At 37.4% G+C, this 57,671-nt stretch carries 40 protein-coding genes (1 of these 40 running past the window's edge); 24 read left to right on the top strand and 16 right to left on the bottom strand.

Annotation, left to right across the window (positions count from 1 at the left end; translation table 11 throughout):
- Positions 1-1,350: the 5' portion of a polysaccharide deacetylase family protein gene (locus tag ACQKMV_RS20705; protein WP_427506199.1), read on the bottom strand. The gene continues 57 nt to the left of window position 1, outside the view; only the first 1,350 of its 1,407 coding nucleotides appear in the window; it begins with the start codon at positions 1,348-1,350; its stop codon lies off the left edge, out of view.
- 452 nt (positions 1,351-1,802) lie between these two features.
- Between ACQKMV_RS20705 and ACQKMV_RS20700 the strand changes: the two genes are divergently transcribed.
- Both ACQKMV_RS20700 and ACQKMV_RS20695 read left to right on the top strand, forming a co-directional pair.
- Positions 1,803-2,555: a threonine/serine exporter family protein gene (locus tag ACQKMV_RS20700; protein ID WP_427506198.1), complete on the top strand. Its 753-nt coding sequence runs from the start codon at positions 1,803-1,805 to the stop codon at positions 2,553-2,555.
- Between the two features lie 12 nt (positions 2,556-2,567).
- Positions 2,568-3,035 (top strand): threonine/serine exporter family protein, encoded by a 468-nt coding sequence (locus ACQKMV_RS20695; RefSeq protein WP_427506196.1) that lies wholly within the window; start codon positions 2,568-2,570, stop codon positions 3,033-3,035.
- Positions 3,036-3,315: 280 nt separating this feature from the next.
- On the opposite strand, the gene ACQKMV_RS20690 is transcribed toward ACQKMV_RS20695, so the two are convergent.
- A complete protein-coding gene (locus ACQKMV_RS20690; RefSeq protein WP_427506195.1) occupies positions 3,316-5,337 on the bottom strand; it encodes a sensor domain-containing protein in 2,022 nt (673 codons plus the stop codon).
- Between the two features lie 185 nt (positions 5,338-5,522).
- Between ACQKMV_RS20690 and ACQKMV_RS20685 the strand changes: the two genes are divergently transcribed.
- From ACQKMV_RS20685 to ACQKMV_RS20670, 4 genes are all read left to right on the top strand, one after another.
- The gene (locus ACQKMV_RS20685; RefSeq protein ID WP_427506194.1) at positions 5,523-6,416 is read left to right on the top strand and encodes a DMT family transporter; all 894 of its coding nucleotides are present in this window, start codon (positions 5,523-5,525) and stop codon (positions 6,414-6,416) included.
- Positions 6,417-6,493: 77 nt separating this feature from the next.
- Complete coding sequence (locus tag ACQKMV_RS20680) at positions 6,494-8,215, top strand: ABC transporter ATP-binding protein (RefSeq protein WP_427506192.1); 1,722 nt, start codon at positions 6,494-6,496, stop codon at positions 8,213-8,215.
- Positions 8,215-10,047 carry an ABC transporter ATP-binding protein gene (locus ACQKMV_RS20675; protein WP_427506191.1) on the top strand — a complete coding sequence of 611 codons (1,833 nt, stop codon included), beginning with the start codon at positions 8,215-8,217 and terminating at the stop codon, positions 10,045-10,047. Before ACQKMV_RS20680 ends, ACQKMV_RS20675 begins: the two co-directional genes overlap by 1 nt.
- 807 nt (positions 10,048-10,854) lie before the next feature.
- Entirely contained in the window at positions 10,855-11,721 is an 867-nt protein-coding gene (locus ACQKMV_RS20670; RefSeq protein WP_427506189.1) for a GNAT family N-acetyltransferase, read from the top strand.
- A gap of 61 nt (positions 11,722-11,782) precedes the next feature.
- Here ACQKMV_RS20670 and ACQKMV_RS20665 read toward each other — a convergent pair whose 3' ends face one another.
- Positions 11,783-12,361 carry a TetR/AcrR family transcriptional regulator gene (locus ACQKMV_RS20665; protein WP_427506188.1) on the bottom strand — a complete coding sequence of 193 codons (579 nt, stop codon included), beginning with the start codon at positions 12,359-12,361 and terminating at the stop codon, positions 11,783-11,785.
- 151 nt (positions 12,362-12,512) lie between these two features.
- Here ACQKMV_RS20665 and ACQKMV_RS20660 point away from each other — a divergent pair, with 151 nt between their 5' ends.
- A complete protein-coding gene (locus ACQKMV_RS20660) occupies positions 12,513-13,982 on the top strand; it encodes an MDR family MFS transporter (RefSeq protein WP_427506215.1) in 1,470 nt (489 codons plus the stop codon).
- Between the two features lie 88 nt (positions 13,983-14,070).
- Positions 14,071-15,279 (top strand): alpha/beta hydrolase fold domain-containing protein, encoded by a 1,209-nt coding sequence (locus tag ACQKMV_RS20655; RefSeq protein WP_427506187.1) that lies wholly within the window; start codon positions 14,071-14,073, stop codon positions 15,277-15,279.
- A gap of 422 nt (positions 15,280-15,701) precedes the next feature.
- Here the strand turns inward: ACQKMV_RS20655 and helD are convergent, their stop codons facing one another.
- Complete coding sequence (gene helD / locus ACQKMV_RS20650; RefSeq protein ID WP_427506186.1) at positions 15,702-17,939, bottom strand: RNA polymerase recycling motor HelD; 2,238 nt, start codon at positions 17,937-17,939, stop codon at positions 15,702-15,704.
- Between the two features lie 191 nt (positions 17,940-18,130).
- Here helD and ACQKMV_RS20645 point away from each other — a divergent pair, with 191 nt between their 5' ends.
- Positions 18,131-18,850, top strand: a complete 720-nt coding sequence (locus tag ACQKMV_RS20645; protein ID WP_427506185.1) for a glycerophosphodiester phosphodiesterase — start codon at positions 18,131-18,133, stop codon at positions 18,848-18,850.
- Positions 18,851-19,377: 527 nt separating this feature from the next.
- Here the strand turns inward: ACQKMV_RS20645 and ACQKMV_RS20640 are convergent.
- The gene (locus ACQKMV_RS20640; RefSeq protein ID WP_427506183.1) at positions 19,378-20,400 is read right to left on the bottom strand and encodes a DUF2804 domain-containing protein; all 1,023 of its coding nucleotides are present in this window, start codon (positions 20,398-20,400) and stop codon (positions 19,378-19,380) included.
- 182 nt (positions 20,401-20,582) lie between these two features.
- Between ACQKMV_RS20640 and ACQKMV_RS20635 the strand changes: the two genes are divergently transcribed.
- Together ACQKMV_RS20635 and ACQKMV_RS20630 are read left to right on the top strand one after the other, a co-directional pair.
- On the top strand, positions 20,583-21,077 hold the full coding sequence (locus ACQKMV_RS20635; protein WP_427506182.1) for an amidase domain-containing protein: 495 nt from the start codon (positions 20,583-20,585) through the stop codon (positions 21,075-21,077).
- A 98-nt stretch (positions 21,078-21,175) separates the two neighbouring features.
- A complete protein-coding gene (locus tag ACQKMV_RS20630) occupies positions 21,176-21,748 on the top strand; it encodes a nitroreductase family protein (RefSeq protein ID WP_427506181.1) in 573 nt (190 codons plus the stop codon).
- Positions 21,749-21,793: 45 nt separating this feature from the next.
- Here ACQKMV_RS20630 and ACQKMV_RS20625 read toward each other — a convergent pair whose 3' ends face one another.
- Positions 21,794-23,176 carry a dipeptidase gene (locus ACQKMV_RS20625; protein ID WP_427506180.1) on the bottom strand — a complete coding sequence of 461 codons (1,383 nt, stop codon included), beginning with the start codon at positions 23,174-23,176 and terminating at the stop codon, positions 21,794-21,796.
- Positions 23,177-23,274: 98 nt separating this feature from the next.
- Here ACQKMV_RS20625 and ACQKMV_RS20620 point away from each other — a divergent pair, with 98 nt between their 5' ends.
- Positions 23,275-23,397, top strand: a complete 123-nt coding sequence (locus tag ACQKMV_RS20620) for a hypothetical protein (protein WP_427506178.1) — start codon at positions 23,275-23,277, stop codon at positions 23,395-23,397.
- A gap of 8 nt (positions 23,398-23,405) precedes the next feature.
- Here the strand turns inward: ACQKMV_RS20620 and ACQKMV_RS20615 are convergent, their stop codons facing one another.
- Positions 23,406-23,777: an HsmA family protein gene (locus ACQKMV_RS20615; RefSeq protein ID WP_427506176.1), complete on the bottom strand. Its 372-nt coding sequence runs from the start codon at positions 23,775-23,777 to the stop codon at positions 23,406-23,408.
- 248 nt (positions 23,778-24,025) lie between these two features.
- On the opposite strand from ACQKMV_RS20615, the gene ACQKMV_RS20610 reads away from it, so the two are divergent.
- The gene (locus ACQKMV_RS20610; protein ID WP_427506175.1) at positions 24,026-24,895 is read left to right on the top strand and encodes a M23 family metallopeptidase; all 870 of its coding nucleotides are present in this window, start codon (positions 24,026-24,028) and stop codon (positions 24,893-24,895) included.
- Between the two features lie 280 nt (positions 24,896-25,175).
- On the opposite strand, the gene ACQKMV_RS20605 is transcribed toward ACQKMV_RS20610, so the two are convergent.
- Positions 25,176-26,882, bottom strand: a complete 1,707-nt coding sequence (locus ACQKMV_RS20605) for a methyl-accepting chemotaxis protein (protein ID WP_427506173.1) — start codon at positions 26,880-26,882, stop codon at positions 25,176-25,178.
- A gap of 328 nt (positions 26,883-27,210) precedes the next feature.
- Here ACQKMV_RS20605 and ACQKMV_RS20600 point away from each other — a divergent pair, with 328 nt between their 5' ends.
- Positions 27,211-27,630: a DUF4440 domain-containing protein gene (locus ACQKMV_RS20600; protein ID WP_427506172.1), complete on the top strand. Its 420-nt coding sequence runs from the start codon at positions 27,211-27,213 to the stop codon at positions 27,628-27,630.
- A 111-nt stretch (positions 27,631-27,741) separates the two neighbouring features.
- On the opposite strand, the gene ACQKMV_RS20595 is transcribed toward ACQKMV_RS20600, so the two are convergent.
- A complete protein-coding gene (locus ACQKMV_RS20595) occupies positions 27,742-29,448 on the bottom strand; it encodes a methyl-accepting chemotaxis protein (RefSeq protein WP_427506170.1) in 1,707 nt (568 codons plus the stop codon).
- 1,594 nt (positions 29,449-31,042) lie between these two features.
- Here ACQKMV_RS20595 and ACQKMV_RS20590 point away from each other — a divergent pair.
- A complete protein-coding gene (locus ACQKMV_RS20590; protein WP_427506169.1) occupies positions 31,043-33,610 on the top strand; it encodes a Cna B-type domain-containing protein in 2,568 nt (855 codons plus the stop codon).
- 81 nt (positions 33,611-33,691) lie between these two features.
- On the opposite strand, the gene ACQKMV_RS20585 is transcribed toward ACQKMV_RS20590, so the two are convergent.
- Positions 33,692-34,564 (bottom strand): DMT family transporter, encoded by an 873-nt coding sequence (locus tag ACQKMV_RS20585; protein ID WP_427506168.1) that lies wholly within the window; start codon positions 34,562-34,564, stop codon positions 33,692-33,694.
- A gap of 644 nt (positions 34,565-35,208) precedes the next feature.
- On the opposite strand from ACQKMV_RS20585, the gene ACQKMV_RS20580 reads away from it, so the two are divergent.
- Positions 35,209-35,757 carry an RNA polymerase sigma factor gene (locus tag ACQKMV_RS20580; RefSeq protein ID WP_427426329.1) on the top strand — a complete coding sequence of 183 codons (549 nt, stop codon included), beginning with the start codon at positions 35,209-35,211 and terminating at the stop codon, positions 35,755-35,757.
- A 537-nt stretch (positions 35,758-36,294) separates the two neighbouring features.
- Here ACQKMV_RS20580 and ACQKMV_RS20575 read toward each other — a convergent pair.
- Positions 36,295-38,235 (bottom strand): helix-turn-helix domain-containing protein, encoded by a 1,941-nt coding sequence (locus tag ACQKMV_RS20575; RefSeq protein ID WP_427506167.1) that lies wholly within the window; start codon positions 38,233-38,235, stop codon positions 36,295-36,297.
- Between the two features lie 132 nt (positions 38,236-38,367).
- On the opposite strand from ACQKMV_RS20575, the gene ACQKMV_RS20570 reads away from it, so the two are divergent.
- Both ACQKMV_RS20570 and ACQKMV_RS20565 read left to right on the top strand, forming a co-directional pair.
- On the top strand, positions 38,368-39,594 hold the full coding sequence (locus tag ACQKMV_RS20570; protein WP_427506165.1) for an MFS transporter: 1,227 nt from the start codon (positions 38,368-38,370) through the stop codon (positions 39,592-39,594).
- A gap of 2 nt (positions 39,595-39,596) precedes the next feature.
- The gene (locus ACQKMV_RS20565; RefSeq protein WP_427506164.1) at positions 39,597-41,009 is read left to right on the top strand and encodes an amidohydrolase; all 1,413 of its coding nucleotides are present in this window, start codon (positions 39,597-39,599) and stop codon (positions 41,007-41,009) included.
- Between the two features lie 233 nt (positions 41,010-41,242).
- Here ACQKMV_RS20565 and ACQKMV_RS20560 read toward each other — a convergent pair whose 3' ends face one another.
- From ACQKMV_RS20560 to ACQKMV_RS20540, 5 genes are all read right to left on the bottom strand, one after another.
- Positions 41,243-41,686, bottom strand: coding sequence for a MarR family winged helix-turn-helix transcriptional regulator (locus ACQKMV_RS20560; RefSeq protein WP_427506163.1), 444 nt, complete (start codon positions 41,684-41,686; stop codon positions 41,243-41,245).
- 23 nt (positions 41,687-41,709) lie between these two features.
- On the bottom strand, positions 41,710-42,114 hold the full coding sequence (gene spx, locus ACQKMV_RS20555; protein WP_427426323.1) for a transcriptional regulator Spx: 405 nt from the start codon (positions 42,112-42,114) through the stop codon (positions 41,710-41,712).
- A gap of 688 nt (positions 42,115-42,802) precedes the next feature.
- Positions 42,803-44,368: an ABC-F family ATP-binding cassette domain-containing protein gene (locus tag ACQKMV_RS20550; protein ID WP_427506161.1), complete on the bottom strand. Its 1,566-nt coding sequence runs from the start codon at positions 44,366-44,368 to the stop codon at positions 42,803-42,805.
- A gap of 57 nt (positions 44,369-44,425) precedes the next feature.
- Positions 44,426-44,611: an SE1832 family protein gene (locus tag ACQKMV_RS20545; protein ID WP_427426321.1), complete on the bottom strand. Its 186-nt coding sequence runs from the start codon at positions 44,609-44,611 to the stop codon at positions 44,426-44,428.
- Positions 44,612-45,001: 390 nt separating this feature from the next.
- Positions 45,002-46,048, bottom strand: coding sequence for a PseG/SpsG family protein (locus ACQKMV_RS20540; protein ID WP_427506160.1), 1,047 nt, complete (start codon positions 46,046-46,048; stop codon positions 45,002-45,004).
- A gap of 271 nt (positions 46,049-46,319) precedes the next feature.
- On the opposite strand from ACQKMV_RS20540, the gene ACQKMV_RS20535 reads away from it, so the two are divergent.
- The 6 genes from ACQKMV_RS20535 to ACQKMV_RS20510 all read left to right on the top strand — a co-directional run bounded on the left by ACQKMV_RS20535 (position 46,320) and on the right by ACQKMV_RS20510 (position 57,167).
- Positions 46,320-47,165: an NAD(P)H-binding protein gene (locus ACQKMV_RS20535; protein WP_427506159.1), complete on the top strand. Its 846-nt coding sequence runs from the start codon at positions 46,320-46,322 to the stop codon at positions 47,163-47,165.
- A 579-nt stretch (positions 47,166-47,744) separates the two neighbouring features.
- Positions 47,745-48,299, top strand: coding sequence for an NADPH-dependent FMN reductase (locus ACQKMV_RS20530; protein WP_403015993.1), 555 nt, complete (start codon positions 47,745-47,747; stop codon positions 48,297-48,299).
- 314 nt (positions 48,300-48,613) lie between these two features.
- The gene (locus ACQKMV_RS20525; RefSeq protein ID WP_427506157.1) at positions 48,614-52,396 is read left to right on the top strand and encodes a DEAD/DEAH box helicase; all 3,783 of its coding nucleotides are present in this window, start codon (positions 48,614-48,616) and stop codon (positions 52,394-52,396) included.
- Position 52,397: 1 nt separating this feature from the next.
- The gene (locus ACQKMV_RS20520) at positions 52,398-53,150 is read left to right on the top strand and encodes a hypothetical protein (RefSeq protein WP_427506155.1); all 753 of its coding nucleotides are present in this window, start codon (positions 52,398-52,400) and stop codon (positions 53,148-53,150) included.
- A 211-nt stretch (positions 53,151-53,361) separates the two neighbouring features.
- Positions 53,362-54,435: a glycosyltransferase gene (locus ACQKMV_RS20515; RefSeq protein WP_427506153.1), complete on the top strand. Its 1,074-nt coding sequence runs from the start codon at positions 53,362-53,364 to the stop codon at positions 54,433-54,435.
- A gap of 542 nt (positions 54,436-54,977) precedes the next feature.
- The gene (locus ACQKMV_RS20510) at positions 54,978-57,167 is read left to right on the top strand and encodes a DNA topoisomerase III (RefSeq protein WP_427506152.1); all 2,190 of its coding nucleotides are present in this window, start codon (positions 54,978-54,980) and stop codon (positions 57,165-57,167) included.
- The last annotated feature ends 504 nt before the right edge of the window (positions 57,168-57,671 follow it).

Genomic DNA, 57,671 nt, shown 5'->3' with positions numbered 1-57,671 from the left:
TTGTAAATAAGCAAGTACGGCATCAAGACCATCGGCAGTCGATTGATGAATATCATGCATTAAAACAATGGCATTATTGTGTAAATTATTTTTGACATGAGGTAGTAACTGTTGCGCATTGCGATACTTCCAGTCTAATGTATCGATCGTCCATAAAACAACAGGAATTGGAATTTGAGCGTTAATAGCATCGTTTGTTGCTCCGTATGGCGGTCTAAATACAGTTGGCTTTTGATTAATGGCTTTTTCTATCTCCGCAACTGTAGATGTGTATTGCTTCACTGCCGACTCTAGTGGCAGTTTTGTTAATACAGGATGGTTCCATGAATGATTACCTATTTCATGTCCTCGTGCAAGTACATCTTTAGCGATATTAGGATAATATTGTACACGGCTACCAAGCATAAAGAAGGTAGCTTTTGCATGGTATTTATCGAGAGTATCTAAAATCTGTTCAGTAACCTTTGGATGTGGGCCATCATCAAAAGTTAAGGCAATACGTTTTTTATTTGGATCACCTGTAATAATTGGCTTCGTTGGCTTTTCCATTGCAATTTGGAAATCAGAGGCTAACAACGGATTAATAAGTGAAAGAGGAAGCTTCACAATTGGCGGACCAGCTGCTCCGCTAGCAATCTCATACTCATCAAAGTAGAATTGTAACGAATTATCAACGATAGCAAAGCGTTTGAAGTTAGACCACTTTGGCTCAGTGGACTTTATTAACTCATCCTTGAAAAGCTCATCCTTTAGCTCAAGGTTTTGTTGTAAGTCATTACGTACATGAGTAGCTAATGACGATAAGCTGTTTTCATCATTGTTCAATAATGTTTTAATGGAAATTAGATCACCAGTTTCAATATTAATGAAGAATGTTTTTGTTGAAACCTCGTGATTGGCTCCACCTATATACAGCGTTTTTGTTAGCACAAAGGAATAGTAATGCTTTTGATATGGGAAAGTTTCTAGACTAATATTAAGCTCGCCCATTGCCTCTTTATCTTTATTTTTTTTCATCGATGACAGATAGTTTTCTTTTGAATCCGTTATGTACTGTAGTACAGCATCGTTAAAAGCTTTATTATCTGTTTCTGGATAGTGAATAGCAAAAGGTGTTCGCTTATCGTTAGAAACATCTGTTACAATACGTATACCTGGAAACGCAGAGCTTTCTGTGGATAGATTACTCGATATTGAATCTGAATTTGTCTCTTTTGAGGCACTAATTTTTTGAAACTTAAAGTCATCCTTTGATAGGATGATAACTAAAATAATAGTTGTTAATGTAATAATGAGGCCAATTAATAGAAAATCAATCATTGGGCCGCGTCTTTTTCTGCGTTCCGGCATTTTGATGGATACGCTCCTTTCCTTATTTATTTTTCTATACAATCAGACGTGTTAGTCATTGAAAAAGTTATACGAATCTACGAAGTTTTGCTATCAAATTATGGGAAACCAATTTTCATAAATAAATTATCCATTAGCTTACCATTTCTAACTTATGAAAGCCAAAGTACTTTTGTTAAAAGTTAAAATTTTTTGTTGAGTTTTTATTTGCAGTTCGATACTATTGGCAAGGAACCTTAACTTCTTTCGGCGGGTGCCAAACACCCGTTGTAAGAAGTTAAAGCCTCCGGCGGATGTCACGGAATCGGAAAGGAGTTCACATAGGATGTTAGCCTAAAATCATCGCATCCATGCGATAACGGCTAACTGACCTGCATCACGCAGGCCTAAGCACAAAGCCGATTCCAGACGCAATTATGCCGAGGCATAATTGAGGGAGGTAGATAACTGTAATGGTTTTACATGAAGTGGATAATGAATTTACGATGGACTGCTTATTGCTTGCAGGTCGAATTATGATTGAAAGTGGTGCAGAAACATACCGTGTGGAGGATACAATGCTACGCATGGCACATTCTCAAAATATGCTAGATGCGCAATGTTATGCCACACCTACAGGGATCATTTTTTCGTTGGGCAAGACACAGCCGACGAGAATTAAATCAATTTCCAACAGGGTAACAGATTTACAAAAAATAGCCTTGGTAAATTCAGTATCTCGGAGACTCACATCTCACATGATAACATTAGAAGAAGCTTATGACGAGCTAAAGTCGATACAAAAAACAAATTATTTTTTACCAATATATATTCAAGTCATATCAGCGGCTCTTGCGAGTGGTTGTTTCCTTATAATGTTTAAGGGAGGATGGTCTGATTTCCTTTATGCATGTTTAGCAGGGGGAATAGGCTTCCTAGTACTTTTATTGATAAATGATTTAACAAAAGTGAAATTTTTCTCGGAATTTACGGCTTCATTAGTAGTAGGATATATTGCAGTCTTTGTAGTGGAATATGGCTATGGTACGGAATTAGATAAAATAATAATTAGTTCCGTTATGCCACTGGTACCGGGTATTTTAATTACGAATGCAGTTCGGGATTTAATGGCAGGTCATTTTATGTCAGGGATGGCAAAGGGCGTAGAGGCCTTTTTAACAGCTTTTGCAATCGGTGCAGCTATTGCCGTCACTCTATCGTTTTAGGAGGCAGAGGACATGGACTATATTATACAGTTGGTTCTTAGCTTTTTTGCGACTGCAGGTATCGCAATTATTTTTAATGTACCTAGAAAAACCCTAATTTATTGTGGTTTTGTTGGGGTAGTAGGCTGGATGATTTACTTCGTCCTAACAGAGCATGGCATGGATATTGTAAATGCCTCATTCTTTAGCTCTTTCGTAATTGCTATCGTTGCTCATTTGTATGCTAGACGCTTCAAAATGCCGATGATTATTTTTATTGTTGGTGGTATTATCCCGTTAGTTCCGGGGGGCATGGCTTATAATGCAATGAGAAATGTTGTAGAGGATGATTATGTACAAGGGCTACAGTATGGATTAAAGGCATTTTTAATTACAGGTGCCATCGTTATAGGACTTGTATTTGCAGAGGTGCTTATACAGCTTATTTTCCGCTCTGTCCGTTCTAGTAAAGCGACATTAAAAAAAGTCTACAAGAAATAAGGCTTGGCTCTACAATAAATGTAGGGTAAGCATGGCGTATAAATATAAAGAAGGAGGTTACATTCTTAAGTGTAACCTCCTTTATAATATAAAAAAGCTTTCCTACAGATAAACATTATTGTTGCTGAAGCTAGTTAGCCTTACGCTTTCACACAGACAAACCCCCTCGCTTTGCGTAGAGCCATACCTTAATTAATATGATACTTTCAATGACATAAAAGTTTTTCAACAACAAGAAGGAGGTTACGTTCTTAAACGTAGCCTCCTTCTTTAAAATTAACTATTTAACGAGTAGTGCTTCAATTTCCTCGGCGGGAACTGGCTTACTAATATAGTAACCTTGAATAGCGTCGCAGCCATAAGTAATCAAAAGGTCTGCTTGTTCAGCAGTTTCGACACCTTCTGCTACAACTTTAAGTTCCATAGATTTTCCGAGTTGCACCATACCGTTCATTAGCTTTTGGGTTTTTTCAGATTTTAATAAAGAACTTGTAAATGTTTTATCGATTTTTAATGTATCTATTGGTAAAATTTGCATGTATCTAAATGAACCATACCCGGTACCGAAATCATCTAGTATAAAGGCAATGCCTTCATTTTCAAGCTTACGCATTTGCTGTGTAATAAAGGTAGCAGCTTCTGCTTCTAGGGCGAATTTCTCTGTTATTTCGATTTGAATTAGGCTTGCAGGGCAGCCTGTCTTCGCTAACATTTCAAGAATTGACTTTGCCATGTTTTTATCACGGAATTCACGTACAGAAGAGTTAATGGATACTTTTAAATTAAGACCAGCATTTTTCCAGATAAGAGCCTGTTCACAAGCTTTTTCTAGCATAAAGGAACCAATATTATTAATAAGACCAGTTTCCTCAGCAATTGGAATGAGCTCATCAGGTGAGACTACGCCTATTACTTCATCTTCCCAACGAACTAGTGCTTCTACAGCTGTAATTTTGCCTGAATAAACATCAATTTGCGGCTGATAGAGGACTTTTAGGTTTTTTTGGTCAAGAGCTTGAAGTAAACGTTTTTCAATTAAAGCTTTACGATTTAATGCCTTATGTGATGCTTTTGATAGTGAGACGATTTTATCGCCACCTGCTTCACGGACAGTTGTGATAGTAGCAATGGATGCCTTCATTAGTTGGGAGAATGTAGTTTGATCTTCGGGATAACGTGTAATTCCGCCACTAATAGAAATAGGGACAGCAACATTACTGTTATAAATTGGATGCTGTTGTAAGTAAGACAGGAAGCCTTGAATAAACCATTCGCTTAATGGTGTAATCACGACAAAATCATTTTCGTTAATACGTGCCATTGTGCTATCTTGGAAGTACATTTTTATACGATTTGTAAACTCTACAATAAGGCCTTGATCGATTTGCTGGTCGTGTAACTCTTTTAATGTATAAAATTTATCTATACTTAAATAAACAAAAGAGAAGCTTCTCTCATCCTCAATCATTTTGGAAATCACTTTTTCGAGTCTATGAGCATTCATGAGACCTGTTTCTGTATCGATATAAGCGATTTTTTCAAGCTGATGTTGTATTGTTTTTGACTTCGTGATATCTTTTTCAATTAAAAAAAATTGTTGCTCATTTGTTTCAAGATTAAATGTTGGGATAGCTGTGAGTAGCACCCAATAAGACTGACCTGTTTTTGTAACTTTTTCGACTTCACCTTGCCAAGTTTGGCCATTGTTTAAATTACGCCAGATAGTATTTGTGATCTTTTCACTTTCTGTATTATCAGGGAATAGCTGCCAAAATGTTTTACCAATAACGCGTTTTGGTGTCCATTGACTCGTTTTTAGAAATTCAGCATTACATTCTAAAATGAACCCATCATAATCCAGTGTTACGGTCATAAATGCGGAGTCTAAACCCTGTTTTAAGTCTACGAGAGTGTTGCTACTTGAGACAGAATTAATCATTAATTCTGGCAACATAAACATCATAAGAATGAAATGCTCTCCTTGTTCAGTAAATGGTTTAGCTAGTAGCGCTGTTGTAATCTCTTCATTTGTATATGTGTTCAGTTGAATTTGATTTATATACGTGCTGTCATCATTTTGTAAAATAGATTGGAACGTTTCTAATGAAAGTTGACGTAGTAAATTCTCATGAATGAATGAAGCGGTATTTTCTTTAATAGTAGTAGCTGAAAAACCAAATAGCTGTTCAGCAAGTTTTCCCAAAATTATAGCTTGTCCATCTTGATTCATGACAATTGCAGGTAAAGGAAGTGAATTTAAATAATGTTCATCAATCGTAAATGATTTATGCATATGACTCATGATTATTCGATCTCCTTGAGTAATCTATATATACTATTATTATAGTTAATTCTCGGGAAATAGTCATTATGAATATGATTGTAAAAATTTGATAATGAAAATAATGGGACTTTTTTAGTGAGATATAAGAGAAGATTTGAAGAAAAATAACATTTTTTAGTATGTATATAGGAAGAGAGAATTGTATGAACCGGATAAAAGGAATAGTATTTATCGTCTCTGGTGCGATGTTATGGGGAGCAACTGGACCTTTGATGGAGTGGTTACTCAACCATACGCCATTGACAGTCTCCTTTATGTTAACAGTTCGTTTATCGGTGGCGGGCATTTTATTACTTACATACTTATTGTTAACAGGAAAGGATATTTTCAGAATTTGGCAACAAAAACTATGGAGTAGACAACTCCTTGTGTTCGGAGTAGCAGGAATGTTGGGCGTTCAGTTTGCTTTCGTGGCGGCAATCAACGAAAGTAATGCTGTATTTGCTACCTTATTACAATTTCTAGCACCAATATTTGTTGTTGCTTATGTCTCTCTTAGTTTAAAGAAATGGCCACCAAAATATCAAGTGATAGGTATTATTGGCACGCTTTTAGGTCTTTTCCTCCTACTAACGAACGCTTCATTTGATGCTTTATTAGTTAGTAGAAAAGCCTTATTATGGGGAGTTGCTGTTGGTCTTACGTTTGCCTTCTACACGTTGTATCCTGCACGTTTGATGAAAGAATGGAGTGTACTACTTGTTGTCGGCTGGGGAATGCTTATAGGAGGATTTGCATTAGGAATTATTAGTCGTATTTGGCAGTCAAATCTGTGGTTAGTCTTCACAGATCTTAAGGTTACATGCTTTATGATTGCTTTAATATTCTTCGGAACTGTGGCTTTTGTGTTGTTTTTAAGCAGCATGAAATACATTACAGCAATTGAGACAAGTATTCTTTCTAGTATTGAACCGCTAACGGCAATGGTTATTTCTGTTATCGTGTTTGGTACATCGTTAGGTTTCTGGCAATTAGTTGGTGTGTTCGTTATGCTTGCTTGTGTAACATGGCTTTCTGTAGGTGGAGGAAAAGCATAAAAATACTATCTATATAGGAGTTAATCACTACGCTTGAATTTTATGGAACTCCTTTATTAAGAACGAGGGGGAAGAATATGAAAGAAATTTTTTCCTATGTAAAGCCTTATAAATGGACTGCATTTATTGCGTTATCTTTAATGCTGTTGGAATTGTTTGTGGAGCTCGCTCAGCCACTTATCATGGCTAAAATTATAGATGATGGAGTACAAGCTCAAAATCAAGGGATGATTTGGCAATGGGGAATAGTTTTACTTGTTTTATCCTTCGTAGCCTTTATAGCTGGTGTCGTTAATTCATATTTTTCGTCGCATACAGCACAGAGCTTTTCCTATGATTTACGAAATGCATTGTTTGAAAAAATACAATCCTTTACATTAGCTACTTATCAAAAATTTTCAACGGCTTCCCTTATTACAAGGTTAACGAATGATGTGACGCAAGTTCAGACGGTGCTGTTTATGAGTTTGCGTATAATGCTTCGTGCACCACTTGCCGTTGTTGGTAGTATTGTCATGGCTTTTATTGTAAATGCAAAACTAGCATTGTTTTTAATTTTTGGCGCACCGATTATTTTTATCTTTCTTATTTTTATGGTGACAAAAGGTGTGTCTTATTTTGGAGTTGTGCAAAAAAGAGTAGATCGTTTGAATCGAGTACTACAGGAAAGTTTACAGGCTATTCGATTAGTGAAGGCTTATTTACGAGGTGCATATGAATCCTCTCGTTTTGATGAAGTTGCCTCACGCTTAAAAATAGATACTGTAAAGGCTTTACGCACAATGGAGTATATTATGCCTGTATTGTTATTCATCATGAACATGAGTCTACTTGCAGTGCTGTGGTTTGGGACGAAACAAATAGCTTCCAATATAACACCACTAGGAGATGTTGTTGCCATTGTCAATTATGCAATGCGTATGACAGGCTCGTTTTCGATGTTTGCCTTTATTATTATTTTTTATGCGCGTGCAAAAGCCTCAGCAGAACGTATGTCAGAAGTTCTTTCAACTGAGAATGAGATTGAGCTTACATCGTCTTCAGAGAAAACATCGAATGGCTTGAATTTTGGAGAATTAGCTTTTGAGCATGTTAGCTTTACTTATCCTGGGGGAGAATCGCTTGTACTCTCCGATGTAAGCTTCCGAGTGAAATCTGGTGAAAAACTTTCCATTATGGGGGCAACAGGTTCAGGGAAATCAACGTTGTTACAGCTCATTCCTCGCTTCTATGATATTACAGAAGGCAAAATAGTAGTAGAGGGAAAAGATGTGCAGCAATGGGACTTACAAGAACTACGTGAAATCATCGGCTATGTTCCACAACAGTCCTTATTATTTACAGGAAGCATTGCTGATAATGTTCGTTGGGGCGATGCAGAGGCTGAAATGGATGCAGTGCTACAGGCTACAATGCAAGCGCAAATCCATGCTTCTGTGGAGGATTTCCCAAATGGTTACGAGACAAGAGTCGGTCAGAAGGGCGTTAATCTTTCAGGTGGTCAAAAACAAAGATTATCTATTGCAAGAGCGTTATTAAGAAAAGGGCATATATTAATGCTGGATGATAGTACAAGTGCACTTGATGTTAAAACGGAGCAGGCATTATGGGAGGCATTGAGTGAAGAACAAGCAACGATGCTGATAGTTACTCAAAAAATTCGGACAGCTAAAGGTGCAGATCGCATCTTACTCATTGATGCAGGAAAAGTGGTCGCATACGGGACGCATGAAGAGCTTTTACAAAACTCAGTGCTTTATAAAAAAATCGCAATCTCCCAACAGGAGGTAGAGGAATAATGGGATTTTTCCAAAAACCTTTTGGCTATGAGCCGATTTTGACGAAAGATGATGTGAAGCAAACTGTTAAGAAAAAGAAGGGACCTCGTGCGACAGATTGGCAAAGTACATTACTACGTTTATGGAAAATAGTTGATGAACAACGTGTACTACTAATTATTGTGCTATTACTTGTCTTGGCGAGTTCCATTTTTACTCTCCTTGGGCCGTATTTGATCGGCAAAATGATTGACATGTACGTAATGCATGGAGAGCTTACAGGGCTAGGTAATGGAATTATGTTGTTAATCGGCATTTATGCTCTATTAGCAGTATCATTATTTTTACAAAACTATTGGATGATTGGTATTGCTCAACAAACCATTTATAGATTACGAACGAGTGTATTTACCCATTTCCAAAGACTGCCGATTGCCTTTTTCGATCGTCGTCAGCATGGAGAATTAATGAGTAGAATGACGAATGATATTGAAGCAGTTAGCTCAACATTAAATAGCTCTTTTATCCAAGTGTTTTCTAGTGTATTAACGCTTACGGGAACAGTGATTATCATGCTAAGTTTAAGCCCTTTATTAACGGTAATAACGATGACGATTATACCAATTATGTTTTGGGCAATGCGTTGGGTCACACGGAGAACCGCACCATTATTTAAGGAACAGCAAGCAGCCATAGGAGCTCTGAATGGCATGATTGAAGAAACGATTTCGGGCCAGAGAATTGTGAAAGCTTTCTCACAAGAGGAACGCATGAAAGAGGAGTTTCGCGAAAAAAGTTTACGATTAAAAAGTACTGGCTTTTGGGCACAGACATACTCAGGATATATTCCAAAGGTCATGAACTTTTTAAATAATATGAGCTTTACAATTGTGGCTGGTATTGGCGGTGTTCTTGCTCTTTATGGTCATGTATCAATCGGAGTAATTGTAATTTTTACAGAATACGCAAGGCAATTTACACGACCGTTAAATGATTTGGCCAATCAATTTAATACCGTACTCTCAGCGATTGCTGGTGCTGAGCGAGTATTTGCTTTATTGGATGAACAGCCTGAAGAGGAAGCAGCTTCAGCGCAGAAGTACAAACTATTAGGACAAGTGAGCTTTCAACATGTGTATTTTAAATATGAGCAAGAAGCGGAAGCTTACACTTTGAAGGACATAAATTTTAATGTAGAACCCGGACAAACAGTAGCTCTTGTTGGAGCCACTGGAGCAGGCAAAACAACGATCTTGCAGCTTATTGCAAGATTTTATGAAGTATCAAAGGGTGAGGTTTTATTTGATGGTGTAAACGTTCAGCAAATAGAACGACAAGCATTGCGCTCACAAATGGCTTTTGTGTTACAGGATCCGTTTTTGTTTGAAGCATCTGTACTTGAAAATATTCGTTATGGTAGATTAGATGCTACTGATGAAGAGATAGAGGAAGCGGCAAAGCGTGCAAATGCACATGACTTTATCATCAAGCTAAAGGATGGCTATGAAACAGTACTTGCGGCAGATGGTAGTGGAATTTCGCAAGGTCAGAAGCAGTTATTGTCAATTGCACGGGCATTGATTGCCGACCCGAAAATTTTATTGTTAGATGAGGCGACAAGTAGTATTGATACCGTTACGGAGCTTGCGATTCAAGAGGCTCTTAATATGTTAATGCAGGGACGCACTAGCTTTGTTATCGCTCACCGTTTAAATACAGTGCACAATGCCGATCTTGTGCTTGTTATGCACAAAGGTGAATTAGTCGAAGCAGGCACCCAGCAAAAATTAATGGAATCCGGTGGCATCTATGCGCAGATGTTACAATCTTCATCCCATCATCTTGATGAGTAGGGTGGAAAGCAGTAAACTCTATAATATTAAAGATAAGCAAATGTACATTACTAAATTTAACTTCTTTCAGCGAGTGTCCAAACAACTGCTGAAAGAAGTTAGCTTCCGGCCGATTCCGGACGCAATTATGCAGAGGCATAATTGATTATTAGTAGTGTACATTTTTATTTTGTCTTTCGTCTAAATACTAAATTGGTACAAAAGATATTTTTAGCTGCCGCTTAGCTTTCGCTACAAAAAACATTTGTAACTGCCGTTTCACTTACGTTACATAAAACATTTGCTTAAAGAAGTTAAATTATTTGACTTTACAAAAAATTTGAATGTAATTCGTTTACAAAAGTAGTATAATTATGGTTAAATATTGGAAGTTGTAAGTGACATATGATATATATTGATTTCGTCCGTCGGTTAGATTGGAATAATAGAATCAACTTCAAGTTGAGATTCCGAGAATGAGTATAGGAGAGAAATGATAATACGTTTGTTGTCCAGCATCTTTTTGCTTCTTATTGCTCATCGTATATCATCTAAAAATCCTAAAGTTATGGTGAGGGGAAATGAAGAATTGAAATATCTGAATATTTCAAAAATGTGATTGGTAAGCGTATAGTATGGTGATTTTCTACCTATTGATTCTAGTAATTTTCAGTCATTATAACTACCAATAGTCATATAAAACCTTTAAATTTCACTATATTTGAGGTAAAATTGTTAATAATTAGAAGCGACTAGTATAATTTGTTGCCAGCTTATTTTCTTTCTTGCTACAATAGGCAATAGTCTTATATAAGAACGGGGTAAATGATGAATATTTCAGTGATGACAGTGTCTTTTCCGTTAGATGGAGAAACATTAAATGAATTAAAATTATTGTGTGAAGAAGCGACCACACATGATTATCGTGTATATGAAACTGTTATGGGTTTGCCCATGGCAAGTTCCTTTGAATCGAAGGGCTTTATGGTACTTGCTTATGAAGATGACAAAGATGTATTAGTTGGTGCAGCTAGTGCAATAGATTTAATGGGCCTTCATACATATGAATGGTCTTTAGTTGTAACACCTACGTACCGTCAAAAGGGAATTGGAACCGCTTTAATAGATGCTTTACAGACCGGACTCAAAGAGCGTGGGGCAGAAGGTCAATTGGCGGTAGTGATAGATGGATCACCTTTCGGACACACATTTATTGAAAAGAAGGGCTTTACATATAGCTTTTCAGAGGCCACTTTAGAAACAAGAGCAGAGTCAGTAGAGTTAAAGAATGATATTGAAATCATTCCTTATGCAGGTGAACAGACAGAGCTAATTGCCATCTATAGTGCAGCGTTTGGAGACCTACCTGAAGAGTCTGAGGAGCTAATCGCTTTTAATACGTCAACGAACGGAAGAAAGCTGTGGATAGCGCGTAAAGATGGAGAAATTGTTGGAACAGTGGCGACTGCCCTGGAAAACGAAATTCAATGGGTAACAGCATTGGCAGTCCACCCAATTTATGAGGGGCAAGGGATAGGTACTGCGATGCTTTCATTCTCTAAAGATTATGCGAGCAAAATTGGAGCGAAAATCGTCATGCTGGATGTAGAAATTGACAATAGAAAGGCGCTTTCTGTTTATGAGAAGGCAGGCTTTATGAAGGCTCAGCAAATAGACTATTATGTAAAACAATAAGTGAAGGGTGAGGAGTGATATGTTATCATTCCTCACTTATTCTATTCCGCCAAAAACCTCTCTAACTATTCCCTTTCAAATTGAAAATATCTTGATTGATCATTGCATGAAAGTAGCTATCCATTTCCTTTGCTGAAACATCTTTTCTATTTTGTAACCACCATGCACTTAACGTTGTAAATACACCTGAGTGGAATTCGATAATCAACTCTAATGGTATCGTATGATTTTTACAAATTCGTTGTAATTCTTCATTCTCTTGTTTCTTCATTTCACGAGTTTGATAGGTCATAAAGTTGAGAAATTGTTCATCATCCATTTGCGACTCTAATATTTTACCAATCTCTTTATGACGTAAGAATTGTTCTATCACTTGAAATGGCTTCGTTAATCGATCTAAAAGTGGTACTGTTAATGCCTCTTCTTGATTTTGTCTAAATCCAAATGCCAATAATGAATTTTTATCCTCAAAATGTTGATAAAAAGTTGTTCGATGAACCATCGCACGATCACAAATTTGGTTGATAGTAATGGTACTATATTTCTGTTTTGATTGCGTCATTAATTCAAATAAAGATTCCCACAATAATTTATGTGTACGTCTAATACGCAAATCTAATTGCCTCTCCGTAGTTTTCATCTACACTTCTCCTAATCTGTATATTAAATATACAACTATAATAAATTGAATCTGCCTTTTTAATCTACACATGTATATTATATTACATGTGATCTTTTATATACATTTGTATAAATAGTGAAGACAGCAGGAGGAAAATTAATAAATGAATATGACGACCACGAATTCTACAAGTAGCAAAGTTGATCTTTCTAATATTAGACATAAACCAATAATAATCGCATTAATTTTAGGTGCAATGGTCGCGCTTTTAAACGAAACATTACTTGGTAATGCTTTAACCGTACTAATGAGAGAGTTTGATGTAACAGCTTCAACCATTCAATGGCTTTCTACAGCTTACATGTTAGTTGTGGGGGTTTTAGTACCGATAACAGCATTACTTCAACAATGGCTCACAACAAGACAAATGTTCTTAACCGCCATGATAACATTTTTAGTCGGTACATTGATCGCCGGCGTAGCGCCGACATTTACATTTTTATTAATAGGCCGTATTGTCCAAGCAATCGCCACTGGATTAATTTCGCCATTACTAATGAATACAATTTTAATAATTTGTCCACCTGAAAAACGTGGTGCCACAATGGGCTTAATAGCACTTGTTATGATGTCTGCTCCAGCAATTGGCCCGACATTATCTGGAGTCATTGTTGATTCCCTTGGCTGGCGCTGGTTATTCTACCTTGTTATACCTATTGCCATCATTTCGATTTTAATTGGAATGAAGTATCTTCAGAATGTCTCTGAGTTAACACGACCAAAAGTGGATTATTTATCAATTCTTTTATCAACATTAGGTTTCGGTGGAATTGTGTATAGCTTTAGTTCTTCAGGTGAGTTAGGATGGTCAGATGCTAAAGTTTATTACTCTTTAATTATCGGGGTTATATCGTTATTAATTTTTGTTATTCGTCAATTAAAAATTGATAATCCAATTTTAGAACTACGTGCCTTTAAATTTCCAATGTTTACTTTATCAGTTGGGTTAATATTCATCGTCATGATGTCCCTGTTCTCAACGATGACATTATTACCGATGTTTTTACAAATGGTTTTACTTGTTACAGCCTTTAAATCAGGGCTAATCATGCTACCAGGAAGTATTATTAGCGGCATCATGGGACCGGTTGCAGGTAAATTATTTGATAAATTAAATCCAAAGATTATTATCATCCCAGGCATTGGACTAGTAGCTGTTGCAATGTGGCTATTCAGTGGTATTAACTCAGAAACAACATTAACACAAATTATTTTGATGCACAGCGTATTAATGGTTGGACTCATGTTTGTAATGACAGTACAAACATACGGATTAAATCAATTGACACCAGAGCTTTATCCACACGGTACAGCGATCTTTAATACGTTATCGCAAGTAGCCGGCGCAATTGGAACAGCTATTTTTATATCTAAAATGACAACAGGTACAAATAAATATATGGAAAACTCGGTAAATCCAATGGATCCAGTTGAACAATTAAATGGTTTAACATCTGGTTTCCAAGGGGCATTTACGCTTGGGTTAATCTTTATAGGTGTCGCTTTCGTTGTATCGTTTTTCTTAAAAGGACAAAAAAAGAAAGCAACAACCACTCAGCTCTTACGCAATGAAAATTAGAAGAGCCTAAATTTTGTATTGTAATTTAATATGGCTAATAACCATAAGTTATGGCGATGGGTCTTTTAATATGGAGGGATATGAAAAAATGGATATGGGACAACTAAAACAACTAACCTCATGGCGTCCTAGAGGGTTTATTCAATGGTTACTGACGGTTCTTGCAGTAGTTACATTTTCCTTTATTTTTATTCTGACATACTATATTTGGAATCCAGTCGGCCTTCCGAACATAATGAGTCTCCTTGGAGCGATTGCATTGGTAATGCCTACGTTTTTATTAAGTATAAATGTTGTGGTATTAATTTTATTAGGGTTAGCTGTCTGGAAGAAAGCTTTAATAGCTTGGTCAATCTTGATTCCTTTAGTTTTACTATTAAGTTTTCTAACCGTAGAGCCAATCATTAAAATGTTAAATTATGCTAAAAATGAAAATGTTTCCATATCCCTTAGTTCTCATTTTTTCGGTAAAACAGAAATAACATCAAAATTCACACAGGACGTCGTATATGGAACAACTCCTGATGGCGTGGAATTAAAGCTTGATGTGTGGCCAGCTCATGGAGATTCAAAAGAATCTCTTCATCCTGCTGTTGTAAAAGTGCATGGGGGCGGATGGGTTTCGGGGAATAGAGGGAATACTCCTAATTGGAATCAATGGTTAAGTGAATTAGGATATACTGTGTTTGATGTAGAGTATCGCATGCCTCCTCATGCAGGATGGAAAGATGAAGTAGCTGATGTAAAATCAGCAATAGGGTGGATAGCAGAACATGCGGATGCTTACAACATTGATCCCGAAAAAATAAACTTAATGGGAGATTCAGCAGGTGGGAATCTAGCAATGCTAGCTGCCTATAGTATGGGAGATATAAAATTACCTCCTTCAACCAATGTGCCTTCCGTACATGTTAATTCTGTGATTAACCTATATGGACCGGTAGATATGACAGAGTTTTATAAGAACGATCCTAGCCCTGACTACGTGCAGAGTGTTATGGAACAATATATAGGGGGTACACCTTCACAATTCCCGGATCGTTATAAGATACTTTCTCCAATCAGTTACATTCAGGAAAACACCCCTCCTACTATTACACTTTTAGGAACAAGTGATCGAATTGTTCCAGAAGAACAGGCTGAAATTTTGAATAGAAAACTAAAAGAAAATAACGTTCCCCATGAACTTTATCTTCTACCAAGAGCAGATCATGTTTTTGATGCAGTACCAGATAGTTTGAGTGCTCAATTTGCTTATGAAAAAGTAAAAGCCTTTCTTCAAAAGAATAATAAATAAACATAAAGAAGCGTCATTCAAAGGTATGTATTAAATATGATTCTCCTTAGCGGGGGAATGTCATTTTTTCTTTCTCATAAAATGAGTAGACAAATGTGTCTGCTCTTTTTTATTTTTTGTTCGGGGGTCGCCGGTAGGAGATGGGGCATGAACGTATCTATATTGGTAAGCTATTCTTTTTATCATAAATTTGTAACTATCTTCATATAGTATTAGTAAGCCTATGAAAGGAGTCGTTATCATGCGCATGCCGGCACTACCTAAAAAGAAGTCTCCTCCAAGGGAAGCACCAAGGTCATGGTGGAAAGTTGTGAAAGCGTATTTATCCAGAGGGAGGTTTTACCGTTTACCGCCTCGGAATCGATAAATGAGCATTGAATGTTCGATGCTAAAAAAAGTCGCTTTAAAAGCGACTTTTTTATTTACACCTGTTCATTCTCTAATAGAAATGTATTTTTTGTTGGACCAATTAAATAAAGCTCATGCATTGCTCGAGTGAGCGCCACATAAAGTAGCTTGCGATCAATCTTCGTATCGTAGAAAGGTGTATCGAAGGCAGCTACGATAACAGCATCAAATTCAAGGCCCTTTGCTAAATGGCTCGGAACAACAAGTAATAATTCCTGATTGATGGATTCATTTTCAGTTAGGAGTTGAGAAGCAATTTTATTGTCTTTTAATGCTTGCTGCATTGTAATTGCCTCTGCAGTTGTTTTACAAATTAAAGCAATGGAATGATGTCCATTGGCTCGAATGGCTTCAAAAATTCTTTTAATTTGCTGGGCATCAAATGATTGAGCCTGTATATAGGTTGGTACATTGCCATGACGAACAACTGGCTCTACTAATGGAAGCTGTTCATCCATTTGTGCTAAAACCTTGTTAGCAACCTCCATAATTTCAATTGTTGTTCGATAGCTTTTTTGAAGGGTTCTAAAACTTGCTCGCGGAAAAAGATTTTGAACAGGCTCCCAGGCAGTAAGAGAACGATAGCTGTGAATTCCTTGTGCTAAATCGCCGACCATCGTAAACATATCTGTTTCAAGCCCTGTTTTTAAAGCAGCAAGCTGAAATAAACTATAGTCCTGTACTTCATCGATAAAAACAACTCGCATTTTCCATTCATCTGGAATGCCTTTTATACGAGCTTGTAAATAATAAAGTGCAGCCAAATCTTCAAGCACCCATTGTTCTTTAGCATGAGCCTGTAAAAATTGCTGTTGCTCAATGTAATGCCATTCTGGAGCAAGCTCTGCTAAAAGTTCAGCATTTGTTAGAAGCGTACGATAGAGAGTCTTGATGTTATGTTTAGTAAAGCGTCGCATATAAACAGTTGCTGTTGATTTTGCCTCTTTTTCAATGGCAGGAATGCGTTCATCACGTTCATCAATAAACTTAGTGACAACACGACGACGTTTGTCATCATCACGAAATCCATCAAGTGCTTTGCCAAGTGCTTCATCATATTTTTTATGAAGCGTATTTAAAATAGCTTGTTTCTTTTGACGGGCATGGCTTGCTAGCACTTTTTTTATATGTGCCAGTCGTTTTTCAATCGGCATATAAGAAAATTCATATAAAAATAGCTTCTTTAAATGGGAGGCACGCATAATGCAATATTTTTCAATGAAAACATCCTCAAATTGGTTGGCAATTTCCTGCTCAATCTTTTGAACGTATCGTTCTATTACATCACGGTAATAAAGAGAGCCTTTCATTTCGGATATCCATGAAGCTGCCTGTTGGGGTTCACCTGCAACAAGAGATTCTAACTGCTCATTAGGGTTTTGAAGTTTCAGCTTTAGCTTAGTTGCAGCTAGAACGTAATCGGTAAAGGTTGTTTGACAAATTTTATCGACGCCAAGCTCTGGTAAAACATCACCAATATAATCGATAAATAACTTATTCGGTGCTAAAATCATGAGCTGCTCAGGGTTAAAATGCTCGCCCATTGTGTAGAGGAAGTAAGATATTCGGTGTAGGGCAATGGTAGTTTTTCCGCTACCAGCAGCACCCTGTACGATAATAGGCTGGCGAAGATGTGCTCGTATAATTTCGTTTTGCTCCTTTTGGATGGTGGAGACGATTTCTGTCAAGCGCACATCTGCTTTTCCAGCTAACGCTTCTTGCAGTAATTCATCGTTTGTTGTTAAATCAATATCCCGTATATCAAGCAATTCACCATCTTTGATTTTATATTGTCGCTTGGCAAATAGGTGTCCCTTATGGATTTCTCCACGAACATCATATTCCATATCTCCAAGGCGACCATCATAATAGACGTTTGCTACCGGTGAACGCCAATCGACTATAATAGGTTCATGGGTTTCTCGATGAAACAAAGAAGTCTTGCCGATATAAAGAAATTCTTCAGGATCTCCTTTCTTTTGAAAATGAATTCGGGCAAAGTAAGGCTTTTTTTGAATAGCCTCTAAGCCTTCCTTTTGGTTTCGAGCCATTTCAAAGAAACGAGCATTTGCTAAAATATTAATATAGCCCAAACTTGAATCTAAATAATCAAGATCTGCCATCGACTTACGAATATTCTCCTGAGCAGATTGCAAACCTCTTTGAGATTCATTTAAAATTTGCTGCATGTAATTTTTGGTGTAAGTTAACCATTCCACTTCAGCCTGAAAATCTGGATGTTGTGCAGTCATTTTTTAGCACCTCCTAAGTACTTACAACTTTAAGTAGATTCTCATACTACTATATATAATATTTACCATCAAGTGAAATTGTAATAGGCTTATTTGTGGAGTTAAGTTAAATTAAATGTAGAAATTCGTTCCACCAACTGACTTGTTCAAGTTTTTTTACTAATGGTGAGCGAACTAGGAGGTTATCGAATTTGGATATTTTTGCACATAGAGGCGTTTCGGCACATTACCCTGAAAATACTATGGCTGCTTTTGTGGCTGCATCAAGGCTTCCGATTACAGGGATTGAACTAGATGTTCATTTAACAGCAGATAGGGAGTTAGTCGTTATTCATGATGAAACGATCAATCGCACATCTAACGGCTCTGGCTTCGTAAAGGATTATACGCTACAAGAGCTTCGTGCATATGATTACGGTTCATGGTTTTCTTCTAAATTTGAGGATGAAAGCATTCCAACCCTAGGAGACATTTTAGAGCTATTTGCAGGCACGAATCATCGTATTAATATTGAGCTCAAAACCGATGTATTTCCATACGATGGGATAGAAGCACTTGTTATTAGGGAGGTTGCTGCATATCAAATGACAGAGAGAGTGATAATTTCCTCCTTTAATCATGAATCTATTCAGATCGTCTCACAAAGGGCGCCATATATTGAAAAAGCGGCGCTGTTTGCGGAAATTTTAGTCGGTTTTAACGACTATACAGCTCAAATTCCGGCAGATGCTATACATGTCAGCCTACCTACAGCATTTCGGAGATCCATTCAAGAAGCTCTTAATGAAGGAGCAACTGTCCGTGTGTATACAGTTAATGATGTCGAGCACGCGAAGCAATTACAACAGCTCGGTGTACAGGCAATATTTACAGACGACCCGGAAAAGATAGTATCTGGATTGGCAGAATAGAATAGTCAAAGTGACGGAAAGAAGAGCCAAGGCGACGGATAGAAACCAGAGCGACGGAAAGAAGAGCCGAGGCGACGGATTGAATAGTCAAAGCGACGGAAAGAAGAGCCGAGGCGACGGATAGGATTCAAAGCGACGGAAAGAAGAGCCGAAGCGACGGATAGAATAGCCAAAGCGACGGAAAGAAGAGCCGAGGCGACGGATAGAAATCAAAGCGACGGAAAGAAGAGCCAAAGTGACGGATAGAATCGTCAAAGCGACGGAAAGAAGAGCCAAGGCGACGGAAAGAAATCAAAGCGACGGAAAGAAGAGCCGAAGCGACGGATTGAATAGTCAAAGCGACGGAAAGAAGAGCCGAGGCGACGGATAGAAATCAAAGCGACGGATAGCCCCGTCAAAGTCGTGGATAACCCCGCCAAAGGAACGGATAGGCATAGGCTTTTTCGGATTTAACGCGCTGAGAATGTGCGAATGTCAGTGCGTTAAATCCTAGTATGAGAAGAATATAGCAATTAAAGTTTCTGTTGCTACCATTTTACGCGGTTTTCTTCGATACTGCCTAGCATTTGTTTGATTACAAGTGTTTCGCCATTGTCTAGTAGTACGGAGCCGTCGTAATAGCCAAACATTTGATGTACTTCAGATTTTATGAGACCAGCTTTTGTTACGGATACACGCTCGAAGATTGGGGAGAATGTTAATGTAACTTGGTTAGTGAATTTAGTCTTAATTTTCCACCGTTGCATTAAATCCTCTTGATTATAATTGAACAGTACATCCTCATGTATTTTTGTCATTTTACCTTCAACGAAAACAGCATTTTCGGTCATTCCCGTTCCGTCTGTCCATTTACCACCTAAATTGAGTCCGATTCGTCTACCTCGAACTCGTTGTGAGGCCATTCCCCAGTTCCATGTGGATGTGCGAGGCCAAACGCCACGACTGTATTCTAGTACAGCGAAGTTTTCCTCAGGTGAAAATGTAAAATGGCGAGTACCAATTGTTACAACTCCGGAAGTAGGAAGTATATGATGCTTACCTGTAAATTGGAATGTTTTACGGTTCCAAGGAATGACTACATTCAATGACTCATCTGTAGGTGGATGCTGAATGACAAGCTTTGCACGTAAAGCATCTCCGTCAAAGTCAGGGATTGAAACTGATAGATGCGTTTCATTTTGCATATATGTCATATCAATCATCATTTCACTATTTTTGAAGGATACCGAATCTAGAACCTGTGTAGGCATTTTTAACTTTCCGCCCAATGGAATTGTAATTGTTTTTTCAAAGTAGCGCTGTGTTTCATATTCAAGGAAATAGACGAAGCAGACCGCTGCGTAGTCTAGATGGCTAATAGTAGCAGAGAAGATGATCTCATCACCGTAGACACACCAATAATTCCATTTCTTTTTGCGCATGATATGGCCACTTAAATTGCTGTTTATGAGAGGTTTACGTGCAAATCCGATGGCAGCTGGATTTAAATTACCTTTTTTATCGCATAAAAGAGTAGGTTGTATAATTTCTTTCTCAGCATGCTGCTTCACATTCAACATCCCTTCTGATTCAAAAAATAAAAATCTATAATCCTTACCCTTATTGTAGCAAAAACTATCTTAAAATTGGCAAAGATGGTACCAATTAAGACCACTTTCGTCATTTTTATGAATAAGGACCTAGCTAATAGAAATAACCCTTTATACATATGTTTAACATAAGGAGGGGAAGCGTGGCAAAAATGTATAACAGACAGGCCGCTGTACAGTATGCGAACTTGTGGTGGAACAGGCGTAATCCAGCATTTCCGAATTTTACTGTTGATTGTACGAACTATATATCTCAATGTTTATTTGCCGGAGGAGCACCAATGCGGGGTGCTCCAAACAGAGGGAAAGGTTGGTGGGTTCAACATGGAAATTGGAGTTTTAGCTGGTCTGTTGCACATTCCCTTAGATGGTATTTGGAAGGCTCTACAATTGGGTTGAAGGGTAGGCGTGTACAATCTGCTGAAGAATTAGAACTAGGAGATCTCATTTTTTATGATTTCCAAGGGGATGGGAGAATTGACCATTCCGTAATTGTGACAAGTATTCAAAATGGAATTCCATATGTCAATGCACATACTTCAGATAGTATTAATCGACCATATTTTTATGAAGATTCAACGGCCTATACGCCAAGCATGACTTATTATTTCATTCATATTGAGGATAGTTTTGCTTAAGTTGATAGCAGTGTTAAAGCTCATCAATTTGTGATAATGTGAAGGATAGAAGATATCATTTTTAATTATTGTAATGTTATAGAAGGAGATAAGAGTATATGAGCGAACAATATTTGTCTGTTAGGGATGCGATTATTAAGCGTCGTTCTATTAAAAAATTTAATGGCCAGCCGGTGGATCGTGAAGATTTAATGGCCATTATTGACGATGCAGTATGGGCACCGAATCATGGAAATCGTGAGCCTTGGCGTTTAGTAGTTGCTTGCGGTAAGGAGTTATCTGCTCTTCATGATTTATTGCGTGATCTAGCGATACCGAAATGGCAGGAGCTTTCAAGTGAAGATTTAGCGAAGCAAATGACGAAGTTTACATTACCAGGTGGCTATGCTTTTGTGATCGTTCCAGAGGATGCACGCCAAAAAGAGCGATTAGAAGATTACGCAGCGGCAAGTATTTGTATTCAAAACATTCAATTGCTAGCTTGGGATAAAGGAATCGGTTCATGCTGGAAAACACCTGCGTTCCTAGATAACCCAAAATTCCGTGAAGCCTTAAAGGTTCAGCCGGGTGAGCGCGTGATTGCGATGCTACAAGTTGGCTATTTTGATGAAGTGCCAAAAGGGAAAGAACGTAAAACATCAGCAGATATTGTTACGATTTTTGGAGAATAGCAAAAACAAGATCCCCTCGTTATAATAACGAAGGGATCTGTTGTTTTACTTTTGTAATTCAGCTACTTCAAATAAATAATCACTTAAAACACGTAGTCCTTTATCGAAGTTTTCTAAATGGAAGTGTTCATTTGGTGCATGGAAGTTTTCGCTTGATAAGCCAAAGCCCATTAGCACCACTGGTAACTCTAAAATTTCATCAAAGGCAGCCACGATAGGGATTGATCCTCCTCCACGTGTGTAAGCAGTTGGTACATTATATACTTTTTCGTATGAGCGACCAGCAGCTTGGATAAATGGATGATCAAACGGTGTTAAGAATGGACGCCCTTTATCGAATTCAGAGATTGTCACTTCAACGCCTGTTGGCTTATGTTTTTCAATGTGTGCTTTTAAAAGTGCAACAATTTCATCTGGCTCTTGATTTGGCACAAGACGGCATGTGATTTTTGCGCCAGCCTCAGCAGGAAGCACTGTTTTAATGCCTTCGCCAGAGAAGCCGCCAAACACACCATTGACCTCTAAAGTTGGGCGAGCCCAAGTACGTTCTAAATAGGAATAACCAGCTTCACCGAATAATTCCTTCACGCCAACTTCATCCTTCACTGATTCTTCATCGAAGCCAAGTGCACGGTAAGCTTCGCGTTCCTCCTCAGATAATGGTAGAACTTTATCGTAGAAGCCCTCAACTTGAATTGTGCCATGCTCATCGCGGAAGGATGCTAAAATGTCAGCTAATGCATGAATAGCATTTTGTACACCGCCACCGTAAAGACCAGAGTGAAGGTCTCCTTTTGCACCACGAACATCAATTTGAATACCAGTTAAGCCACGTAGTCCATAGCATACAGCAGGCTTACCAGGACCGTATAGACCAGTATCAGAAATCAAAATTAAGTCAGCAGCTAGTTTCTCTTTATGTTCTTCAACATAGGCAGGAAGGTTAGGACTGCCAATCTCCTCTTCACCTTCATAGATGAATTTCACGTTCACTGGTAAAGTACCAGTTGTCGCAAATAATGCTTCAATCATTTTTAAGTGCATAAACACTTGTCCTTTATCGTCACTTGCACCACGAGCAAACAATTTATTGTCACGAATCGTAGGATTAAATGGCTCGGATTCCCATAAATTTAATGGATCAACAGGTTGTACATCATAATGACCGTAAAATAGAATAGTAGGTTTACCCTCTGCATGTAACCAATCAGCATAAACAACAGGGTGACCTGCAGTTTGCGTAATAGAGATGTTTTCAAGATTTAAATTTTTAAAAGCATTCGCAAGCCATTCAGCGGCATTTTGAATATCTCCTTTATGCTCTGATAAAGAACTAATACTTGGAATACGTAAAAATTCATTTAATTCATTTAAGTGTGCATCGCGATGTTCTGTAAAATACGCATCTAATTGCTGTAAATTTGTCATCTAGCATCCCTCGTTTCAAATATTTCGATAATGGAAATAGTATAGCATAATGTGGTTGGGGAATCTTGTTATAGCAATGGTTTTGGAGATTTTTATTAATGATTAGCCCCAGTTTTATACAAGTACTACGAGAACATCAAGTGAAGATTATTGGCAAGGTGATTGAAAGAAGTTTCGTGGGAAAAGAAAAAGCCGCAGCGTTGGCAGACGCTACAGCTTAAATCCATTCTTATTTGTTGGTCATTCCATATATCATTCCAGATATATAAGGTATTAACCAAATGAACCATACTAATATACTTAACGTATGGAATTTCATCATCATTTTTGAGTCTTTTTTTATCAATACAATAGAAGCCCAAATTGCATGGAATAACATTAACAAGATTGCTAATAAACCTGTTATGCCATGGAAACTAAATAGAGATCCTTGTGTGGCCATTTTTTCCATCATAGTAGTTCCAAGTGTATCGCATAGTAAGCCTAGCCAAAAAATAATCACATGCCATAACTTTAATGTTTTTTGGAACTTTTCTGCCCATACTCCTACGGAATAAAAAATTAGTGCTGCTGTAATAAATATAGTAGCAATTATTAGCATTTCAATCACCCGATTCATAGCACTATTTAAATGTCTTTTTCCTAAAAAAAGAATATATACACCTATTGCTCAGACTTATTATAAAAAAGCAATATGAACATCAGATGAACAACAACATAGAAATTAGCTTCTACATGTTGGAGTCCAGACAGCAAAAAGCAAATATTGTACGTTACTGAAACTTTTCGTAATTAAACTTCGTATATATAATTAAATGTTTTATTTATACATTAATGGGAGTTGTTATTATGAGGGAATTCAGTAGTCCGGAAGAAGTTATAGATATTTGGTTAAAAGAAGGTTACGAAAAAGTTTATGATGCTACATCAAAAGAGTTTCAGAAGATAGTCACTTTAGAACAATTTATTGAGCTAAGCACATCTTTTAATAATGGTGTTAAAAATTATCAATTAGAAACAAAGACGGTATTACAAAATTTAACACATTATGTATGGGTAGATGATAAACGTGAGAAAGCAGTTGTAGCTTCCTTTGATAAATTCAATCAAATACAGGGTTTTTATTTAACGCCTTTTACTGTTTTTCAAAAAACGGATCAACAATATACAAAAAATAAATACATAATGCCAATTAGAGATGAGTGGTTTGTTTTTTGGGGTGGTACGAATGAATTTGTAAATTATCATTATTTATATGAAAGTCAGCGATATGCTTACGATTTAGTAAAAGTTCAAGATGGACAATCTTATCAAAATAGTCAAATTCGAAATGAAAATTTTTATGCTTTTGATGAAGATATTATAGCGCCAGCAGATGGTAAAGTCGTAAAAGTTGTAGATGGAATAAAAGATAATGTGCCTGGTGAAATGGATGAACATAATCCAGCAGGAAACTATGTCGTGATTGAACATGCAAATAATGAATTTAGTATGATTGCACATTTTAAACAGAACTCGATTTTAGTAAAATCAGGTGAAATCGTAACGGAAGGGCAACTTATTGGGAAATGCGGAAATTCTGGTAATTCTTCAGAACCTCATATTCATTTTCAGGTAATGGATACACCGGATATTGTAAATGGGAAATCAATTCGTATTCTATTTAAAGATGGTAAAGAGCCAATACAAGGGGATACGATATCTAATACATACGAATAAAAAGATAGTTTGACAGAAATATTATAAATCCTAAGAACAATAGGTCGGTTTTAATAACGGAGGCTGTTTTTAACGATTCGTATGAAGAACTAATAAAAGCAGTGAGCAGTGCCAATATTGGAACTTGCTCACTTTTTTAGATGCTCACAAAAGCAAAATGAAAAAGGATTAAGTCCGGTTCAAAACCGAACTTAATCCTTAAGAGCTACTTAACTAAAGAAGCGGCATAGGGGGGCACTTCAAAATGAAGTGACCTTCTAATCATTAGTGGCAAATCATATTAAACTCGGAATTGAGCAGCTAAGTCTCTTAACTCTTCTGCCAAGTTTGCAAGTGCATAAGCAGATGATGAAATTTCCTCCATTGATGCCATTTGTTCTTCAGATGTAGCAGAAATACTTTCTGTGCCAGCGGTAGTAGATTGAGTGATGGAGTGGATTGTATTCATACTACCAACAATTTCTTCAGTTCCTGCTGCCATTTGCTCGACCGCCGCAGATACCTCTTCTACCTGCATCGTAACATTTTGAATGGCATCTTGAATTGAAGCGAAAGTTGTACGTGTATTTTCGGTTGTTTTAACCCCTTCTGAAATTTCCGCTGTTACTAACTTCATTGATTCAACAGCCCTATGAGTATCTTTCTGTGTCTCTGAAATCAACATTTCAATTTGGTTAGAAGAAACAGCAGACTGTTCTGCTAATTTCCTAACTTCATCTGCAACGACGGCAAAGCCTTTTCCATGCTCGCCAGCACGTGCGGCTTCAATTGCGGCGTTCAGGGCAAGGAGATTTGTTTGTTCAGCAATTGCTGTAATTGAATCAATAATTTGACCGATTTCATTAGAACGTTTGCCTAACATGTCGACAACTTCGGATAAGCCATTTACTCGTTCTGTGATGTCCATCATTTGTTGATTCATTTGATTCGCGGCATCTATACCATTTATCACCAGGGATAAAGAATCACTTGAAAGTTCGGTTACAGCTTGAGCATTTCCAGCTACTTGTTGTACACCTGTTGAAAGCTCATTGACAGTATTGACGGTGCTAGAGACATTGTTTAGTTGCTCTACTGAACCATGAGCGATAGTTTCCATCGTATTTGCAACCATCTCTGTTGCTTTCGTAGTTTCAGCTGCATTAGCATTCAATTCTTCAGATGCTGCGGCTACATGATTAGCAGTTTCAGTCACTTTAGTTACCGTATTACGAATATTATTAAGCATCGAATTAAATGATAGGGTTAATTGACCAATTTCATCTTTGGATGAATAGGTACCTTGTACAGTCAAATCTCCATCGCCTGCTTTTAACATATTAGCCTGCAACTCTTTCACTGGATTTACAATTAAACGTGCAATCCATGTTGCCAATGTAATAAAGAAAATAATGGCTAAAACAGTGAGAATGGCAGAAATAAGCATAGTAGTGTATAGACTTTGTTCATTTGCTTTATTCAACTGTTTAGCATCATCAGAACATATAATCATAAGATCACGTGCATCATTTGCCACTTTCTCACGAAAATCCTGCATAGATGTAGTGTATAAAGAATAAGCTTCCTCGTTTCGGTTTTTACTAGCCAAATCAATGACCTCTGTCATAGTACTAAAATAACCGTCGAGATTGGATTGAATAGATTCTAACAGTTTTCGTTCATCTTCATGTCCACTGTAAGAGTCTTTGAATTCTACAATTGTTTCTTCAATATTTTGAGATCTTTCTGTGACGTTCGCTTGTAGCTCGGTATTACGTTTAGTATCCATAGTAATCATAAGCTCTAAAACGAAAGAATCCATCGCACGAATGTCAGTTCGAATTTGACCGAGATGTTGGATTGGCAAAAGAGACTCGCTGTACATCTCCTTGGTTTTTTTTGCCATGTCGTTAATGTAATAAAAACCTGCACCTGAAAGAATTAGCAAAAAAATAACAGCGGACGTAATGAGTGTTAAAATTTTCTTTCTAATAGAAAAGTTTTTCAAAAATATTTCCTCCAATGTCTAGATTATCTTCAAAAAAGTGGTATATACTAATAACTTTGGATATATTGAGTAATATGTATTTTGTGATAATATACCACATCTAAGGCGTTAATAAAAAGAGAGTGAATTATGGGATTTTTATGAAAAAAACAAGTGGCTCACCGGACGCGCTCAGTCGGAACGGATATCAACCACACGTTATGGTAATGAGCCATTTATATTTAATGGATTTACAAAAAGGAACAAGATGACGTTTTTAAAAATATTCAAAATATTAAGTTTTGTGTTAAGGTATTTACTGAACTATATTTTATGAGGGGGTTTTTAAATGTCTTCTACGACAACTTTAATCGAAGATTTTCAAAGTTTTTTTAATCGTTTTCAAAATGTATGGAATGGTTGCAACGCAGATGAAATGAATGCTTTGATTTCACCGGATATAGTAGTACGGTGGGTAGGACCTGGTACTGATATTTCAGATTGGGGATACGAAGAGACTTGTAAAGGGTGGGTAGAGGCATATAAACATTATGAAGGTCATGATCCAAAATGGCATTTTAAAGAATTGCACATTACACCTGCATCTGACAATGAAGTGATTGCAACGTTTTGGGTAACTTTTGAAATGGATGGGAAATTTATAGATGTAGTGAAATTATTCGTTCAGAGATTTAGGAAAGAACGAAATGATGAATGGAAACTAATAAGGGAATATTGTGAGCACCTAAGTTCCATAGCTTTAACATAAAACTAAAAGGATTAAGTCCGGTTCAATACCGAACTTAATCCTTTTAAGCAAGGGGGTCACTTACAAATGAAGTGACCCCTAAAGTAGTAAATGTTAGGGTTTTGAACATCATTAAACTCGGAATTGAGCTGCTAAGTCTCTTAACTCTTCTGCCAAGTTTGCAAGTGCATAAGCAGATGATGAAATTTCCTCCATTGATGCCATTTGTTCTTCGGATGTAGCAGAAATACTCTCTGTGCCGGCTGTAGTAGATTTAGTTACGGAATGGATTGTATTCATACTACCAACTATTTCTTCAGTTCCTGCTGCCATTTGCTCGACTGCTGCAGATACTTCTTCTACCTGCATCGTAACACTTTGGATGGCACCTTGAATTGAAGCGAAAGTTGTACGTGTATTTTCTGTTGTTTTAATTCCTGCTGTAACTTCCGTCGTTACCAACTTCATTGATTCAACAGCCTTTTGAGTATCTTTCTGTGTCTCTGAAATCAACACTTCAATTTGGTTTGAAGAAACAGCAGATTGTTCTGCTAATTTCCTAACCTCATCTGCAACGACGGCAAAGCCCTTCCCATGCTCCCCAGCACGTGCGGCTTCGATTGCGGCGTTCAGGGCAAGTAGATTTGTTTGTTCAGCAATCGCTGTAATAGAATCAATAATTTGACCAATTTCATAAGAACGCTTTCCTAACAAGTCGACAACTTCGGATAGACCATTTACTCGATCTGTGATGTCTATCATTTGTTCATTCATTTGATTCGCTGCATTTATACCAGTTATCACCAAGGATAATGAATCCCTTGAAAGCTCACTTACAGATTGAGCGTTTCCAGCTACTTGTTGAACACCTGTTGAAAGCTCATTGACGGTGTTGAATGTATTAGAAACATTATTTAGTTGCTCTACAGATCCATGAGCGATAGTTTCCATCGTATTTGCAACCATCTCTGTTGCCTTTGTAGTTTCTGCTGCATTAACATTCAATTCTTCAGATGCTGCGGCTACATGATTAGCAGTTTCAGTGACCTTTGTTACCGTATTGCGAATATTATTAATCATCAAATTAAATGATTGAGTTAATTGACCGATTTCATCCTTGGATGAGTAGGTACCTTGCACAGTCAAATCACCTTCGCCTGCCTTTAACATATTAGCCTGTAACCCTTTAACTGGATTCACAATTAAACGTCCAATCCATATTGCCAAGGTAATAAACAAAATAATGGCTAAAATAGTGAGAATGGCAGAAACAAGCAAAGTAGTGGATAAACTTTTTTTATTTGCTTCATTCAGCTCATTAGCATCTTTAGAACATAGAGACATAAGATTGCGTGCATCAGTTGCCACTTTCTCACGATAGTTATCCATATCTGTAGTGTATAGGGAATAGGCTTCCTCGTTTCGGTTCTTACTAGCCAAATCTCTGACCTCTGTCATGGCACTAATATAACCGTCGAGATTAGATTTAATAGATTCTAATAGTTTTTGTTCATCTTCTTTTCCAGTATAAGAGTCTTCGAATTTTCCGATTGATTCTTCAATACTTTGAGTTCTTTCTGTGATATTAGCTTGTAGTTCGGCATTACGTTTAGAATCCAAAGTAATCATAAGCTCTAAAAGGAAAGCATCCATCGCACGAGTGTCAGTTCGAATTTGACCGATATATTGGATTGGCAAAAGTGATTCGCTATACATGGATTTGGTTTTTTGTGCCATATCATTAATGTAATAAAAACCGCCACCTGAAATAATTAGCAAAAAAATAACAGCGGACGTAATGAGTGTTAAAATTTTCTTTCTAATAGAAAAGTTTTTCAAAAATATTTCCTCCAATTCCTCGATTATCTTCAAAAAAGTGGTATATACTAATAACTTTGGATTTATTGAGTAATATATATTTTGTAATAATATACCACATCTAAGACGTTAATAAAAAATGAGTGAATTGTGGGATTTTTACGAAAAATGAAAGTTACAGCTTATTGCAATCGAGTTTACTGACGAAAAAAACTTAGTTGAAATGAATGAAAAACTATACAAAACATGAACCATGATTTTCGAGGTTCAATTAGATAAAGATCAATTTGGGACTCTGCAAATTTGCAAACTGCTACTTATGGCAAAATCAGAGGAGTTATCATTCTTTGGCAAAATTGTTATGAATTTATTGGCGGTGGCGTAGACATAAAAAAGTTATTTATCATTAGCATTAGAAAATTGCTTCGCTTCAAAGCAATGTGCTTTCGGTAAAGCACGCGATAAATAGATGCTGTTCTTTATACACTTTCAAGTTACTCATATTAGAACAATTACTTCGGTAGTTATTTTTATTTTCAATAAGTGTTCACTCATATTGTGTGGTCTTTTTAATCAATTTCTCCTTATTATTGTTCATCAACAAAAGTTGTGGATGACATTTGTTAAGAATTATACCTTCTATATAAGTTGATCTTCGTTCCGGCTGGGCGACTCCTTGGGGTTCAGCAATAGAGGAACGGAGGCTAAAATCATCACGTCCTGTGATAACGCCTTCGTGACCAACATCGTGTTGTTGCCGCTGCCGCTTCGCTTTAGATAAAACCCTTTTGCTGTCTCTTCGCTTTCGCACAGACAAAACACGTTGCTGTCGCTACGTTTGCACTGCGCTTTCGCACAAAAAATATCTGTTGCCCCGAATCGCCAGGAAAGCGCCCAGTCGGAACGGAAATCAACCCCTCGCTTTACAGAAGAGCTTTATTTAATAAGACACATTGACACAATAATTTTTCAACAACATGAAAAAAACACCTTTATTGACGTGTTTTTTTTTATTTCATCAAGCAAATTCAATCAAAGGAATGGTGTGAAGAGACAGCGGGAGGGCGTTCTTATATAAATTGAAGGGCGTACTAGAATTTTAAAATATATAGAAAGCAATTGAATTATTAGTTGTCATTAAAGTTTGATTATATATGTCTAAATTTTATTTTAAAAAACTTTTGACTTAATTTGTTTTTATTTCCAACCAAAATATGGTTCCATTAACCTTGCTTGATTCCTTAAAATGGATTTTAATGAAGGTTATGAAAATAAAAATAGTACAAATACCTGATTTTTCTAATAAAGTAGTTATATAGTTGTGTTTCGGTGAAACTTAAAATATTTCCAGTTTCTTTAGTAGCATGTTATATTACTTTAAGTGATTTTTGATTATGTTATTGTGAGTTTAGTTGCTTGTGAAATTTAATATTATAATAATTTTGTTTTATATCATATTAAATACATGGACTATGGTGTTTTTCTTTCACTAAAACCCAAGCATGAAATGTTTAATGAAATAATATGAATCACGTGAAATTTAATACTAGTATGTTAGAGGGAATCTAAATACAATGCTCTGAAATTAGAAATTCAAACAGGAGGTTTATAAATCATGCGAAGTAAGAAAATATTTCCATTATTATTATGTTTTGTAGTCGTACTATTTCAAACAATTGTACCCGTGATCGGAAAAGCACAAGAACTAAACAAAACAGGGTTTATTGATAGTGTGGAAATTAAAAAAACAGATTTATCATACGGTGAACAAACAGGGATTTATGTAACATTTAGTGAAAAACCTAATCTGAGATTAAAAACAGGCGATACAATTACGATGACATTGCCACCTGAATTAAAAGGTTTCAATTCGAATATTAATCTAGAAGATTATGGTTCATGTAATGTGACTAGCGGACAAGTCGTATGTACGTTCAATGACAAAGTAGAGAAACGTGAAAATATTAGAGGTTACTTTAACTTTACTATTCAAGCAACAAATGTAGAATCTGGAGTTACAAAAACGATTCATACGGATTTTGGAACAGATTTAAGTGAGCAAGCTGTAACAATTACGCATCCAAAAAGTAATGGTTCTTCACCAGGAATATTCTTTCATAAATCAGGAGATATTCAGCCCAATAACTCAGATGAAGTTCGCTGGTTCCTAAACTTCAACTTAAAGAAAGAATATCTTGATAGTGATATCGTGTTACAAGATTTTTCAAAAGACGGTCAACAACTACAGAAAGATAGTTTCTTTATCCAAACAAGCGGCCCGTATGGTAATCAGCAATTCACACTTGAAGAGTTTCAAAGAAATGGGCTTGGATATGTGGGTTTTACGAGTGATAATTCATTTAATGTAGTGATTTATCGAGGGTATGCAAGCTTAACATCATTCACTGTAAGTTATAAAACGACTATTACAGCTGAAGGGGTAAATGAAAAATATCTGAAGAATGAATATGATTTGGCTTACAAAGTCAACAACCAAGCCCCAGTACATGAGAAAAACGTTGCTCAAGTAAAAAATATTTTTGCTAATGGTTGGGCTGTAGGAGATTTACCAGACAAAGGTACATTAAGAATACTGAAATATATAGATGGTAATAAAGAGCAAGTCATTCCAGGGGTTCAATTTAAAGTTTTCTCATCAGATGATCAACAAATTGGTGATTATTATACAACCGATGAAAAAGGAATTGTAGAAGTACAAAACTTGAAAGCTGGTGAGTACTATGTACAAGAAGTATCAGCTCCTGAATATGTAACATTTGACGCAAATAAGAAAATTCCATTTACAATAGAAGCTGGAGCTCTAAAAGGTGTAGAAGTACCGATTAGCAACAGTATGAGAAAAATCTCAATTGAGGGAACGAAAACTTGGAGCAACGATAGTGAACAAGATCGCCCTTCAGAAATCAAAGTAGATTTACTAAAAGACGATGCGGTTATTTCTACAAAAACAGTAACAGCAGAAAATGGTTGGAAATATAACTTCGATAACTTAGACCAATACACAGTAAACGGTAAAGAAATCAAATATGCTGTGAAAGAGCAAGCGGTCGAGGGCTATGAGTCTAAAGTAGATGGTTATAATATTTTAAATACTAAAATAGAAAAAACAGTAGAACCAACAGAAAAACCAGTGGAACCAACAGAAAAACCAGTGGAACCAAGTGAAAAACCAGTGGAACCAAGTGAAAAACCAGTGGAACCAAGTGAAAAACCAGTGGAACCAAGTGAAAAATCAGTGGAACCAACAGAAAAACCAGTGGAGCCAACAGAAAAACCAGTGGAACCAAATGAAAAACCAGTGGAACCAAGTGAAAAACCAGTGGAACCAACAGAAAAACCAGTGGAACCAACAGAAAAACCAGTGGAGCCAACAGAAAAACCAGTGGAACCAAGTGAAAAACCAGTGGAACCAACAGAAAAACCAGTGGAACCAACAGAAAAACCAGTGGCACCAACAGAAAAGCCAGTGGAACCAACAGAAAAGCCAGTGGAACCAACAGAAAAGCCAGTGGAACCAACAGAAAAACCAGTGGCACCAACAGAAAAACCGGTAGAACCGACAGAAAAACCAGTCGCACCAACAGAAAAACCGGTGGAACCGACAGAAAAACCAGTGGAACCGACAGAAGAACCAGTCGCACCAACAGAAAAACCGGTGGAACCGACAGAAAAACCAGTGGCACCAACAGAAAAGTCAGTGGAGCCAACAGAAAAGCCAGTGGAGCCAACAGAAAAGCCAGTGGAACCGACAGAAAAACCAGTGGCACCAACAGAAAAGTCAGTGGAACCAAGTGAAAAACCAATGGCACCAACAGAAAAAACGGTGGAACCAAGTGAAAAACCAGTGGAACAGAGTGAAACGAAAGACTCCGAAGATACAGGTAAAGAGGAACAAAAAATAATTCCAGAGAAACAAGAAGAGCAACTGGCAGAACCGATTGAAAAAACAAATGATCTAAAAAATGCGGGTAATGTAGTAGAAAAGCATATCAACAAAGCTGTACAAGATCTAAAAGCTGACAAAGAGAAGCAACAAACTCCAAATAAAGCTGAACGCTTGCCTCAAACAGGGGAAAGTAACACAACTTTATACCAAGTAATTGGTTTAGTCTTAGTAGCTTTAGCATGCTTGTTATTACAACGTAGAAGAAAAGAAATTTAAAATATAACCCCCTGTTCCAACGAACAGGGGGTTTATTATGTTAAAAAAGCTCTTTTGTAGTTCGGTTTTTGTACGTTTCAGTCATTCTTCTCGAATAACCAATAGTACGCCACTAAAGATTAATACAGTTCCAACCCAAAAAGATACGCCGATTTGTTCGCCTAGTAATAGCCATCCTAGGAAGGTGCCGACGATTGGTTGAAAGAAGAAAAATAAACCACCACTTGCGGCATTGAGCATCTGTAATCCACGATTCCAGAGTAAGAAGCCACACGCAGTAGAGATAACGCCTAAGTAGAGTAGGCCACCCCAGATTGATGGTTCTGCCATAGCATGGAAGTCTAAATTTATTAATCGTGGAATGGCTAAAGGTGTTAAGACAATGACAGCGACAAGTGTTCCGTAGCTAGTGACAACGATTTGTGAATACTGCTCCGGTACCCGTTTAATAAGGACGGACATCAGTGACCAGGTTAGGGCAGCGATTAGTAGAGCAACCCCGCCTAATTGATGTGAGGAATCGATATGTGCATTACCTACTATCATATAGACTCCAAATGTCGCTAGAATAATAGAAACAGCTTTTCGTAAGGTGAGTTTTTCTTTTAAAATGAACCGCGCAAAAACAACCATAAACGCCGGTGTTGTTGCAGTAATGATGGCTCCCATTTGAGCAGTAGACAGCATAGTACCTATCTCTTGGGCAACGATAGAAATCGTATTTCCGATTAGCCCAATCATAAAGATTAACAGCCAGTCCCGTTTATCGATTCGCCACGATTGTTTTGTAATAATGCCAATGATGAACAAGGCAATTATTGCAATCATATAGCGCAGCCAGACTAATTCTAAAGGTGGAATAGTATCGACAATTACTTTAACTACTACATACATGCCGCCCCAAATGCTAGCAGCAAGTGATAAATATAAGGAACCTAATAAGGTTTTTTTCATTTTTTCCCCTCCGTTATCTCTAGACAATGCCTGTCCTTAACGGAGATATGAAGATTCTCCGTTAAGGGAGAATAACTTCAGGTACATCGTGTTCAAATAATGGTGAGAAGATCATAATAGCCAGCTCCTTTTATAACCTATTTTATTTATCATATAACATTTTTTTGTATTTGATTAGAAAAAAATGATCCAATTCAGATCGTGTTATGTCACTTACGCCTCCTGTTACGATTGCTACTTTATCTTTTAGTTTCATATTTAATCCCGCCTTTTATTTTGCTGTTGCTTCACCATCGATGACGAATTTGGCACCTGTTGAGAATGAAGACTCATCAGAGGCTAAAATTTGCTTCTCCTTTTCTTATTGTTCTCCACACCTTTAGTTATTTGAATAATCCGAACTTTATTTTGGCAATTTAAGGGAAAGTTATTGAAAGTACAATAAAAAAGAGGTGGAAGGGCGTGTTAAGAAGCTTTCTATCGAAAAAGAAGTATAGTAATAAAACAATATTTACGAATATTACAAGTGAAAGCATCTAAGCTTACACGATTGTAATGTAATTGAAAGCCAATACGATAGAGTGTAATACATTATTTTGCGAGAATGTGTATAGAAGCAAGAACAAGAAGCGGAGGAATACACAATGAATGAAAAATTAGAAGGCGTATATGAGGAATACAATCGTTACATATACCACTTATGTTTAAAACTTACTCGCAATAATGTAGAAGCTGAAGATTTAATGCAAGAAGTATGGGTAAAAGTTGTGCGCTATGAGGATAGCGTTGCCGAGGTGGAGCATATTAAAGCTTGGCTTACAACAATTACAATGAATACATTTAGAGATCGCTATCGTAAAAAAGCACGACGCAGTAAATACATGATGAACCAACCTGAAACATTAGACGTACCGATTTTAGATTTGGTTCCCAACAATGACATTTCAACTGAAGAAAAAATTGAAAAAGATATTGTAACTAAATTAGTACAGGATAAAATGGGTCAATTAGATGGGATATATCGTAAAACATTATGGTATTTCTATATAGACCAATATTCACTTGCTGAAATTTCTTCAATTATGAAAGTTTCAATTGGTACTGTGAAATCTCGTTTATTCCGTGCAAAAGCTCGTTTGAAAGAAATGCTTATGGCTGATGTATCAATAGTAGAGTCTGTGCTACCAGCATGATAACATGCATTGGTCGCACTAAATAATTACTTAGACGGAAGTATTCGTTCGGCCAATTCAAAAAAGATGTATTGCAAAATTACTTTGCGATGCATCTTTTTTTGATTTTATCGCTGGTAAAACAGAGAACAACGCCGGTAAAAGTGCTGGAATCCTGGTAGACCGAGTCAAATCCTTAATATTGTGTAAAATTCTATACAAAGTTTTTCAACCCTGACTTTAGTTTCGCTAAATTTTCCAGCTTATATTGGATTTCGCCGCTAAACCTATGAATTGCGCCGCTAACCAAAGGAGAAGCGCCGCTAAACCTCGAAATCCCACCGCTAGTTACACGACTTTAGTCAAACATCGCTGATAAAGCGCCAGAATCGCTGATAAAACCTCGAACATCGCTGATAAAGCGCCAGAATCGCTGATAAAACCTCGAACATCGCTGATAAGGCGCCAGAATCGCTGATAAAACCTCAAACATCGCTGATAAAGTGCCAGAATCGCTGATAAAACCTCGAACAACGCTGTAGAACCTCGAATTTTCACTCACTCACTTAAATGCAGGGCTAAATGAATCTCTAAATAATGTGCTGGATTGTGTAAATCTCGATCTAATAATTGCTCAATTTTTTCGAGTCGATGGTAGAGTGTATTTTGATGAATGTGTAAAGTAGAAGCTGTTTTCGAAATAGAACGATTTTGATGAATGTAACAACGAAGTGTTTTAAGTAAAGTTTCATCTTTTAACTTGTATAACGGAGCTAATATATCATGAACAAATTGTCCGAGCTCTTCTTCGCTTTGCTTGCTAAATAATCGATTAATACCTAGATCTTCATAACTAATAATTGTTACTTCATCTTCTTTTTGTGCGTGGTGCAAAGCTAGCCTGAGTGCTTGCTTACTTTCTTCTGCACTCTGAGCGACCTTTAGTAAGTGATCCTGTACAGCCCCTATGCCAATTGCAACTTGTTGATGATAAAACTGAACCCAACTGATGATTGCTTGCGTTAATTGTTGTTTTATTTTTTGACGAAACGCTGTATCTCCTTGTAGTACCCAAACGACCGTTTCACGCTGTGTAAATATAAAATGCTGATCTTTAAAATATTGCTGTACATGTTGAATAAATTGCATACTATTTTTATGAGAAAAGTGTTTTAGCTTAAATTTTACGACGAATGTTGGCTTCTTGATATCAAGTCCTAACTCATCATAACGAGAATCAACGAGAGGGGCTCGTCCAGAGATAAGTTGTTGGAAAAGCTCAAAACGTTCTTTAAAATTCGTTTGTCCAGCTGCTTGTATTTGTAATGATTTTAAAGTTAAGCTCATCGCCGCGTTTTCAATAATCATACGTTGCTGACTCGTTAATTGCTCCACACCCTGAATAATTATATAGCCAAAAGTTTCTTTTTCATTTCCGATCGGAAAAACATAGCCTATATCAATTAATTGTTCCTCGTTAATTGTTGCGAGCTTGTCCATCTTCTCCAGCTGTAAAAACGTTTTACGATCTGCTAAATTTACATATTGAACGTCTAATTGTAATAATTCCTTCGTTGTTTGAATGATTTTCATTTCTTGTACATTTTGCAAGGATAGTTTAATAAAGATTTGATGTATTTCATCTTGCTTTACAAAGTAAGCATTTAGCCGTTCTATTTCTTCATATGCTTCCGCATTTCTTATAGCAACTGCTGCCTGCGATGCGAAGCTTTCTAGAAGTCTTAAATCACTTTGTTGAAAAGCACGCTTATTTGTATATTGATGGACAACCATCACACCTAGTTTTCTTTCATTAAAGGCAATAGGAACAGCCATCGATGTAATATTCTCGATTGATCCTAAATGTACAGCTTCCGTTAATGCGTCTCGATTAAATTTCGTGATATTCCTCATGATCTCTAATGCTTCTTGATAGGTGTAAATGTCTGATATACCTGTTTGAAATGTATAACCTGCCATTCCCTCGCCTAATTGCGGGGTATAATCAAAGATACGTTCTGTCACACCCGCACTAGCTACTGTAATTAAACGCTTCATTTCAGGGTTGAATAACATTAAAAATCCACGATCAATTACTGGAATAGCTAAAATGGCAAAATCCATGATCGTTTGCAATAGCGTTTTGATTTTCAAAGTTGAATTCATCGCACCCATTAGCTGAATGATTGCTAATTTTTGTTCACGTTGTTGTATGAGGATTTTCTGATAGAAGGTCTTTTCTAGCTGCCAAGCTAAAAATTGCTCATCATAGCCTGTAAAATCTCCAAAAATGATCCCTTGTACCATATACTCATTTGGCTCAGGTATGTATAACGTTGCACTGAAGCGTTGCTGTTGCTTATCCCAATGTATTCCTTTAAGGTCGGGGTTTATATTACAGGGCTGACCAGAAAATAAAGACCATTCCTTTGTTGCACTATAAATATAAAAGCTACAATTGTCATCGTTCAATATAAATTCATGTTCCCCTAGAGACATCGTTATTTCGACTCCATTCCCTAAATTTCAGAATATATTCTAATGAACTTTTATAAACATTGTAAGATATTCTAATGATTTCGTCCTTATTTTTTCTTAATATTTAGATAATTTGATGAAAGGGGTGGAGTTATGAATGTCGAACTGAAAAAACGCAGTAATTTAATTTTAGGCGTTTTGTTCTTTGGATGGATGGTTTCTTACATTGACCGGACTGCTATTAGCCTAGCTTTAATTAGTATTAGCAAAGATTTGTCCTTATCAGCCACTGAACTAGGATTTGTTTTAAGTGCGTTCTTCTTTGGATATGCTGTGATGCAAATTCCTGGTGGATGGCTAACGGATAAGTACGGACCGATTAAATTATTAATTGGTGCCGTTGTTTTTTGGTCAGTTTTCACTGCATTTACAGGGCTAGCTTGGTCACTCACTTCATTGCTCTTAATTCGATTTTTATTTGGTATTGGGGAAGGGGGATATCCTGCCGCAAGTACAAAAGCAATCTCTATATATTTTCAGAAAGAACAACGTACAAAGGCTCAAGCGACAATGATGTCATCCAATATGATAGGTAGTGCTATCGCTCCTATTATTTGTGCTCCTCTATTATTGCTAATGGATTGGCGCAATGTATTTTTCTTAATTTCTGGTTTAGGACTTATTTTTGTAATCGCTCTTTTGTGGAGTACGAAAAATGCACAGACATTTATAGCAGAGGAGCGAAAGGAAAGCGAAGAGAAGGGCTCTTTTAGCAAAGTATTAAAAAATACTTATCTAATGCGTGTGCTTTTTATTTTCTTCTTTATTAATATTGCGAACTGGGGATTGAGCTCATGGATGCCAACATATTTAATGCAGGTGCATGGTTTAGATTTAAAAAATGTAGGATTCATTGCTGCTATACCAGCTATTTTCGCAGCTATTGGAATGATTATCAGTGGTCGGATCATCTCAAAGCTAGGAGGACGTTCAAAATATGGCGTAATTTTTGGAGCAGTTGTGCTAGCTGTTTGTTTATTTCTCATGTCTACAGCCGCTTCTGCAGCACTAGCTATTACGTATCAATCAATCGCCTTTATATTTGTCTCTTTTATGGCCTCTTTTATATTTACAACGCCACACCGTGTTGTCAATCAACAAAATGTTGGGACAGCTTTTGGTGTAGTAAATTTTGGTGGACAAGCTGCCGGGATTATTTCGCCAATAATTATGGGTTATTTAATTAATGTATCAGGTGGTTCCTTTAAAACATCATTTATATTTTTAGCCATTATGTGTGTAATCGCAGCTGTAATCGCTGTTACGTTACCAGTTAACCATCAGCAACAAACAAATATAAAATCTGTGGAGGGATACTAATTATGAAGAAGCAATTATTTAATTGGATGCAACTACATGAAGAAACTTTCAGTCAGATGGCAAAGAAAATTTGGGACAATCCTCAGCTAGGCTATGAAGAAACATTTGCTTCCTCGCTGCAACAAGATTTTTTGAAAAAAGAAGGATTTGATATTGTTACGCCGATTGATGATGTACAAACTGCCTTTTATGCACAGTGGGGATCAGGTAGTCCGTTTATTGGGTTTTTAGGAGAGTTTGATGCGCTTCCAGGTTTATCGCAGAAAGTCAGTTCATTATATTCGCCTGTAGAGGAGGGGGCACCTGGTCATGGTTGTGGTCACAATTTATTAGGAACGGCTGGAGTAGAAGCTGTAGTTGCCTTAAAAGACGTGATGAAGCTTAACAATTTACAAGGAACGATTCGTTATTATGGATGCCCAGCGGAGGAATTGTTATCTGGAAAATCGTATATGGCACGTGCCGGTGTTTTTGATGATTTAGATGTTGTCTATACGTGGCATCCATTCACGTTTAACATGACTGCGAACTTCTCTATGCAAGCACTCACTGCCATTGAATTTTATTTTTCAGGTCGGACAGCACATGCTGCTGGTGCGCCACATTTGGGGAGAAGTGCGCTTGATGCTGTTGAATTGACGAATGTCGGAGCCAACTATTTACGGGAGCACGTGCCAGATGGTTCTCGTATTCATTATCAAATTACAAATGGTGGCTTAGCACCTAATATTGTTCCAGATAAAGCAAGTGTCTATTATTACCTACGCGGAGCAAATCGTGATGCTGTCAAAGATTTAGAACGCAGACTCATTAAAGTGGCAAAAGGGGCAGCGATGATGACAGAAACAGAAGTGCATTGGGAGCTGAAGGCAGGGTGTTACGATACATTACCGAATTTCACATTAAATGAGCAAATGTTAACGCAGTGGAACGAGCTACCACCATTATCTTTTACAGAGGACGAGCTCACTTTTGCAAAATCACTACAGTCTTCATTAGATCCTTCTGTTCTTGCAGGTACCGCCCAACAATCTTTTGTACCGAATGAAATAAGTGAAGAGGTATTGGTGGAGCAGGTATTTCATATGCCACAAACTTTTCGCCAAACCATGCAAGGTTCTAGCGATTTAGGGGACGTTTCGTGGATTGCACCTCTTGGTCAGGTATTTACAACTTGTGCTCCATATGGGGTCCAAGTGCATACTTGGCAAGCAACTGCTGCTTTTGGATCTTCACTTGGTATGAAGGGGATGCATTATGCGGCAAAAGCGATGGCAGGAGCTGCTCTTGATTCCTTACTAGATCCAGATGTTATTAAAAAAGCGAAGGAAGAATTTGTGAATTTAAGAGCTGGGAAACATTATGAATGTGGTATTCCAGAAGAAGTAAAAGCGCCAAATTCCGGTTTAAACTAAGCGTCTAAAAATAGTTTGGGTGGGGGGATCTTTGGAAGCATAAAAGGCTAGTAGGTGAGTGCCCCGACAATCCTGTGGAAAAACTGGAGCGCAGAGACTTTATATTATGTCATACAACCGATGAAGCTTGGCAGTCGGTGGTAAGGGGGATAAACACCAAAATTTGGCCAAATGAAAAACACCTTAAAAAGTTAGATGCATGTCTAACTTTTTAAGGTGTGAAAATGAAGCGTTTACTCATATCGATTAGGTTCCGCATTGAGTAATTTTGAAAATATATCACGTAATGTTTGTACTTCCTCAGCTGTCAGCATACCAAACATATTGTGTATAAGGTCGCTAACTTGCAGACGGGATTCTTCCAAAATATTTTCGCCATCCGCTGTAATTTTCAATTGAGATGCTCGTCGATCTGTTGCATGCTGTGTTTTTTCAATAAAGCCAGCATTAATGAGCTTACTTGTTAATACAGTAACACCACCAGTTGTCACTTTTAACCGATCAGCAATGGCAGAAGGGCGCTTTGGTCCCTCCTGCGATAAGTAGTCTAAAATTAAAATATGGGATTTTGAAAAGCCGAGTACATTATGATTATTCCACTCGTTTGCCCACTTACGCTCAATGGAAGATACTACTTCAAACAATGAGGTAATGGCTCTTTCTTTTTCTTGATCCATATAAGGTCAACTCCAAAACTGTTTTAACTTTCTTGTGCCAATCTTGTCATCGCGTTTAACTCATAAGCACGTACTTTGCGTGGAATAAAACGACGGATGTCCATCTCATTGTACCCAACTTGAATACGTTTTTCATCAATTAAGATAGGGCTTCGTAACATTCTTGGGTGAGCCTGGATGATTTCAAACAACTCTTGAATAGAGAGCTGCTCAATATCAATATTAAGATTTTTAAAATCATTTGAGTTAGTTGCAATAATTTCGTCTGTTCCATCTTCTGTCATGCTTAAAATCTCTTTAAATTCAGCAAGTGTTAGTGGATGTGAAGTAATTCGTTTTTCTTTATATTCGATGTTGTGATCTTTTAACCATTTTAGTGCTTTTCTGGATGAAGAACAGCTCGCTTGTGAATAAATTGTAACTGTCATTCTTCATTCCCCGCTTTCTTTTTAGGATTATATTTAATATATATCTTATTAGTAAGTTAATTAGGTTATACATATATCTTACTAGTAAGCTATATATAAATCAATAGTTATTTGAAAAAACTTAAACAGAAATGCTATTTTTTTAACTATATTAAAATATACGCACGAAGGAGCGAAAAGTTTCGCAAATTCAGCTTACAATGATGTAAGTTTATCCAATATTAATAATAGATGCTAATAGAATAAAGAGAGCTGTTCTAATATAGAGAGAAATAGTCTGAATTAATGGAGATAGATATATTGTTAATCCACTCATTATTAATATGATTGAATACAGGTTTTTATGCTTAGATAAATAAACTTTTTATTTGGGGCTGAGAAGAGGAGTGTTTCCAAGAGTTCGGGTGGTTCAGGGAACTGATCGGGTTGGCCAAGTAACTGCTCGGGTAGATCGAGAAACTGCTCGGGTTGACCAGGGAACTGCTCAGGTAGGTCTGAGAACTGATCGGGTTGGTCGAATAACTGCTCAGGTAAGCCAAGTAACTGCTCGGGTAGACCAAGAAACCGCTCAGGTAGGTAATATAACTGCCAAAATGATACTACCCATATCCGATTTTAAGCACAAAAAAGAGGGCAGCACCGAGTGATCCTAGAATCACATCGGTAACTGCCCACATTAATAATATTCCTAGCTTTGTTGCCCTGAAGTAAACCAGTCTTGGACATTCCAAACTTTTGTTGCTAAACCTTCATAGAAATCAGGTTCATGGCTTACTAACACGATTGTGCCTTTAAATTCTTTCATGGCACGCTTTAGCTCATCTTTTGCATCGACATCTAAGTGATTTGTCGGTTCGTCAAATATGAGCCAGTTTGCCTCTTCCATCATTAACTTACATAAACGTACCTTAGCTTGCTCACCACCAGATAAAGAATTAAGTGGGCGAGTAATATGCTCCGTTTTTAGTCCCGCACGTGCTAATGCTGCACGCACTTGTGCTTGCTCCATAGAAGGGAAGGCATTCCATACATCATCGATTGGTGTAATTTTGTCTGCCTTTACTTCTTGTTCGAAGTAAGATGGGTAAAGATAGTCCCCACGAATAACTTTTCCATCCAGTGGGTTTATTTTGCCTAGCATCGTTTTTAATAATGTTGATTTACCGACACCATTCATACCGACTAGAGCAATTTTTTCCCCACGTTCAATCTCAAAGGTAAGCGGGGGAAGTAACGGCTTTTCTTTGTCGTATCCAATGACTAAGTTTTCAGCCTCTACTACATAACGACTTGAAGAACGTGCCTCTTTAAAGCCAAATTCAGGTTTTACAGCAGTTTCAGGACGATCGATACGCTCTAAGCGGTCAAGTTGCTTGGCGCGAGATTTTGCACGGCCAGTAGTTGAGTAGCGAGCTTTATTTTTCGCAATGAAATCCTCTTGTTTTTTAATGAATTCCTGTTGTTTTTCATAGGCATCGATATGCTGGCGCTTGTTGATTTCAGCAAGCTCTAAAAACTTTTCATATGTCGCTGTATAGCGAGTTAGTTTTGAAAATTCTAGTTGGAAGATAACATCAACCGTTTCATTCATAAACTCTGTATCATGCGAAATTAATAAGAAAGCGTGTGGATAGTTCTTTAAATAGTTTTTCAACCATGTAATATGCTCTTCATCAAGATAGTTCGTCGGCTCATCTAGTAATAATACTTTTGGTTTTTCAAGTAATAGCTTAGCTAGTAAAACCTTTGTACGTTGACCACCGGAAAGAGCAGCGACATCACGTTCCAAGCCGATTGCATCAAGACCAAGACCTCGTGCAACCTCCTCAATTTTCATATCAAGGGAATAGAAATCACCTGCATCCAAAGCATCTTGCGCTTCTGCCATTTGCTCTAGTAAAACTTCCAATTCTTCAGGTGTTGCTTCAGCCATTTTTCCTGTAATTTCATTGAGCTCTTCTTCTTTTTTATATAAAGGAAGGAAGGCGTCACGTAATGCATCACGCATTGTTCGACCAGCTGTCAATACAGTGTGCTGATCTAAATAGCCGTAATGTGTTCCAGGAAGCCATTCAACTTTCCCAGTATCGTGGATAGCTTGGCCTGTAATGATGCCCATTAATGTTGATTTACCAACCCCATTTGCACCTACTAGACCAATATGATCACCTTCAACTAAACGAAAAGAGACATCTTTAAAAAGCGTGCGGTCACCGAATGAATGACCTAAATTTTCTACTGTTAATATTGCCATATATGTTCCTCCGAGATAGCGGTTAAGCTTTTTTATAACCGCTAGATATTTTCATTTTTAAAGATCTGCTAATTGTTTGTTTAATTCCGCTAGTGTTGCTTCCATATTCGCAAGGCGTTGCTCTGCTTTTGCCACTTGATCATTATGACCTGTAGATTCAAGCTTCTCAATGTCGCCTTGTAAATTCATATAATCCATTTTTAGCTCTCTAATTTGATATTCAATATCACTTTTTGATGGCATGATGATTGCTCCTTTTTGTGTATATTTTGTATAACGAATGCGTATATCAATTATGCCTCGGCATAATTGAGTCCGGAATCGGCTTTGTGTTTAGGCCTGCAGGATGCAGGTCAGTTAGCCGTTATCGCATGGATGCGATGATTTTAGGCTAACATCCTTTATTAACTCCTTTTCGATTCCATGACATCCGCCGGAGGCTTTACCTTCTTTCAGCAGGTGTCTAAACACCTGCTGAAAGAAGGTAAAAGCGATGGAGGTTTTTTATCCCCCACCGCTTATTAGTTAAAATCAATCGGGTACTTAAGATGCTTGAATCCACTTCTTGTTATTGAAGATAAACGAAAGTGAAAAATTCTACTATATTGTATCATATCCACCTTCAAAGAATCACTAAGTAGAAGCGATATTATGACGATCATAAGCGAAATCTAAAAGCAATGACTGTAGCGCTTCATTGTTACCTGTAAGATTAAGTTGTCGCTGTTTTTTAACAGCCCGTTCGCTTCGAGCCTCGTGTAATAGAAATTCCATTACAGCATTTTGAATTTGTGATTGCTTCATTTTGCGACCAAGTCCAAGGTGGATAAAGCCGTTCAGTTCACGAGGGAATGCATGTAATAGCTCAGCTTCTGTTTGTGCAAGTGTAATACAAGGTACACCATAAGAGGCGATTTTATAAGGTGTATAGTTAGCATTACAAATAATAACATCTGCTTTTGGTAATAGTTTTAGGAGTGCGTTTTTATCACGAAGAATGGCAGTATTACGACGACTAAGCACCATCATTTGCAAATCATCTGTTGCATGTCGATAGCTATCGTCAATCATCACTGTAATTTGTAGTGGGATTTGTAGCTGCGTTAAGTGTCGAAGAGTACGGTAGGTTAAGTTATGCTCGTCCCCATCCTCAAAAGCAACGACAATATGAGGTGGGTTTTCAGGTGTTTTACTGTCTGGTCTATCATCAAAATTCTGGAAGGCTTCTGGTAATGCAAAGTTGAAGCTTCCGCCAATATAATGAGATGGTAAATAGTCTTTAACTTCTTGATAGAGTGCTAACAATACGCAGTCACAGGCTTGACCACCCTCACCAAAATCATCAAAATGAATGATTGTTTTGCAGAACGGTCGTAAATTTTGTACTTGCCAGCTTTCGGAGTTACGGCCATCTCTTACAATTAAATCAGGCTGAATACCTTTCATGTGCTTTGGTAGCTCATCGAAATGTTCAAATAAAATCGGCGAGAGCTTTTCATTCATTAAAATTTGAATCCCATCATTTGAAGGGGTCTTTACAAATATGAAAACTTTTTCATTTGCAAGTAGCTTTGCCAGCGTTGCAACCCGTTCAAAAGGATACAGCCCTTTATCAATACAGCTTTCAATAATGAAAACAATCGTCTTTTTTAGTTCCATTGCTTGAATTTCGTTTTGCAAATGTATCCCATCCTTTCATCCGTCTATTTAAACTATGGTGAATGATGGGCAAGTATGTGTAAAAAATTAGGATTAGATAATTTATGTCATATAAGTAGTTTTTGAAAACTCCTAAAATTAATTGAGTAAGAGCTCCTTCTTTGACCGATAAATAAAGTAGAGTTTGCGGGAAGATACATATGATTGTTTCGGTTTTTTAATAGAAGCTTGCTGATTTTGTTCCAGCAGTGCGACTTCTAGAGCGAACGGATCTTAGAAGGGGGTACAACCAATGGGAATGCGCGCAGCGATTGTTGTAGGGGCTACTGGATTAACAGGTGCCTCTCTTGTAGAACAATTATGTGAAAATGATGAATATGTTTCAGTGACGGTTATTGCACGAAGAGCACCAGCATTTTCGCATCCAAAGCTAGAAGTGAAAATTCGTAATTTTGATACTTTAGAGGAAAAAGATATCGAATTTGCACATGAGCTGTATTGTTGTTTAGGGACAACGATTAAAAAGGTAGGATCTCGTGAGGAATTTGAGAAAGTTGATTTTGAATATCCGCTAACTATTGCCTCGTTAGCAAAAAATCGAGGAATCCCACATATGCTTGTCATCACAGCAATGGGAGCAAAAGAAAATTCTCCATTTTACTATAATCGAGTAAAAGGAAAGCTTGAACATGATCTTATGGAGCTGGGCTTACAAAGACTTTCCATTATTCGCCCATCTTTATTAGTAGGGGAGAGGGAAGAATTACGCTTAGGTGAAAAGGTGGGAGAGAGGGTTTTAAAGTTAGCAAAGCCACTTTTAGTTGGGCCATTAAAGCGTTCAAGAGCTATAGAAGCTTCCCAAGTTGCGAAGGCGATGATCGTTATTGCGCTGTACGGCGATAAACAGCCAGTTACAATTTATCCATCTCAGGAATTGGCTAAGCTAGATTTCCCTGAAACACAGGATGAGGACGTTTCAAGGGAGCAATTATTTAATTGGAATAATCGTAAATTATCGAGTACTAGCGATGAAGGAGATAAAGTAAATCGTGAAGTCGTTATTAATCGAGATAAATATAAAGTAGAGGAAACCTTTGTAGATAAAGAAGTAAATTTCCAACATCGTGAGGATAAATAATGGGCTCATCTCCATAGCGAGGGGTTTTTTCCTGTTCCTCTATCGCTAATCCCCAAGGAGTCGCCCAGTCTCCACTCCAATCAACTTATACATATGGTATATGCTTTAACAAATGTCATCCTTAAATTTTTGTTGATGAACCAAATAATAATGAAAATATCAGGCACGTCGATTAGGAAAATATAGGTTTATAATTGTCTGAAAAGGGATTTATTATTGACATTTTCGTTATATATATTCATTTTTCGCTGATTGTAGCGGAGGGCTACTTGACTCCCGCGGGAAAGCGAGAAGACCCTGCACGGAGCGAAGTGGAGGAAGCGGCTCGACGCTCGCCCGCAGCTAAAATCAGCTTCTTCTAACTATGGATAAGAGTGGTTAACCAATTCATCTGTGAAAATAGTATTTTAATAACAAGTAATCGACATGCCAAAGTTTCTTTCTAAAGCGATATTTCTTGCATAGACTACATTCCGCCTAAAGACTGAATTTACGGTTTTAACCACTACAATTCTTCCCGTGCCTCTTTTCATTTGTTACAATATTATTGTAGAAGATAAATGTGGAGGCAAAGTGAAAATGAAAATTTTACTCGTTGATGGCACAATGTTTGGTCGTAAAACTGGTGCTATTTTAGAGCAAGTGGAGCAATATATTAAAGAATTAGATGCTAGTTTCGAGTTAGAAATTATGCATTTTAGTCAATATAAGCATCAAATTGTAGACGGTTCACCGTTAAATGATGACATGAAGGAAATGATTCAAAAGTTTGAGGAAGCGGATGCGTATATTATCGCTACACCGATTTTCCAAGCATCAATTCCAGGCGTTTTAAAAAATGCATTTGACTTCTTGCATCCGAAAACAATGCGCTATAAGCCAGTATCGATCGTGGCCAATGGTGGCACATATCAGCACCATTTAGTAGTAGAAAATCAGTTAAAGCCAATTTTAGACTACTTCCGTGCACTTGTAACTCCGAACTATGTATACACACACACATCTCACTTTGATGCAGATAATAAGATTGTCGATGAAGATGTTCATAATCGTTTACGTGAATTGGCTCGTGTTTTTGTGCAGTATTGTGAAATGAGCAAAACATTGCCGAAAGAACCGATTGATCAACATTAAAATAAAATTTATCCCTTGTGCAGTGGAAGGAAATCACTGTGCAGGGGATTTTTCTTTTTAACTTCTTTCAGCTGGTGTTCAAACACCCGCTGAAACAGAGGAACTCAGTCTAAGAACGCCACGTCCTGTGGCAACGACTGAGTGACCAACTTCGTGTTGGCCTAAAGCCTCCGGCGGATGTCACGGAATCGGAAAGGAGTTGTTTGTGCAGGCACAAAGTCGATTCCGGACGCAATTATGCCGAGGCATAATTGATGTATCCTTTTACGATGTGATAAAATTGCATTTTAGTGAAACGGAAGGGAGGGCTGCTCATGCAGGACATCGCTATACTAGAAAAACAACGCTGTAGTCTAATATTGACTAATAAGGCGAAGGAAGCGGTAGAGGAATGCTCAGCAAATGAGCATGCCTTTTTTGCCTTACAAAATACATTTACCGTCTATATCGAAAAGCGCAAAGCAAAAACAGTTGGTGAAACATTTTTATCGATTTATTTTAATGCGGAGCAAAATGAAAAGTTAACCGACGTCCTTGCTGAGAAAACAGCCATTATGGATTGTGTGCTAAAGGTTGAGGGATTGCTAGCTACAAATATTCGTTTTGTACATATGCGAGGTCCAATCAATACAAACCGACGCTTACCAGCAGCCTTACAATTAGTTACAAGACCTAATAATGGAGCAGGGATTCCGCTCGATCTTCATAAAAAAATAAGAGAGCTACCGATAGCCGAGGAGCGCACAGAATATGTGAAAAAGCGTATCTCGAGCTGGGAAGGCTATTTAAAAATTCAAGAACGTGATGCGACCATTGATGATATTCATACAGAATTTAAGCAAAGCTATTTTAATGAAGATTTTACTAGGCTGACAATTGTCTGCCCTTATATAAAATCGAAGGAATGGAAGAAGCTTGAAGGCTTAAGTGTGAATATTCAAGGGGTACGCGGTGAAATTGGACAAGTATTAAAGGCTAATGCAGGGAAGCAGACAGTAGAAATTGACTTAAAGCCTTTTGTGCAAGATTTAGCGCGTAAAGATCAACTTAACCTTCGTTCAAAGCAGGCGAGCTTTAGTAATTTTGCGACATTAAGCCAAATTAGACGATTACGCAATGGTTTTACAAAGCTAGAAAAAGGCGAGGCAGTTAACCCTAATTTAGAGACAATACTATTTGAAAAACGTCCAACTGTCCGAGCATCAAAGCTTCGAGAGGATATTGTTTTTCACAATAATTTAAACGAATATCAACGACGAGCTGTTTTAGGAGCATTGTCTGTTGAAGATTTATATGTGATTCAAGGACCTCCTGGTACAGGGAAGACAACCGTTATTTCTGAAATTTGTCAGCAAAATGTCAAGGCTGGCTTAAAAACACTCGTTGCCTCTCAATCAAATTTAGCCGTGGATAATGCTTTAGGACGACTGCTTTCCAATCAAGAAATTCGAATTTTACGCTATGGTAGAACGGAAAGTATTGAAGAAGAGGGTAAAAAATTTATTGAGGAGAATGTTGCGCTGCATTGGCGTGAGCAAACTCTCGCAGCGATTGAAGAGGAAATCACAGCTTTTACAGACCGTGAACAAGAACTAAAATTAAGTATTACCAAGGCCGAGGAAGAGCTAGAAAAGCTTGAGGCATGGCTTGAGGAACTAACAAAGGAAATAGCTGCAAAAGAACAGGCTGCAATTGACGAGCCAATTTTACAGCAGGAAATACAAGCGTTAAAGAAAGAATTAAAGGCTGCAAAAGTTGAGCAGCAGGAGAGCGAAGCACATAAAGAGCATTACGAAAAACAGCTGGCGCAAATCGAGCCTGCTGTAAAGTCGCTTGAGCAAACCCTTGCTGAAAGCCCATCTATAGAGCAGCTAAAGCTTACTATAGAGGAAACTACTCAAAAAATTGAGCAATTGGAAGCGGCTTCTCAATATAAGGAGCTGCAAGAGCAAAAGCAGCATCTAGCACTGCAGTTCAAAGATATCCAATCGAAATATGAAGAGGAAAATAATCTTCTTCGATTAATGAAGGAAGCCGAACAATATATCAGCACTTTAACGTCCTATGAGCGAATCCAACGATTTTTACAACATTATCACATTCGCCCATCTTATGTGCTATCACAGCAAATTAGTCGTTTGCAGCATTTAGAGGATGCCAAAGATTTAGAGGCATGGGCAACCATCAATTCACGTTTACAAAAAGCGATCGCAAAGCTTGAGTCGTTAGTATCTTATGAAGAAAAAGAACATGCCCTTGCTAAAAGTAGATTGCAGCCAGTTCAATCGTTTTCGTTGCAAAATCTAACAGGTGTTTTTGCACAACTCAATACTGCCTTTCAAGATGATCAAACACCACCTGTCGCGCAACTTGAGAGTTTCTTGCTCGGATTATATATGCGTCGTGATTTTGTCTGGCAAAAAGGTATAGCTCTTAAACAACAACAAGATCATAAAGATCGGGAGTTTGAGTCCTTGCGTAAAGGTATTGGTGGCTTATTACATCAAGAGTGTGCAATTACCAGCTTCGACGTTCAAAGCATACAGCGACAATTACAACCATATTTACAGCATACAGAACGACTGCAGCAGCTAGTTGAGACATTCCGAATTGATGCTGAGCCAGAAGAGTCTGTAGAGCATTTAAAAATGCTTGTATCGCAATCAAAATCTTCTCTTCAAACAGTACGTCAAGAGCTTGAGGCAGTTGAGCATGCTAATACACAGCTCCTACCAAAGAAAGCGGCACTTCAAACAGCGCAGACTAGCTTACAAGAGATTGAACAACAGCTAACACAATTAGAAGAAAACATTAAAGAAATTAATATAGCTGGATTGAAGAAGGAGAAGCAGCTCACAGCTTGCACAAAGCTTCTACAATCAACACCAGAGCGCACTTCCGAGGAAGTAGTGGAAGCAATTGCAGCCTCGAAAACAGCAATAGTGGAATTACAGCGCAAGGAACAGCAGCTCCCTCTTCGAAAAAAATTACAAGAACAATGGCGTGACAAGCTGCAAAATGCTACTGAATATGATTTAGATGAAATCCGTAAATTATATGTGCGTCATGCGAATGTTATCGGTACAACATGCGTAGCTTCGGCAAGTAAGGAATTTATGGAAAACTACCCGACGTTTGATGTTGTCATTATTGATGAAGTATCAAAGGCAACACCACCAGAGCTATTGTTGCCAATGCTTAAAGGTAAAAAAGTTATTTTAGTGGGCGATCATCATCAGCTACCTCCATTACTTGGAGATGATACGTTGGAGGAAACGTTAAAAGTAATGCTCGATGAAAATCCAAACTTTGACGGCGCACAAGAATTAAAAAATTTACTGCGTGAATCGCTGTTTGAACGTTTATTTAATAATTTACCGCAAACACATAAGCAAATGTTGGCATTGCAGTACCGAATGCATGAGAAAATTATGCACAGTATTACACCGTTTTACGCGAAAGAGGAAAATGGTCTGCAATGTGGTTTACCTGATTCAGATGCAGCACGAGACCATTGTCTAGAAGGACAATTTGTAAACCGTGATGATCATTTGCTATGGGTTGATATTCCAACCGAAAAACCTTATCTAGAGGAGCAGGTAAAGGGCGGAACGAGTCGTTACAATGAGGGTGAATTACAAACAATTCGACGCATTTTAATAGATATGAATAAGGCTGTTATTGAAGCTAAAGCAGCGGGACGCATACCTCAGGATGCACAAAAAAGTGTTGGGGTTATAAGCTTCTACGGGGAGCAGGTAAAGAAAATTAATCGCCTTCTGCAACAGGAATTACAGCTACCACATCTTCAATTTAGAACCGGGACAGTCGATAAGTTCCAAGGTATGGAGATGGACGTCATATTAGTTAGTATGGTACGTAATACGCCTAAAGGGGGAGACGTTGGCTTTGCAAAAGATTATCGCCGCTTAAACGTTGCCTTATCTCGTGCCCGAGAACTATTACTACTTGTCGGAAGTGCTGAGATGTTTGCCAAACGTGCGAAGCATCAAGATACGCGAGAGATGTATAACAATCTGTTAGAGACAGTGAAATCCTATAACGGCTTGCGTAATCATGAAGGACAGGTGATGTAGATTGTCAAAATTACAGCAGCGCTTAATGCGTGAACTTCAGCAAAATCGAAATATTAAAATCGTTAAAACCAATGAATGGTGTATTCCAATCCGAACAGTAGAAGCGACCTATGAGCCAATTCGTCGTTCCACTATGGATGTCTTGATGACAATGCTATTAGTCAGCATACAGGAAGCTGATTTTGCAAACGCACAAGAATTAAGTGAGTTATTGCTAGTCGATCCATTATTTATTGAGGATTTAGTATCATTAATGTCTCGAGTAAGTCTTATTGAGCAAACGGAAGGCTTCTATAGATTAACCTCTAAAGGACAGCAGCAACTGGAACGTGGCATCTTTGAAGAGGAGCTAGATGTTGAAATGGCCAACCTTTACTATAGCCCATGCCATCTTGCATTTCTTGCAGTCGACGAGGACAATATGGAAGAATATGATGATCTACCAGAGCTATATCGTTATGTCGATGAAGAGGCTGAGAAGCAAGAGCATTATGAAGAAGCGATGTTAATAGAAGCGTTACAGCAAGAGGATGACGAAGAAGCCGGAGCCTCTCAAAAAATAATTGCAAAGATTGTTCAAACAGACGCAAAACAAATTAATGATATCCCGTGCTTTGAATTTGTCCTTCACGATAAAGAACAAGATATTTTGTTCGTTCGTGTATGGAATGCCCTGTTAAATCAATGGGATTCTCACCTAGAACAACAGCTCACAGAAAAAGAACAACTAAAGTGGCGTGAACAATACTTATAAGACAAAAAAACGAACGTGTGCAACGTTCGTTTTTTTGTGCTTTTTGGGGTGTATGTCGATAAAACGGAAAAGTTGGGTGATAAAAACAAAAAGTTAGGTGACAAATTAAAAAAGTTGAGCGATAAATTCAAAAAGTAGGGCGATAAAATGGTAAAAAGCCTCGATAAATTTTTGAGCTTGCATATATTATTACAAAAAAAGGAGGGGGCAGATGTTTACGATTAGTTTATGTATGATTGTCAAAAATGAAGAATGTATTATTGAAAGATGCCTAGACTCCGTTCAACATTTAGTGGATGAAATCAATATTATTGATACGGGCTCAACTGATCGTACAAAAAATATCGTCCAAAACTATACCTCTCGAATTTTCGACTTTACTTGGTGTGATGACTTTGCCAAAGCTCGTAACTTTTCTTTTCAGCAAGCTACGAAAGATTTTATTTTATGGCTCGATGCTGATGATGTGATCACAACAGAACATCAGCAAAAGTTCCTACAGCTTAAACAATCGCTTTATTACCCTAACGTCGACGCTGTTTCAATGGATTATTATGTAACGCTCGATGCTGATGGCTGTGTAGAATCAAGTGAAAAAAGATTTCGTCTCGTAAAACGTGCACGTAATTTTCAGTGGCGGGGTGCCGCCCATGAGTATTTAGATGTAACAGGCCAGCGCTACCATAGCGATATAGCAGTTACACATTTGCCAAGAAAAAGTGATATCCATCGCAATATTAATATTTATGAGCGTTTGAAGAAAGAAGGGCACCCATTTTCAGCTAGAGAAACGTTTCATTATGCAAATGAACTAAAATTCCATCAGCGATTTTTAGAAGCAATTAATCACTATAATATTTTCCTAGATTCCACAAATGGAACTGCTGATGATAATATTGAAGCTTGCTTAAATTTAGCGGATTGCTACCAACAGCTACACGATTCAAAACAAGCAACACAAGTTATTTTACAATCATTATTATATGATCGACCAAGACCAGAAACATGCTGTCGAATTGGTCATTTTTTTATGGAGCAATTGAAAAATAAAGAGGCCATTTATTGGTATTCGCAAGCATTACAGCAGCCTGTAGAACAAACGATGGGTATTCAAAAGTATGCTTATTCCACATGGCTTCCGCATTTTCAGTTAAGTTTGTTATACAATCGCTTACGTCTCTATGAAAATGCACATCAGCATAATGAAGCAGCGCGTAAATTTAAGCCAAAAGATCAGCGCATACTAGACAACCGAAAATACTTGTTAAGTCAGTTAAAGAAGTAAGGCCGTCATGGAAAGGGAACATCAATAAAGTTTATATATATTCCGTAACCAATTAACACCGATACAAAAACAACAATCGTCATACAAATCACATTCCGAGGTCTGAAAGTTCGAGCATCCATTCATTCATCCCCTTTCGATTTTGTGAACATTCTGTTAACTCAACATATGTTTTAAGAGTTTGAGTATGCAATTCCTCTTCGATATTTTTATTTGAAGCATAGAAAAGAAGAGCAAATTCACGCTAATTGTGAATTTGCTCTTTAAATTAATCTTCTACCCGATCAGATCTGTGGGGAACGTGATCAAATTTCCAAGCTACCCGAGCAGTTATCGAGCGTACCTGATCAAATTTCCAAGCTACCCGAGCGGTTATCAGGCTACCTGATCAATTCTCTGAAGTACCCGATCAGTTTTCATCACTACCTAATCATTTCTCCGGCAATGACTATTATGAAGACTAAGTAGATGGCTCTAAATAATTTCTGCCCCGAACTTATGGTATATTAGACAGTACATAGTTAGTAAAGGAGTACGAATATATGGTTAAAAGTGTAGTTATTGCTGAAAAACCTTCAGTTGCACGTGATATAGCAAATGTTTTGAAATGTAATAAAAAAGGGAACGGATTTTTAGAAGGTGACAAATATATAGTTACTTGGGCATTAGGTCATTTAGTGACATTAGCTGATCCAGAAGCCTACGATAATAAATATAAAACATGGAATTTAGAAGACCTTCCGATGTTGCCAGAACGAATGAAGTTAGTCGTTATGAAGCAAACGGGTAAGCAATATAATGCGGTCAAATCACAGTTAACTCGTAATGATGTCAATGAAATCATTGTCGCTACTGATGCTGGGCGTGAAGGTGAATTAGTTGCTCGATGGATTATTGACAAAGCAAATGTGAAAAAGCCAATTAAACGTTTATGGATTTCATCTGTTACAGATAAAGCGATCAAAGAAGGATTTGCTAATTTAAAACCGGGGAAAAACTACGATAATTTATATGCTGCTGCTGTTGCTCGTTCTGAAGCGGATTGGTATATCGGATTAAATGCGACACGAGCATTAACGACAAGATTTAATGCACAGCTGAACTGTGGCCGTGTTCAAACTCCAACTGTTGCGATTATCGCTGCACGCGAAGATGAAATTAAAAACTTCAAGCCACAAACGTACTACGGTATTGAAGCACAAACAGATTCTTTAAAGCTTACATGGCAAGACGCAAATGGTAATTCACGTAGCTTCAATAAAGAAAAAACCGACGTTATTGTTAAAGCGTTAGGTAACCAAGATGCAAAAATCATTTCAATTGACCGTAAGCCTAAAAAATCATTTGCCCCAGGTCTGTATGATTTAACAGAATTACAACGAGATGCCAATAAATTATTTGGTTATTCGGCAAAAGAAACATTAAATATTATGCAAAAGCTATATGAATCTCATAAAGTGCTGACATACCCTCGTACAGATTCACGCTATTTATCATCTGATATTGTAGGCACATTACCTGAGCGTCTAAAAGCATGTGGCAACGGCGAATATCGCACATTAGCGAATAAAATTTTAACAAAACCGATAAAAGCGAATAAATCATTTGTAGATGACAGTAAAGTGTCCGATCACCATGCCATCATTCCAACTGAAGGCTATGTGAACTTATCTGCATTCAATGATAAAGAGCGTAAAATATATGATTTAGTAGTAAAACGATTTTTAGCTGTATTATTCCCAGCACAAGAATACGAGCAATTAACAGTACAAGCTCAAATCGGTAATGAGAAATTTATTGCCAAAGGGAAAACAGTCACTATTGCTGGTTGGAAAGAAGTATATCAAAATCGTTTTGATGATGAAGAATCAACAGATGATGTCAAAGAGCAACTGCTTCCTCGTTTAGAACAAGGACAAGTGTTAAAAACAAAGCTAATTGCCCAAACGTCTGGTCAAACAAAGCCACCAGCACGTTTTACAGAGGCAACATTACTATCAGCTATGGAAAATCCTACGAAGTATATGGAAACGAACGACAAGAAGCTTGTTGATACGTTGAAATCAACAGGCGGGTTAGGGACAGTTGCAACACGAGCAGATATTATTGAGAAGCTCTTTAATTCGTTCTTAATCGAAAAACGCGGCGGCAAAGAAATTTACATTACATCTAAAGGTCGTCAATTACTTGACTTAGTGCCTGAAGAATTACGTTCTCCTGCAACAACAGCCGAGTGGGAGCAAAAGCTTGAGCTAATTTCAAAAGGTAAGTTGAAAAAAGACGTGTTCATTAATGAGATGAAAAAGCACACTCAAGAAATAGTCGCTGAAATTAAAGCAAGTGATAAAAAATATAAGCATGACAATATCTCAACAAAATCATGTCCTGATTGCGGTAAGCCAATGCTTGAAGTCAACGGTAAAAAAGGCAAAATGCTTGTCTGCCAAGATCGTGAATGTGGTCATCGTAAAAACGTATCACGCGTCACAAACGCACGATGCCCTCAATGTAAGAAAAAGTTAGAACTACGTGGTGAAGGTGAAGGCCAAATCTTCGTATGTAAATGTGGTTATCGTGAAAAGTTATCTGCATTTGAAGCCCGTCGTAAAAAAGAAGGCGGTGGAAAAGTAGATAAGCGTAGTGTACAGAAGTACATGAAGCAACAAGAAAAAGAAGCTGAACCGATTAATAATGCGTTTGCGGATTTATTAAAAGGGATGAAGTTTGATTAGCGCGGATAAAACACATAGTTAATATCATAAAAAGAAATTGAGACAAAACCTCAATAAATAACAAAGCAGCCCAGAAAATTTTACGGACAGTAAAATCTTCTGGGCTTTGTATTGCGGAGAAATAGGGTGAAGAAAATAGAATGACGAGAAAGCGAACAGGCTCGACTTCTCTTGACCCTGCCTCTCTTTGTTAATTTTTTTTTGTAGCTATTTAATAGGAAGTTTTTCAATGAAATGAAAAATGTATAATTTTTTTTAGAAAAAGTGTTGACCTTTTTAATATAAGCGTGTAATATTAGAAAAGTCGCTAAGACATCTACAGATAAACAATTAAATTAAATAAATTAATTGTTGACATTGAGTTTGCGACATGATATTATATAAGAGTTGCTGCTAAACAAGTGGTAATGAAATGAACCTTGAAAACTGAACAAGCAAAACGTAATCAATAAAGTTTTTAGTAGCTAACCTTGAGTTAGTGAACGAAACAAAATTTTGGACATC

The sequence above is a fragment of the Lysinibacillus sp. NPDC094403 genome (genome assembly GCF_050278745.1).
Taxonomy (GTDB): domain Bacteria; phylum Bacillota; class Bacilli; order Bacillales_A; family Planococcaceae; genus Lysinibacillus.
This window is presented reverse-complemented; position numbering and strand designations above follow the sequence as displayed.

Coding starts and splice junctions, on each gene's coding strand:
- ACQKMV_RS20515 (WP_427506153.1), top strand. CDS start 53,362: ATGTTTACGATTAGTTTATGTATGATTGTCAAAAATGAAGAATGTATT.
- ACQKMV_RS20675 (WP_427506191.1), top strand. CDS start 8,215: ATGGGATTTTTCCAAAAACCTTTTGGCTATGAGCCGATTTTGACGAAA.
- ACQKMV_RS20655 (WP_427506187.1), top strand. CDS start 14,071: ATGGATATGGGACAACTAAAACAACTAACCTCATGGCGTCCTAGAGGG.
- ACQKMV_RS20530 (WP_403015993.1), top strand. CDS start 47,745: ATGAAAATTTTACTCGTTGATGGCACAATGTTTGGTCGTAAAACTGGT.
- ACQKMV_RS20535 (WP_427506159.1), top strand. CDS start 46,320: ATGGGAATGCGCGCAGCGATTGTTGTAGGGGCTACTGGATTAACAGGT.
- ACQKMV_RS20525 (WP_427506157.1), top strand. CDS start 48,614: ATGCAGGACATCGCTATACTAGAAAAACAACGCTGTAGTCTAATATTG.
- ACQKMV_RS20630 (WP_427506181.1), top strand. CDS start 21,176: ATGAGCGAACAATATTTGTCTGTTAGGGATGCGATTATTAAGCGTCGT.
- ACQKMV_RS20545 (WP_427426321.1), bottom strand. CDS start 44,611: ATGCCATCAAAAAGTGATATTGAATATCAAATTAGAGAGCTAAAAATG.
- ACQKMV_RS20560 (WP_427506163.1), bottom strand. CDS start 41,686: ATGGATCAAGAAAAAGAAAGAGCCATTACCTCATTGTTTGAAGTAGTA.
- ACQKMV_RS20510 (WP_427506152.1), top strand. CDS start 54,978: ATGGTTAAAAGTGTAGTTATTGCTGAAAAACCTTCAGTTGCACGTGAT.
- ACQKMV_RS20700 (WP_427506198.1), top strand. CDS start 1,803: ATGGTTTTACATGAAGTGGATAATGAATTTACGATGGACTGCTTATTG.
- spx (WP_427426323.1), bottom strand. CDS start 42,114: ATGACAGTTACAATTTATTCACAAGCGAGCTGTTCTTCATCCAGAAAA.
- ACQKMV_RS20695 (WP_427506196.1), top strand. CDS start 2,568: ATGGACTATATTATACAGTTGGTTCTTAGCTTTTTTGCGACTGCAGGT.
- ACQKMV_RS20570 (WP_427506165.1), top strand. CDS start 38,368: ATGAATGTCGAACTGAAAAAACGCAGTAATTTAATTTTAGGCGTTTTG.
- ACQKMV_RS20685 (WP_427506194.1), top strand. CDS start 5,523: ATGAACCGGATAAAAGGAATAGTATTTATCGTCTCTGGTGCGATGTTA.
- ACQKMV_RS20670 (WP_427506189.1), top strand. CDS start 10,855: ATGAATATTTCAGTGATGACAGTGTCTTTTCCGTTAGATGGAGAAACA.
- ACQKMV_RS20600 (WP_427506172.1), top strand. CDS start 27,211: ATGTCTTCTACGACAACTTTAATCGAAGATTTTCAAAGTTTTTTTAAT.
- ACQKMV_RS20620 (WP_427506178.1), top strand. CDS start 23,275: ATGATTAGCCCCAGTTTTATACAAGTACTACGAGAACATCAAGTGAAG.
- ACQKMV_RS20610 (WP_427506175.1), top strand. CDS start 24,026: ATGAGGGAATTCAGTAGTCCGGAAGAAGTTATAGATATTTGGTTAAAA.
- helD (WP_427506186.1), bottom strand. CDS start 17,939: ATGACTGCACAACATCCAGATTTTCAGGCTGAAGTGGAATGGTTAACT.
- ACQKMV_RS20590 (WP_427506169.1), top strand. CDS start 31,043: ATGCGAAGTAAGAAAATATTTCCATTATTATTATGTTTTGTAGTCGTA.
- ACQKMV_RS20580 (WP_427426329.1), top strand. CDS start 35,209: ATGAATGAAAAATTAGAAGGCGTATATGAGGAATACAATCGTTACATA.
- ACQKMV_RS20575 (WP_427506167.1), bottom strand. CDS start 38,235: ATGTCTCTAGGGGAACATGAATTTATATTGAACGATGACAATTGTAGC.
- ACQKMV_RS20690 (WP_427506195.1), bottom strand. CDS start 5,337: ATGAGTCATATGCATAAATCATTTACGATTGATGAACATTATTTAAAT.
- ACQKMV_RS20665 (WP_427506188.1), bottom strand. CDS start 12,361: ATGAAAACTACGGAGAGGCAATTAGATTTGCGTATTAGACGTACACAT.
- ACQKMV_RS20680 (WP_427506192.1), top strand. CDS start 6,494: ATGAAAGAAATTTTTTCCTATGTAAAGCCTTATAAATGGACTGCATTT.
- ACQKMV_RS20660 (WP_427506215.1), top strand. CDS start 12,513: ATGACGACCACGAATTCTACAAGTAGCAAAGTTGATCTTTCTAATATT.
- ACQKMV_RS20625 (WP_427506180.1), bottom strand. CDS start 23,176: ATGACAAATTTACAGCAATTAGATGCGTATTTTACAGAACATCGCGAT.
- ACQKMV_RS20585 (WP_427506168.1), bottom strand. CDS start 34,564: ATGAAAAAAACCTTATTAGGTTCCTTATATTTATCACTTGCTGCTAGC.
- ACQKMV_RS20550 (WP_427506161.1), bottom strand. CDS start 44,368: ATGGCAATATTAACAGTAGAAAATTTAGGTCATTCATTCGGTGACCGC.
- ACQKMV_RS20565 (WP_427506164.1), top strand. CDS start 39,597: ATGAAGAAGCAATTATTTAATTGGATGCAACTACATGAAGAAACTTTC.
- ACQKMV_RS20615 (WP_427506176.1), bottom strand. CDS start 23,777: ATGCTAATAATTGCTACTATATTTATTACAGCAGCACTAATTTTTTAT.